Source organism: Trichocoleus sp. Lan, from assembly GCF_039961855.1.
Taxonomy (GTDB): Bacteria; Cyanobacteriota; Cyanobacteriia; order Cyanobacteriales; family FACHB-T130; genus FACHB-T130.
The window spans coordinates 1-57,671 of sequence record NZ_JAMPKA010000011.1; the positions used below are offsets into that span (position 1 = coordinate 1).

42 protein-coding genes (1 of these 42 running past the window's edge) are annotated in these 57,671 nt (G+C 47.6%); 22 read left to right on the forward strand and 20 right to left on the reverse strand.

Annotated features, from left to right (window positions below):
• Nucleotides 1–327 precede the first annotated feature (327 nt).
• The 9 genes from NDA03_RS11505 to NDA03_RS11545 all read left to right on the forward strand — a co-directional run bounded on the left by NDA03_RS11505 (nt 328) and on the right by NDA03_RS11545 (nt 13,861).
• Nucleotides 328–5,016 carry a response regulator gene (locus tag NDA03_RS11505; protein ID WP_348238079.1) on the forward strand — a complete coding sequence of 1,563 codons (4,689 nt, stop codon included), beginning with the start codon at nt 328–330 and terminating at the stop codon, nt 5,014–5,016.
• A 56-nt stretch (nt 5,017–5,072) separates the two neighbouring features.
• Nucleotides 5,073–6,005: a PleD family two-component system response regulator gene (locus NDA03_RS11510; protein WP_348238080.1), complete on the forward strand. Its 933-nt coding sequence runs from the start codon at nt 5,073–5,075 to the stop codon at nt 6,003–6,005.
• Between the two features lie 173 nt (nt 6,006–6,178).
• Entirely contained in the window at nt 6,179–7,012 is an 834-nt protein-coding gene (locus tag NDA03_RS11515) for a FecR family protein (protein ID WP_348238081.1), read from the forward strand.
• 250 nt (nt 7,013–7,262) lie between these two features.
• The gene (locus NDA03_RS11520) at nt 7,263–7,613 is read left to right on the forward strand and encodes a hypothetical protein (RefSeq protein ID WP_348238082.1); all 351 of its coding nucleotides are present in this window, start codon (nt 7,263–7,265) and stop codon (nt 7,611–7,613) included.
• A gap of 5 nt (nt 7,614–7,618) precedes the next feature.
• Nucleotides 7,619–9,448, forward strand: coding sequence for a diguanylate cyclase (locus tag NDA03_RS11525; protein WP_190677785.1), 1,830 nt, complete (start codon nt 7,619–7,621; stop codon nt 9,446–9,448).
• A 491-nt stretch (nt 9,449–9,939) separates the two neighbouring features.
• Complete coding sequence (locus NDA03_RS11530) at nt 9,940–10,554, forward strand: hypothetical protein (RefSeq protein ID WP_348238083.1); 615 nt, start codon at nt 9,940–9,942, stop codon at nt 10,552–10,554.
• A gap of 184 nt (nt 10,555–10,738) precedes the next feature.
• On the forward strand, nt 10,739–11,002 hold the full coding sequence (locus NDA03_RS11535; protein ID WP_348238084.1) for a hypothetical protein: 264 nt from the start codon (nt 10,739–10,741) through the stop codon (nt 11,000–11,002).
• 6 nt (nt 11,003–11,008) lie between these two features.
• Nucleotides 11,009–12,991 (forward strand): sulfite reductase, ferredoxin dependent, encoded by a 1,983-nt coding sequence (gene sir, locus NDA03_RS11540; RefSeq protein ID WP_348238085.1) that lies wholly within the window; start codon nt 11,009–11,011, stop codon nt 12,989–12,991.
• 300 nt (nt 12,992–13,291) lie between these two features.
• Nucleotides 13,292–13,861, forward strand: coding sequence for a general stress protein (locus tag NDA03_RS11545; protein WP_190528488.1), 570 nt, complete (start codon nt 13,292–13,294; stop codon nt 13,859–13,861).
• Nucleotides 13,862–14,026: 165 nt separating this feature from the next.
• Here the strand turns inward: NDA03_RS11545 and NDA03_RS11550 are convergent, their stop codons facing one another.
• Nucleotides 14,027–16,480 carry an ATP-binding protein gene (locus tag NDA03_RS11550; protein WP_348238086.1) on the reverse strand — a complete coding sequence of 818 codons (2,454 nt, stop codon included), beginning with the start codon at nt 16,478–16,480 and terminating at the stop codon, nt 14,027–14,029.
• Between the two features lie 869 nt (nt 16,481–17,349).
• Between NDA03_RS11550 and NDA03_RS11555 the strand changes: the two genes are divergently transcribed.
• From NDA03_RS11555 to NDA03_RS11575, 5 genes are all read left to right on the forward strand, one after another.
• Nucleotides 17,350–17,514, forward strand: a complete 165-nt coding sequence (locus tag NDA03_RS11555) for a helix-turn-helix domain-containing protein (RefSeq protein WP_348238135.1) — start codon at nt 17,350–17,352, stop codon at nt 17,512–17,514.
• A 114-nt stretch (nt 17,515–17,628) separates the two neighbouring features.
• Nucleotides 17,629–22,563 (forward strand): ATP-binding protein, encoded by a 4,935-nt coding sequence (locus NDA03_RS11560; RefSeq protein ID WP_348238136.1) that lies wholly within the window; start codon nt 17,629–17,631, stop codon nt 22,561–22,563.
• A gap of 759 nt (nt 22,564–23,322) precedes the next feature.
• Nucleotides 23,323–23,502: a hypothetical protein gene (locus NDA03_RS11565; RefSeq protein WP_348238137.1), complete on the forward strand. Its 180-nt coding sequence runs from the start codon at nt 23,323–23,325 to the stop codon at nt 23,500–23,502.
• A gap of 191 nt (nt 23,503–23,693) precedes the next feature.
• Entirely contained in the window at nt 23,694–24,761 is a 1,068-nt protein-coding gene (locus NDA03_RS11570) for a zinc-binding dehydrogenase (RefSeq protein ID WP_190668062.1), read from the forward strand.
• Nucleotides 24,762–24,824: 63 nt separating this feature from the next.
• Nucleotides 24,825–25,418, forward strand: coding sequence for a hypothetical protein (locus NDA03_RS11575; RefSeq protein WP_190412648.1), 594 nt, complete (start codon nt 24,825–24,827; stop codon nt 25,416–25,418).
• A gap of 161 nt (nt 25,419–25,579) precedes the next feature.
• Here the strand turns inward: NDA03_RS11575 and NDA03_RS11580 are convergent, their stop codons facing one another.
• Nucleotides 25,580–25,840, reverse strand: a complete 261-nt coding sequence (locus NDA03_RS11580; protein ID WP_190412647.1) for a hypothetical protein — start codon at nt 25,838–25,840, stop codon at nt 25,580–25,582.
• Nucleotides 25,841–26,193: 353 nt separating this feature from the next.
• On the opposite strand from NDA03_RS11580, the gene NDA03_RS11585 reads away from it, so the two are divergent.
• Nucleotides 26,194–26,679 (forward strand): hypothetical protein, encoded by a 486-nt coding sequence (locus NDA03_RS11585; protein ID WP_348238087.1) that lies wholly within the window; start codon nt 26,194–26,196, stop codon nt 26,677–26,679.
• 306 nt (nt 26,680–26,985) lie between these two features.
• Here NDA03_RS11585 and NDA03_RS11590 read toward each other — a convergent pair whose 3' ends face one another.
• From NDA03_RS11590 to NDA03_RS11610, 5 genes are all read right to left on the reverse strand, one after another.
• On the reverse strand, nt 26,986–27,954 hold the full coding sequence (locus NDA03_RS11590; RefSeq protein WP_190437018.1) for a polyphosphate kinase 2 family protein: 969 nt from the start codon (nt 27,952–27,954) through the stop codon (nt 26,986–26,988).
• Between the two features lie 383 nt (nt 27,955–28,337).
• Nucleotides 28,338–30,062: an ABC transporter permease subunit gene (locus NDA03_RS11595; protein WP_348238138.1), complete on the reverse strand. Its 1,725-nt coding sequence runs from the start codon at nt 30,060–30,062 to the stop codon at nt 28,338–28,340.
• 143 nt (nt 30,063–30,205) lie between these two features.
• A complete protein-coding gene (locus NDA03_RS11600) occupies nt 30,206–30,985 on the reverse strand; it encodes a phosphonate ABC transporter ATP-binding protein (protein ID WP_348238088.1) in 780 nt (259 codons plus the stop codon).
• Complete coding sequence (locus NDA03_RS11605; RefSeq protein ID WP_339380679.1) at nt 30,970–31,239, reverse strand: GNAT family N-acetyltransferase; 270 nt, start codon at nt 31,237–31,239, stop codon at nt 30,970–30,972. The genes NDA03_RS11600 and NDA03_RS11605 overlap by 16 nt, the downstream gene beginning before the upstream one ends.
• Before the next feature lie 191 nt (nt 31,240–31,430).
• Entirely contained in the window at nt 31,431–32,345 is a 915-nt protein-coding gene (locus NDA03_RS11610) for a putative selenate ABC transporter substrate-binding protein (protein WP_190528472.1), read from the reverse strand.
• Nucleotides 32,346–32,500: 155 nt separating this feature from the next.
• Between NDA03_RS11610 and NDA03_RS11615 the strand changes: the two genes are divergently transcribed.
• From NDA03_RS11615 to NDA03_RS11640, 6 genes are all read left to right on the forward strand, one after another.
• The gene (locus tag NDA03_RS11615; RefSeq protein WP_190528546.1) at nt 32,501–32,677 is read left to right on the forward strand and encodes a hypothetical protein; all 177 of its coding nucleotides are present in this window, start codon (nt 32,501–32,503) and stop codon (nt 32,675–32,677) included.
• 384 nt (nt 32,678–33,061) lie between these two features.
• Nucleotides 33,062–34,447, forward strand: a complete 1,386-nt coding sequence (locus NDA03_RS11620) for a serine/threonine-protein kinase (RefSeq protein WP_190528470.1) — start codon at nt 33,062–33,064, stop codon at nt 34,445–34,447.
• 198 nt (nt 34,448–34,645) lie between these two features.
• Nucleotides 34,646–35,275 carry a DUF4178 domain-containing protein gene (locus NDA03_RS11625; protein ID WP_190412641.1) on the forward strand — a complete coding sequence of 210 codons (630 nt, stop codon included), beginning with the start codon at nt 34,646–34,648 and terminating at the stop codon, nt 35,273–35,275.
• A 7-nt stretch (nt 35,276–35,282) separates the two neighbouring features.
• Complete coding sequence (locus NDA03_RS11630; protein WP_190534754.1) at nt 35,283–36,746, forward strand: spermine synthase; 1,464 nt, start codon at nt 35,283–35,285, stop codon at nt 36,744–36,746.
• Nucleotides 36,739–37,791 carry a peptidoglycan bridge formation glycyltransferase FemA/FemB family protein gene (locus NDA03_RS11635; protein ID WP_190534752.1) on the forward strand — a complete coding sequence of 351 codons (1,053 nt, stop codon included), beginning with the start codon at nt 36,739–36,741 and terminating at the stop codon, nt 37,789–37,791. Before NDA03_RS11630 ends, NDA03_RS11635 begins: the two co-directional genes overlap by 8 nt.
• A 42-nt stretch (nt 37,792–37,833) precedes the next feature.
• Nucleotides 37,834–38,685, forward strand: coding sequence for a DUF350 domain-containing protein (locus NDA03_RS11640; protein WP_190534750.1), 852 nt, complete (start codon nt 37,834–37,836; stop codon nt 38,683–38,685).
• A 1-nt stretch (nt 38,686) separates the two neighbouring features.
• Here the strand turns inward: NDA03_RS11640 and NDA03_RS11645 are convergent, their stop codons facing one another.
• The 7 genes from NDA03_RS11645 to NDA03_RS11675 all read right to left on the reverse strand — a co-directional run bounded on the left by NDA03_RS11645 (nt 38,687) and on the right by NDA03_RS11675 (nt 45,771).
• A complete protein-coding gene (locus NDA03_RS11645) occupies nt 38,687–39,046 on the reverse strand; it encodes an S-adenosylmethionine decarboxylase (protein WP_190534748.1) in 360 nt (119 codons plus the stop codon).
• An 11-nt stretch (nt 39,047–39,057) separates the two neighbouring features.
• A complete protein-coding gene (gene coaBC, locus NDA03_RS11650) occupies nt 39,058–40,272 on the reverse strand; it encodes a bifunctional phosphopantothenoylcysteine decarboxylase/phosphopantothenate--cysteine ligase CoaBC (protein ID WP_190534745.1) in 1,215 nt (404 codons plus the stop codon).
• A complete protein-coding gene (locus NDA03_RS11655; protein ID WP_190412635.1) occupies nt 40,273–40,485 on the reverse strand; it encodes a DUF2555 domain-containing protein in 213 nt (70 codons plus the stop codon).
• Nucleotides 40,486–40,713: 228 nt separating this feature from the next.
• Nucleotides 40,714–41,334, reverse strand: a complete 621-nt coding sequence (locus NDA03_RS11660; protein ID WP_190528533.1) for a dienelactone hydrolase family protein — start codon at nt 41,332–41,334, stop codon at nt 40,714–40,716.
• A gap of 24 nt (nt 41,335–41,358) precedes the next feature.
• Nucleotides 41,359–41,988, reverse strand: coding sequence for a Crp/Fnr family transcriptional regulator (locus tag NDA03_RS11665; RefSeq protein ID WP_348232733.1), 630 nt, complete (start codon nt 41,986–41,988; stop codon nt 41,359–41,361).
• Nucleotides 41,989–42,308: 320 nt separating this feature from the next.
• Nucleotides 42,309–44,171 (reverse strand): biosynthetic-type acetolactate synthase large subunit, encoded by a 1,863-nt coding sequence (ilvB, locus tag NDA03_RS11670; RefSeq protein WP_190427129.1) that lies wholly within the window; start codon nt 44,169–44,171, stop codon nt 42,309–42,311.
• Between the two features lie 343 nt (nt 44,172–44,514).
• Nucleotides 44,515–45,771, reverse strand: a complete 1,257-nt coding sequence (locus NDA03_RS11675) for an MFS transporter (RefSeq protein WP_190412632.1) — start codon at nt 45,769–45,771, stop codon at nt 44,515–44,517.
• Between the two features lie 457 nt (nt 45,772–46,228).
• Between NDA03_RS11675 and NDA03_RS11680 the strand changes: the two genes are divergently transcribed.
• Entirely contained in the window at nt 46,229–46,543 is a 315-nt protein-coding gene (locus NDA03_RS11680) for an RNA-binding protein (RefSeq protein ID WP_190412631.1), read from the forward strand.
• A gap of 464 nt (nt 46,544–47,007) precedes the next feature.
• On the opposite strand, the gene NDA03_RS11685 is transcribed toward NDA03_RS11680, so the two are convergent.
• The 6 genes from NDA03_RS11685 to NDA03_RS11710 form a co-directional block, all read right to left on the reverse strand.
• Nucleotides 47,008–49,863: a hypothetical protein gene (locus NDA03_RS11685; protein WP_190534738.1), complete on the reverse strand. Its 2,856-nt coding sequence runs from the start codon at nt 49,861–49,863 to the stop codon at nt 47,008–47,010.
• Nucleotides 49,864–49,968: 105 nt separating this feature from the next.
• Nucleotides 49,969–52,134, reverse strand: a complete 2,166-nt coding sequence (locus NDA03_RS11690) for a hypothetical protein (RefSeq protein WP_348238089.1) — start codon at nt 52,132–52,134, stop codon at nt 49,969–49,971.
• 229 nt (nt 52,135–52,363) lie between these two features.
• Nucleotides 52,364–53,623 carry a DUF4159 domain-containing protein gene (locus tag NDA03_RS11695; protein WP_348238090.1) on the reverse strand — a complete coding sequence of 420 codons (1,260 nt, stop codon included), beginning with the start codon at nt 53,621–53,623 and terminating at the stop codon, nt 52,364–52,366.
• 61 nt (nt 53,624–53,684) lie between these two features.
• A complete protein-coding gene (locus NDA03_RS11700; RefSeq protein WP_348238091.1) occupies nt 53,685–54,764 on the reverse strand; it encodes a phage tail protein in 1,080 nt (359 codons plus the stop codon).
• Between the two features lie 185 nt (nt 54,765–54,949).
• On the reverse strand, nt 54,950–57,157 hold the full coding sequence (locus NDA03_RS11705; protein WP_348238092.1) for a putative baseplate assembly protein: 2,208 nt from the start codon (nt 57,155–57,157) through the stop codon (nt 54,950–54,952).
• Nucleotides 57,158–57,283: 126 nt separating this feature from the next.
• On the reverse strand, nt 57,284–57,671 hold the 3' portion of the coding sequence (locus NDA03_RS11710) for a GPW/gp25 family protein (protein WP_190412625.1). The gene runs 26 nt beyond the window's last position; the window shows 388 of its 414 coding nt (coding positions 27–414); its start codon lies beyond the right edge, outside the window; its stop codon occupies nt 57,284–57,286.

Consider the following 57,671-nt stretch of genomic DNA (forward strand, 5'->3'; position numbering starts at 1 on the left):
CTTGGGCACTTAAGTGAGGAGCCGCAATACTTACTCTACTCATTTGCTATCAACCCAATTTATTGACATCCATTCTGATAAATTAAATTTTACATTAGAACGCAACTTAGTATCACAAGTGAGCGATCGCCAGCGCCAACGAATATGCTTTCTTAAATGTAAGGGCAGCTTATATTGGACACAGGTTGAAGTGGGAGTTATCTGCCCGGAAAGTTAACCTGGAAGCCGAACAACCGCTCGCAAAAGCCAGACAGACCTTCAGGGGATGAAAGCCCACAAACATCAGAGGAAGAGTTTCTGGGGCTGTATCGGCTCTAGTTCATATTGATGATGAAAATCCTTCGTCCTATCCTGCGATCGCTATCCAGATACCTTAGCAAGCCGCCTCTAAGGTATTTGCTGTTTCAGCAACCAAAAAAAAACCCAAGCCTTCTGCCTCAAGGGGAGAGCGAATATTCTTCTTTTGAGCGGCAACCATTCTTTCCGCTAAACAGCGACGCAGCCAGCCTTGAGGCTGAAGCAAATCGGCTCAAAGCACTTTATCGCTATGAAATTCTCGATACTCCGGCAGAACAAGCATTTGACGATCTGACTGCACTGGCTTCCCACATTTGTAACACTCCCATTGCCCTCATCAGCCTGGTTGATGGCAATCGCCAGTGGTTTAAGTCAAAAATTGGTCTGAAAGCAACAGAAACAGCAAAGTATTTAGCGTTCTGCGCTCACACAATTTTAAAATCAGATGAATTATTAATTGTACGCAATACGTTAGTTGATGAACGCTTTGCCAGAAATCCTCTGGTGACATCTGACCCTTATATCCGGTTTTATGCCGGAGTTCCCTTGGTAACGCCCGATGGCTTTGTTTTGGGCACCTTATGCGTAATTGACCAGATTCCTCGAAAGCTAATGAGCCAACAAATTGAAGCGCTCAAAGCGTTGGCGCGGCAAGCGATCGCTCAGATGGAACTCCGAATTCATCTCAATCAATTAGAACGCACCGTTTCTCAGCATCAACAGGTAGTGGAAGCGTTAGGAGAAAGCGATAAAAAATATCGCTCTGTCGTTGATAACGTCAAAGAAGTAATTTTTCAAACAGACGTCACAGGTTTGTGGACATTTCTGAATCCGGCTTGGACAGAAATCACCAAATTCTCGATTGCCCAAAGTCTTGGCACTCATGTTCTAAACTACGTTCATCCTGAAGATCGCCAACGCAATATAAAACTGTTTCAAGCTCTGATTCAATGCCAAACAAAATTTTACCGACAGGAGATCCGCATCCTAACCGCTGATGGCAGCTTTTGCTGGCTTGACGTTTATGCCTGCGCGACACTGGACGCTAGCGGAAGTATCGGGGGTATTTCCGGCACCTTAAATGACATTACGGATCGCAAGCAAACTGAAGAGGCACTCCAAAAGACAACCAGCTTGCAGCGGGCAATTTTGGATAGTGCCAACTACACGATCGTTTCTACAACACCAGATGGCACAATTTGTACCTTTAATGCCGCTGCCGAGAGATATTTAGGATACGCTGCTGCTGAAGTCGTGGGCAAAACAACACCCCTGCGATTTCACGATTCACGCGAAGTATTCCGGCGTGCCCAAGAATTGTCACAGGAGTTGGGAATCCCCATCGATCCAAGGTTTGAAGTTTTTGTTGCCAAGGCGCGTCGTGGAGAAGTGGACGAGCGCGAATGGACGTTTATCCGCAAAGATGGTAGTCGTTTTCCCGTGCTGGTGTCGATGACGGCGTTACGGGATACTGAGGGCAACATTACTGGGTTTCTCGGAATTGGCAGCGACATCACGCAGCGCCAGCAAGCGGAACACGAACTGCGAGAGAGCGAGGCAGGGTTACGAGCGCTGTATGAAGTGACGGCAGCTCAAGGCGGAAAAGGAACGCCGCTACACTTCGACCAACGCATCCAGCGGATGCTGAAAATGGGATGCTGGCGATTTGGCTTAGAAATCGGGACACTAGCGAAGATTGAAGGGGATAAATATTACCTGATTGCTGCTCAGGTGCCCGAAAACTCACCCATTCATCTTGCCAAAGGAAATCTTTTCGATGTTAAGCAGACTTATTGCGGTGAAGCACTGCGCTGCGACGAACCGATTTGCTTTGAGTCCGTTGAGCGATCGCAATGGTACCAGTATCCGGCAAATACCCCTTTCAGAATAGAGGCCTATATTGGTACCAGGGTAGTGGCAGGCGGGATTGTTTACGGTACCCTCAGTTTCTCCAGTTTAAAGGTGCGATCGCAACCATTCACGGTGGTAGACAAAGAGCTAGTGAAGCTCATGGCACAGTGGGTAGGAGGTGAAGTTGAGCGGGCAAAAGCCCAAGAAGCCCTACAACAGCAAGTTACCAGAACTTTGCTGCTTAAACGGATTACCCAAGAGATTCGCGCCAAGCTAGAAACACAAGAAATTTTTCAAACGACTTGTAAGTTATTGGGCGAAACATTCGCTGTGAATCGCTGTTTGATTTACTCATACATCGCCACCCCTAAACCACAAATTCCCCTAGTGGCAGAGTATTTGGAGTCTGGGTATGATTCGATAATGGATGTACAAATCCCCGTTGTTGGCAATCCCCATGCCGAACAAACAATTGCTCAAGATCGCGCGATCGCTTCCTCAAATGTCTATACCGATCCGCTGCTCCAAGAAACTGTTTCTCTGTGTCAGCAAATTCAACTCAAATCGATGCTGGCGATTCGCACTTCCTATCAAGGAGAAACTAACGGTGTGATTGGCTTGCATCAATGTAACACCTTCCGTGAGTGGACTAAAGAGGAAATTGAATTACTCGAAGCAGTGGCAGATCAAGTCGGTATTGCTCTGGCTCAAGCTTGCCTATTAGAGCAAGAAACCCGCCAACGCGAACAATTAGCTCAGCAAAATGTTGCCTTAGAAAAAGCAAAACAAGAGGCAGAAGCAGCTAACCGTGCTAAGAGTGAATTTTTAGCGACCATGAGCCACGAAATCCGCACTCCCATGAATGCGGTAATTGGCATGACTGGGTTACTACTAGATACCGAACTCAAGCCACAACAGCGAGACTTTGTAGAAACCATTCGCAACAGCGGCGATGGCTTACTCACAATTATTAATGACATCCTTGACTTCTCTAAAATTGAGTCCGGTAAGCTGGAACTGGAACAGCAACCTTTCAATCTGCGAGATTGTATCGAAGAATCGCTTGATTTGCTAGCTCACAAAGCAGCAGAAAAAAACTTGGAATTAGCGTATTTAATAGATCCTTCTGTACCGAAAATGATTGTGGGGGATGTAACGCGACTCCGCCAAATTCTGGTAAATCTAATTGCGAATGCAGTTAAATTTACACCCCAAGGGGAAGTTGTGATTTCGGTAAAAGCTCGTCAATTGGGAGAACGAGGCAGAGGGACAGGGGGGCTGGGGAGCTGGGGAGCGAATTTAGAACAAGAAATTGCTCATCTTACAGATGAAATGAACAAACCGATTTCTGTTGAAGAACTAGAAGAAAAAGCTGCAATCCAACATCGAAAACCCAAAATAAAAAATCACAAATATGCGATTCGTTTTGCCGTTAAAGATACCGGAATTGGGATTCCTTCTGACCGTATAGACCGTCTATTTAAACCCTTCAGCCAGGTTGACTCCTCTACAACTCGCAACTATGGCGGTACGGGGTTGGGATTAGCGATTAGCCGACAATTAACAGAAATGATGGGCGGGAGAATTTGGGTGGAAAGTGAAGGGGGTCAGGGTTCCACATTTTATTTCGCTGTTGTCGCCACCTCCGTTCCCACTTCAACGCTTGCTGACAGCCGCGACTCCCAACAACTGTTAGCTGGAAAACGGTTGTTGATTGTGGATGATAACGCGACCAATCGGCAAATTTTGACTTTGCAGGCGATCGCGTGGGGAATGATCTCCCGCGCCGCCACTTCTGGGGACGAAGCCCTGAACTGGCTGAGCAATGAGGAGACCTTTGATATTGCGATTCTGGATATGCAAATGCCGCAGATGGATGGCTTGAATTTAGCCGCAGAAATTCGCAAACTACCCAATACTCGGACGTTGCCATTGGTGATGTTAACTTCTCTAGGCAAGTCGGAGATAGAGCTACAAGCACAGCAAGCAAATTTTGCCGCCTTTCTGAATAAACCGATTAAACAATCTCAGCTCTACAATGTCTTGAGCGGTCTGCTTGGCGAACCCGCTGCGCTGCCAAGTCCGCGTCCCCATCCCGAACCGATTGACCCGAATCTAGCGCAACGGCTACCGCTGCGAATTCTGTTAGCCGAAGACAATGTCGTCAACCAAAAGGTGGCGCTGCATCTATTGGGGCGTCTGGGATATCGAGCGGATATCGCCAGCAACGGTTTGGAAGTGCTGCAAGCGCTGCAACGCCAACCCTATGATGTGGTTCTGATGGACGTGCAAATGCCGGAAATGGACGGATTGAGCGCTACACGACGGATCTGTGAGGAATGGCCCTACGAGCAACGTCCCTGGATTATTGCCATGACGGCGAATGCGATGCAGAGCGATCGCGAGGAGTGTTTGAGCGCGGGGATGGATAATTACGTCAGCAAGCCGATCCAGATGGAGGCGCTGCTGAAGGCACTCGCTGCTTTGCAGCCGCTTCCCCGCCTCCCCATCTCCACCTCTGCCGTTGATTTCCAGGCAATCCAAGCGCTTTGCGATATGTTTGGAGAGAATGCTTCATCCGTTCTGGTGGAAGTCATTGATAGCTTTTTGGAAGATACACCCCAAATATTGCAAGTCATTCGGAATGCAGTAGATGCTGGAGATGCCGTGGCGCTGCGACAGGCGACTCACACGCTTAAGTCAACCAGTGCGACGCTGGGAGCTATGACCCTATCCAATTTGTGTAAGCAACTCGAAGCGATCGCGAAAGACGATACTCTAGCAGGGGCACCGGAAATCGCATCGCAGATGGAGGCGGAGTATGAGCGCGTGCGCTGTGCGTTGCAAGATTTTCCTCTTTGCTCGTGATTGAAACCTCCGTCCGGAGTACATCCTATACCAATTTACGGATAGGTCTAATAAAAATGCTTTCCCTTCCCCAAGAACCCTCTATCGTCCTCGTGGTAGACGACGACAGAATCATGCGTCAGCTACTGTGTCAAGCAATGCAACAGGAAGGATACCAGGTTGTTGAAGCGAGCAATGGAGAGGAGTGCTTGAGTGCTTATGTTCGCTTTCAGCCGCATATTGTCTTGCTCGATGCCATGATGCCGGTAATGGATGGCTTCACTTGCTGCTCCAGGCTACAAGAGATCCCTTCATGCGATCGCACTCCCGTATTGATGATTACAGGTCTTGACGACAAAGAATCCGTTGACCGAGCTTTTGAGGTCGGAGCCATTGATTTCGTTACCAAACCTATTCACTGGCCCGTACTGCGTCAGCGGGTGCGGCGTTTAATCCAACAATTTCAACTTTATCAACAACTGGAGGTGGCAAACCGAGACTTGCAGCGACTTGCGACCTTCGACAGTCTGACGGGACTGGCAAACCGCCGTCGATTTGATGAGTATCTTGGTCAAGAGTGGCGGCGAATGTTACGCGAACAACTGCCCCTGTCTCTCATCTTCTGCGATATCGATTTTTTCAAAACCTACAACGATACTTACGGGCATCAAGCTGGAGATATTTGTTTACAAACTGTTGCTAGTGCCTTGTTTCGGGTGGTCAAGCGCTCGACAGATTTAGTCGCACGCTATGGCGGCGAAGAGTTTGCAGTGATTTTGCCCAATACCTCTGCTGCTGGCGGGTTGCAAGTCGCAACGGAAATTCGACAAGCTGTGAAATCTCTAGAAATTGTTCATGCCAAGTCTGCTGTTAGCCAGTATGTAACGCTGAGTTTGGGTGTCGCTGGCGCGATTCCTTTGCATGACGCTTCACCAGAAGCGTTACTTAAGGAAGCCGATGAGGCGTTGTATCGGGCAAAAGCAGGGGGACGCGATCGCGTATGCTCCTAGACGCAGCTTCTGGCGATGATGCATCGGTAGATACAATCAGCCACGCAGATATAAAAGGTGATATAAAGTGCGATCGCACGAGTCAAGTTAATATGCACAAATCATCTGAAAAAATTAAAACTGCAAAATCAAATTAGTAATTTTTAATTTTTAATTTCTACAAGAGGTGAGCGGTGAAAAGTCGTAGAGCATTCGTGTCTCTCCTGCTGTTGGTGGCTCTCTTAAGCATCGGTACAGACTCAGTGGCAAAACCTTTGCAGGTTCGACTCAACCGACGGTTAGAAGTCATTTCCTATGCAGGTAAAGTCACTTATAAACTTAGAGACGCTGCTGGGTCGGTTAGGGTCGGCTTGCGCCTTGAGGAGGTGGGCGATACTATCACGACGGGCGACGAGTCTAAAGCCGTCCTAGCCGTCGATACCGGCGTTGGCTTCGTGAATGTCTCAGAAAATACCACTCTGCAAGTACAACAATTGCAGACAATGCCTGATGGGGGAAGAATTACGCGACTTCAAGTAAAGGGGGGACAAGCTCGCCTGGAGGTACGACCGTTTACGAATCCTAATTCGCGGTTTGAAATTGAAACACCTGCCGGTTTGAGTGGCGTTCGCGGGACGCAATTTGGTGTGAGCGTCAAACCCAATGGCAAAACGAGCGTTGCCACCCTAGAAGGGAGCGTGGTCGAGGAAGCTCAGGGGCAAGCGGTAGAAGTCAATGCTGGGTTTCGGACTTTAGTGATTCCTGGCGAACCCCCTTCCCAACCAATTCCTTTGAAAGAAGAGGGTGAATTAGAGATCCGAGTTCTGGCGGCGATAGAGGGCGATCGCGTACGCATTCGCGGTCTAATCGATCCGTTCAATCTGTTGATCGTGGCGTCTACCTTACAGAATGTAGAGCGCACGGGTGAATTTGATATTACAGTACCACTGCCTAAGCAACGGAAAATTCAAGCGGTTGTGGTAACTCCTTTGGGACAACGGCAGGCGTATGAACTGCTGGTTCCGTGAGGTTGGTCGTTAGACTCGCTCAGTGCATTTTATCTGCGACCCTTCTCCCTAAAATCGCCTCGCTTTTGCCAACGCATTTTATGTTCGCAAAAGCGAATTACGCGATCGCTTAAACCTTTCGACAATAATAGAATTTAGAACCTTGGGGCATCTCAACTTACTTTTTTGGATGACCGGGGAGTGTCGTTTTGATTTAAACCCCCGGTAGATTGAGACTCTTTAAAACACCCCTCTTAAACAACAAACTCAAATGCGCTTTGATTGCCCAGCTTCCTGGCATGATTTCCAGGATGAAGCCTTCGTGCTTACGTTCCAGCAACCCCAATCGCATCTAGAACGTCGCCAACTAGAGAAAGCGCTGCGTCAAAAGGTAGGGAAATTGAAGCGATATTTTAGCACCCTCTCCCAAGCTGCCTCGATGTACTTCATCCGGGTGCAGGTGGGGACAAATCAACCGCAAGTTTGGAATGCAGGCGCACTCGCAGCCGAAGGCAGGAAAAATAAAGCATTCTTCACAGATGCCAACAAAGTGTGCAGGCTATATTGGGACAACTTTTTAAAAGTTTTTGCCGATTTATTTACGGGCGCGATCGCTTTATGACGGACATGACTCCTGCTCACCAGGCAGAGGAACGCTATGTCCTAGCCGTTAATGCCGGTCAAGTAGGACTTTGGGACTGGGATCTCCAAACTGGTGAAATGTATCTCACCGCTAGCTGGAAAGCGATGCTGGGCTATCGCGAAGACGAAATTGACAACCGTATAGAGGCTTGGCTCCATCTGGTACATCCGGATCAGCGGGAATGGGTGATGACGGCTGCAAGTATTTATCTCGAAGGGTTGACACCCCAGTATGAAATCGAACATCGGATGATCCACAAGAATGGCAATATCCGGTGGTTTCTCTGTCGGGGGATTGCATTTCGAGATGAGCAAGGCATACCTTATCGTATGGCAGGGTCAATCACTGATATCACCGAGCGCAAGCGAACCGAGGAAGCGCTTCAGGAAAGCGAGTATCGGTATTACACCTTAGCTAAAATGTCGCCGGTAGGGATTTTCCACACAGATGTAGAAGGGAACTGTTTGTATGTCAACGAGCGCTGGCGCGAACTGGCAGGATTGACCCTGGCGGAAGCACTCGGAGAAGGTTGGACGAGAGCGCTGCATCCCGACGATCGCGATCGCGTCATCAGCGAATGGAAGCAGGCGATAATAGAAAACCGGCGATTTGCCTCAGAGTATCGGTTTGGGCGTGCGGATGGAGTCGTCACCTGGGTGTTTGGTCAGGCGGTGGCGGAACAAGGAGTAGCCGGTGCGACGGTTGGTTTTATTGGCACGCTCACCGATATCACCGAACGCAAGCAGGCGGAGGAGGCACTGCGACTGCAAGTTCTCAGGGAGCAACTGATAGGGGCGATGCTAGAGCGCATCCGTCAGTCTCTCAATCTCAGCGAGATTCTGAACACGACGGTGGCAGAAGTGCGGCAATTTCTAGCCTGCGACCGAGTGATTATTTATCGTTTCGAGGCAGGCTGGCGCGGGGTTGTGGCGGTGGAGTCTGTAGACCCCAATTGGACTTCGATGCTGGGAACTCCCGTCTACGATCCCTGTTTTAAGGAAAAGTACGCCCAGCTGTATCAGCAGAGTCGGGTTCAAGCAATCGCAGATATTTACAACTCAGGACTGGGTCAGTGTCATATCGATGTGCTGGAGCAGTTTCAGGTTAAAGCGAACTTAGTCGTTCCGATTCTGCAAGGGCAACAGTTGTGGGGGTTGCTGATTGCTCATCATTGTTCGCAACCCCGACATTGGCAACCGTGGGAAATCGATCTGCTCTCTTCTTTGGCGATGCAGGTGGGTATTGCGATTCAACAAGGGCAACTCTATGAACAATTGGAGGCAGCTAACCAAAAGTTGCAGCGCCTTGCGACTTTGGACGGTCTGACGGGTCTGCCGAACCGACGCCGGTTTGATGAGTACCTAGATCAGGAGTGGCGGCGTCTGAGACGAGAAAAAGTCCCCCTGTCTCTGATCTTGTGCGATATTGACTTTTTCAAACTCTACAATGACACCTATGGTCATCAAGCCGGGGATACTTGTTTAATTACCGTCGCCAGTGCGATCGCTCAAGCTGTCAAGCGACCAGCGGATTTAGTCGCTCGATACGGGGGCGAAGAATTTGCCGTAATTTTGCCCAACACTACACAAAATGGGGCATTGCAAGTGGCAGAAGAGATTCGAGTGGCAGTGCAAGACTTAAAGATTGTCCATAGCCATTCTTTAGTTAGTCAGTATGTGACGCTGAGTTTGGGCGTTGCGACTACGGTTCCCGACTGCGATACTTCACCAGAAATATTGTTAAAGACAGCGGATGAGGCGCTTTATCAGGCAAAAGCTCTGGGACGCGATCGCGTTAGCCGATGCTGCTCTTAGCCACTCTTCGGGTTAGTGTCTGCGGTTCTTAACAGCTATAACCATCCGGCACTTTCCCGATGACCTGTGATGAGTGAAATTTAGTCTATTTTTAAAAATATCGTTACAATTATAACTTTTTAAAGTTGTTTTCCCTAATCCAGCCAGCTCCCAACTTCTTAGCTTTATAGAGCAATTTGATAGGGTTATGAGACTTTACGATTACTTTTTTTTGATGAAAATTGCCCTTAAATTTTAGACTGCTAAGACAACAAAATAGTTCCTCAAATTTTTCATGGATTTGTGCCACTTTCCAAACAGTCCACTGGCAGGAAGCCTCTATTTGAGGAAATGCTACTTCAACCCATTGCCAGAGGTAAAAACATTATTCAGATACTAAAATATTTACTGTTATTTTGGGATTTAAAGAGCTTGAAGCCATTGCCCGTAGGGGAATGCTGAGACTTAAAAGCTTTAGCAATCCTTGATTTGAGCGGGCGAAAAATTTTTTTATGGATTCCTGGAACCTTTTGCTTTGGCTAACGACTTTGAATGTAACAAAGCAACTGAAAACCAGAGAATTGAAGGAAGTAATTATGAATCGCGCTCTCAAATCCGTAGTTAAGATTTCCGTACTATCTGCACTAGCGATCGCTCCTGTTTTAATGTCTAGTTTGGATGCTTCTGCAAAACCCACTGGAACCCGAGCAAATTATGTCGGAGTTGGTGGTTCTGCTAGCGTTACAAATGGCGGACAAGATGGCGATGCTGCCGCAGTCGGCGGTGTGATTCAAGGCCGCTATGCGGTTCCCAAGACGCCAGTTTCTATTAGAGGTTCCGTGCAGTTCACCAACGAAACCAGCACTATCATTCCGATGGTTACTTATGATGTGCCTGTTACCAATAAAGCTAACTTCTACGTTGGTGGTGGCTACGGTTTGCATGAATCGGAAGGCAAACCATCTACCTTCGGCAACCGCAATGCGCCTGTAGTCACGGCTGGCGTCGAAGCAGAAGTTGCCAAGAACGTTGTAGTCTTCAGCGATGCCAAACTGGGAATCAAGCCTTACGAAAACAGTCCTGCTTCTTCTGTTAGCGTCCAGCTAGGAGTCGGCTACGGATTCTAAGATTAACGCTCTCTCTATCGTTCTTGGCGGTGTTTGGTTCGAGATATTTTGACTTAACTGACTTCTAACAAAGTGGGACAGGCTTTATCAACCTGTCCCACTTTGTTTTTATAGCGGTTCTCACTTGGGTTTGATACACCGCACAGTAGGGTAGCTATGCTAACCTACCGATGGAGCTGATTCAATGGACGGCTTAAGATTGCTAGGCTCAAAAATCGGGTTAGGCGCGAAAGACTCGACGCTCTTACTTGCATCACTGCATCCCTGCATCACGGTGTGGCGAACCGAAGGGCGTCCTCTGAGGATATCCCTTTCTGCAAGAATTGTTAAAATCTGGGGATTTTCTCACCTATCGCTAAAGATTAAGAATGGTGATAGTACCATGAATGTATACGCCGTAATCCCGATAGATTTTCCGGTGATCCAGTTCAACCGTTCAGCCCCCTAGTTTCCGATGGTTAAATCTCCGATTTCCCCTGTTCAAAAGCTTTCTAAAGTAGAAGGACTCAAAGAACGCAGCAACTTTTTACGCGAACCTGTGGCAACTGAGCTACTGGAAGACACCAACAGCTTCACAGAAGATGCCACCCAGATTCTCAAATTTCACGGATCGTACCAGCAGGATAACCGGGACAACCGGGTGAAGGGTCAGGAAAAAGATTACCAGTTCATGCTGCGTACCCGTAATCCGGGGGGCTTCATTCCACCGCAACTGTATCTGACCTTAGACCGCCTGGCTGAGGAATATGGCAATGGAACGCTACGCGCTACGACTCGCCAGGGTTTTCAGCTGCATGGAATTTTAAAGAAAAATCTCAAAGCATCCATCGCTGCCATCATTAAAAACATGGGGTCAACGCTGGGAGCCTGCGGCGATCTCAACCGCAATGTGATGACGCCCCCAGCGCCTTATAAAAATCGCCGGGACTACGAATATACCTGGGAGTATGCCAACAATATTGCTGACCTACTGGCACCGCAAACAGGTGCATATTATGAAATTTGGCTAGATGGCGAAAAGTCCATTAGCGCGGAAGAAAACCCAGAGGTAAAGGCGGCGCGGCAACGCAACGGCAACGGCACCGTCGTTCACGGGAAAGAAGAACCGCTATATGGCGATCGCTATATGCCCCGGAAATTTAAGTGTGCCGTAACGGTACCAGGGGATAATTCGGTTGACCTCTATTCCCAAGATGTCAGCTTGGTGGTGATTACCAACACCGAGGGAGAACTAGAGGGATTTAATGTCTTTGCGGGTGGTGGTTTAGGACGCACTCACAACAAAGAAGAGACATTTCCCCGGATGGCAGATCCCATCGGGTATGTAGAGAAACAAGATATCTACGATCTAATCAAAGCGATTGTCGCCACTCAAAGAGATTATGGCGATCGCGCAAACCGCCGTCATGCGCGGATGAAATACCTAATTGAAGATTGGGGCGTCGAGAAGTTCCGCGCCAAAGTCGAAGAATACTTTGGCAAACCGCTGGCAGCTTTTAAAGAGTTACCGCCGTTTAAATACAAAGATTTCTTGGGATGGAACGAACAAGGCGACGGCAAGCTGTTTCTAGGAATTCCGATTGAAAATGGTCGGGTGAAGGACGAAGGTAACTTTAAGCTCAGAACTGCACTGCGGGAAATCGTGCAGAAGTTCTCGCTACCGATTCGCCTGACACCCAACCAAAACTTGCTGTTTTACGAAATTGACCCGGCGCAAAAAACCGAAATTCAGCAAATTCTTGACCACTGTGGCGTTCAGGCAGACCCCAATCAACTTGACCCGTTGGTGCGCTATTCAATGGCTTGCCCCGCCATGCCGACTTGCGGCTTGGCGATTACCGAATCGGAACGGATCATGCCGGATCTCTTGAATCGGGTTCGGGCGCTGCTGAAAAAAGTGGGATTGGAAAACGAACACTTTATCGTGCGGATGACGGGTTGCCCGAATGGTTGCGCTCGTCCCTATCTGGCAGAATTAGGATTTGTCGGGAGTGCGGCTGAATCTTATCAGATTTGGCTAGGGGCTTCACGCGACCAAACGCGACTCTCTAGAGCCTATATGGATCGGCTGCACATTAACGAGCTAGAAACCGAATTAGAGCCGATTTTCGTTTACTTCAAGCAGTCGCGGCAACCCCAAGAAGGTTTTGGGGATTTCTGCGATCGCGTTGGTTTTGATGCGATTCGTCAATTTACAGTTGACTATGAGTCAGAAGCAGTCTCTCCTCAGTCAGATACCGGGTTGATTAATGAGGTGGTGCTGCCAGAAGAATCAGAAATTGCAGTTGCAGCTAAAATCCGTCGTCGGATCAATGTCCGGGATGATGTTTACAGCCGCTTGAAAGCAGAAGCAGCCCGTCAGGGTAAGCCCATGACTCAATTGGCAACTGAGGTAATCGAAGCTTTCTTACAGGCGAATCAAAAGCCTAACGAGTAATCCGGCTGGCGACTCAGTAATCTTAAAGTCTGGTTGATTCCCCTAATTTCCCAGAACCCCAACCCTTTCCCGCTTGCGGGGAGGGGTTCTTTATATGATGGGCAAGTAGACGGATTTGAGATGAGTCTTCAATCATTCAACTCAGCCGTAACAAAACGCCCGGAGAGACTCTACCTCCGAGTTACATCTAGGGATTGATGGATCTAGTAGCAGAAAATACCAAAATTTCAACATCAAGGATTAAAAAATCAATTCTGCATTTGTGGATTCGCGATGCAGATATGGCAATCGGAGGGAAAAATGACTGTAGCTGAAAATAAGCGTGCTGTGGGGGTATTTTCTAATCGTCAAGATGCAGAAACTGCACTCGATGAAGTTAACAAAGCTGGCTTCCCAATAGATAGGGTTTCGGTAATTACCACACAAGCAAAACCTGACGATCAACTTGCCGGTGCGAATATGAGCGATCGCATTGGTGATGAAGCTAGCGTCACTGCTGCCACAAAAGCCAACGCAAATACTAACGTTGGGCTGTTTGGTGGCATATTCACCAGTCTTAGCACTTTAGCCGTTCCTGGTGTGGGGGCTGTAATGGCAGCGGGTGGTCTGGGCTTGACACTAGCCGGTACGATTGCTGGTGTTGGGATTGGAACAGCGGCAACGAATCGCCTGATTGAGGCATTAACCGATCTCGGCATTCATGAAGATGACGCTAAAGTTTATAGCGATCGCCTGTTCTACAATTACTATTTGGTAATTGTGGATGGAACAGACGAGGAAATCGCCAAAGTTGAAGGAGTTTTTCGCGAGCGGGGAATTCAGGATTGGGCTGTTTATAACCGACCCAACGATTCACCTGTCTTGTCCTAAATTTCCAAGAATACCAAGATCCAATTTTCACCAAGTTAGGTGAATCTAGATTTGAGAAAGTTTCACTAAACTTTTCTCAAATCTATTTTATCCTTACTTTTTTGTTGATCGGTAGTGGGGAATTTTGCCCTAAATTGCCTTCTAAACTGATTGCTCAATCAATTCCTACGATGGTTGCGGTGATTGTTGGATCGGAATCTCGATCGCAAATTCTGCTCCTTGTCCGGGTGCCGAAATGCACCGCAACTGTCCCCCATGTGTCTCTGTCACTATCTGGTAGCTAATCGCTAATCCCATCCCCGTTCCCTTCCCAACCGCCTTGGTGGTGAAGAAGGGGTCAAATAACCGTTGCTGAATATCTTTAGCAATCCCCACTCCATTATCTGCAATCCGAATCGCAATTTGTTTTGATGCCAAAACTTGCGTGCGAATTGTAATTCGACTGGGGTTGGCTTGCCGATCTTGGTAGCTGCGCTTGAAGTTAAACTCCTCTATAGCATCAATCGCGTTGCTGAGGAGGTTCATAAATACCTGGTTGAGTTGTCCGGCATGGCACTCAATTTTAGGTAACTGACCATACTCCTTGACAACTTCAATGGCTGGATGATCTGGCTTCGCCTTAAGACGGTTTTGCAAAAGCATCAGTGTGCTATCAATGCCCTGGTGAATATCCACATCCTTGACTTCTGATTCATCCAAACGGGAAAACACACGCAGCGAGTAAACAATATCACGAATACGCTGAGCGCCAACTTGCATCGAGGCAAGGAGTTTGGATAAATCTTCTTTGAGAAATTCCAGTTCCATGTCCTCTGCTTTGTCTTGAATCTGGGGCGTGGGCTGAGGATACTGCTCTTGGTACAGCTGAATCAACTCTAGTAAATCTTGGATGTAAGAGCTGGCATGAGTGAGATTGCCGTAGATAAAGTTGACTGGATTATTGATTTCGTGGGCAATGCCTGCCACCATCTGACCCAAACTAGACATTTTCTCGCTCTGCACCAGATGGAGTTGGGTCTGGTTAAGTTTGCTCAGCGTTTGGTTGAGCAGTGTAATCTGTTGTTGGGTTTGGTTGTACAGCTGAGCCTGAGTAATAGCAACTGCTAACTGATCGACAACTGCTTTGAGTAATTCCCGATCTAGTGGACTTAGGGAATGAGCGTGCAAACCAATGAGATAGCCGCAGCAGCCATCTAGAAGCGGGATAGGGAGTGCAAGGTAGGCGTGAGCTTTTAACTCTAGAGGTGTTTGCTCTAACTCAGCATCAACAAACAACAGATGAAGTGCTTCTGTCTGCTGTAGACAAGCTGCTATGTCTATACACGAATTGGACTGAAACTTTCTTGGCTGAATCGTCAATGTTTGGGCGTGAGAGTCGCCAACCAGCTCAAGGGTTTGGGATTGGGGATCGTACCAGCCAAACAGCACTCTATCAAGCTGTGTTAAGGTTGCCAGTTCTGTAACCGTCGTCTGAACAATGGTTTGTAGCTCTAAAGATTCTCGAATGCGACGCACCAAACGGTTGAGTAGAGCTTCCTGTTCGGCACGAGTGCGAGTTTGCTCAAACAGCTGCACCTGTCGCCATGCACCCATTAGGGCAATCAGCAACAATCCGCCTAAAACGGTCGCTAGGAGGTTGAGTGCCCCTAAGTTAGATTCGATATTCTGGTGAGGAATAACCAGCGCAATTGACCAATCCGCTTCTTTTAGGGGTACGTAGGCAACGTAGTTCCAGCTGTCATTGACTCGTATTAGTTTAATCCCTGCTTGTTTGGCAACCATTGACTGGGCGATCGCTGCCAGTGCCGGATTGGAAGATTGTAAGAAGCTGGGTGCCTCATGCTCTGCGGAGCCAATCATCTTGGGGTCAGGATGGGCAATCGCCACCCCTGTGGAGTTGAGTGCAAAGGCATAGCTGCCAGCTCCCTCTTGGAGCCTGCTGACTACCTGAATCACTCGGTCAACTTTAATCGCTCCACCCATTGCTCCCAGCACTTGAGTCCCTGAATCCCCCATAATTGGAGCGCTGATATTGATTTGTAGAAGGCCTGTGGTGCGACTGACTACGGGATTCGCGGCACTGACTTGCCCTGAAATTGCCTTGATAAACCATTCCCGGTCTTTAATATTTTTGCGATGAGGACCGACGCTGGTATTCGCACCCCAACCCTCGGAGTTGACAATTGACAGCTGGTGAATTTCTTTAAACCGTTGCAATTCCGACTTTAAATAAGGCTGGGCGACTGACCAATCTATAGAGCGCACGAGGGGACTGTTCGCCAGCATCTCTACCTCAGTCTTCCGATTAGATAGCCACTGGTCAATCTCATCTCGTCCCTGCTGGACTTTCAGTAAGGCTTGTTGCTGGAGGTTCTCCAGAATCAGTCCCCGCACAACCTGATAGCTAACTACAGCGATCGCACTCACCCCCAAAGTTGACCCTGCCAGTATCGATAAAACAATTAGGTCACGAGGTTGCCATCTTTGCTTGTAGCGATGCTGCTTTTTTGGCAGCCTTGACCAAAACGCTTTAGAAAAATTGAATTTCCCCAATTTGGGAAATGCTTCCCGGCTACTTTTTTGGCTAGCTGAGTTAGCCTGGTTGTTTAGGATGGACACTCTTACTGCTACCTGCTATCGACTTGAGAAATAGGAGATTTCCAAGGAATTTAAGATTGAAAAAGTTGAAAGAGTTCAATGTTATGCTCCACAATCAGCTAGTTTTCTCTAAGAATCATATGGAGATGTTCTGCTCTCGCAACTCTTTTACCTGTAAATTTAGATACTACCACCGGATAATTGAACCAGCATTGGCACAATTGCTGAATCTTCATCCTGATAAAAGTCTCAAGTTTAAAGGTCAATTGAATAAATTCGATTCTTCCTCAAGTCGCGAGCAATGAGCGTGTCGAGGGAACTCAAGCTCAGGGCGGCTTAGGGTTAACAATGGATTCGCAAGTTAAGCTCGCATCTTTTCCCTTTTCGGGCAGGGCATTGGGAAAGGATACTTATATTTTCCAGCTTTACAGATATATCGCACATTCTGCACCCCCTACTGTCACAATCGGTTATTTCGGTTTTTTTATCTAACAAAGGTGATTTCTTATACAAAAAAATGTAAATATGTTTTGCGATCGCAAGCCCAAAATTTTTAAATGTCGAAAATTCGGAGTATGGCAGTTTAGGTTGTGGAATGGGGGTTAAATCAGCGTGCAGATAGCGGCTGGTTATGCAAGCAGCATTCTTCCGATCCAGGGTTGCCTGCACTAGATGGTACGGGGAGCGATCGCCTGTGAAAATTGACCTGTTCAAAGACAGTTACTTAGTGATAAAAATCCTTTCTGTCAATGACTAGGAGGGGAAGAGAATGAAGAGAAACTAGCCCCATTCTGGCTAATAGATGGAAGGATATCGCACCGGCTATCGTTCAATTTTACGCATTAAGATAGAGGGATTTGTGCCCAAGAACCACACTTGAACAGCTAGAGGTGGCGGGGTTAGTCCGCGAGACTCGCCCGCGGCCTGAACTTTCACAGGAAAAGTTCGCAACGCTACTTGGGGTATCGTTCCATAGTGTGAATCGATGGGAAAACAAACGAACGTGCCCCTTACCACTCGGTTGGAAGCAGATTGAAACACTGCTGCAATCATAATGGGGGAACAGGTCGAAGACGACTAGCCAGGTATTTCGAGGAGCAGGAGTTGCGCCAGTGACATTTGCAGACAAAGGAAGGGCTGCTGACAGCATTTTTGTTGCAGGCGGCGAAATGGGGAATCTGATGCGATCGCTCGATTGGTCGCAGACTCCCTTAGGAGATGTAACCTACTGGCCCCAAAGTTTGCGGAGCGCTGTCAGCATTTTGCTGCCTTCAAAAGCTCAGATTTGCCTGTTCTGGGGAACTGAATTGATCGCGCTCTACAACGATGCTTATCGCCCTGCTTTGGCATCGAAGCATCCTTGGGCGCTGGGTCGCCCTGCTCGTGAGCTGTGGAGCGAAGTTTGGGACGCGCTCAAACCCTTGCTAGATGGAGTTGTCACGACTGGAGAAGCCTTCTGGGCGCGAGATTATTTGTTCTTTCTCAATCGCTACGGGTACAGCGAGGAAACTTACTTTGATGTATCCTATGACCCCGTGCGGGACGAGAGCGGGGAAGTCGGCGGCATTTTTTGCATCGTCAGCGAGACAACCGGGCGAGTTCTGGGCGATCGCCGCTTACAAACATTAAGCTTACTGGCGAGCAAAACAGCTCAAGCCAAGACGGTTGAAGCTGCCTGTAGAACGGCAATTCAGGCTTTAGCCACCAATGCTCACGATATTCCGTTTGCCCTGCTTTATCGAGTGGCGGCAGATGGCAAGCAAGCGACTCTGGTTGAAACGGCTGGATTCGAGGCGGAAACCTCAGCAACGCCAGCAATCGTAGACCTGACTCAAGACAATGACGGATGGGGATTGAGACGAATTCATCAGACTGGGCAAGCCGTTATTGTTGATGTAGCAACTCGCTTCGGGGAGTTACCGAAGGGAACCTGGGATAGGTCGCCTGCTGCTGCCTGGGTTGTGCCAGTGACCCAATCGGGACAACCTCAGATTGTTGGGTTTTTGGTGTTGGGAATCAATCCCCATCGAGCCTTTGAGAATGAGTACCGAGAATTTTTTGACTTAGTGGCAGGCAATGTCACGAATGCGATCGCGAATGCCCGTGCGTTTGAAGAAGAACGCCAGCGAGTGGAAGCACTGGCAGAACTGGATCGCGCCAAAACGTCCTTCTTCAACAATATCAGCCACGAATTCCGTACTCCCCTGACGCTGATGCTATCGCCGCTAGAGCAGACGCTAGCCGAATTAGAGGGAAGCATTCCGACCAAAGCGCGATCGCAACTCGAACTGGTGCAGCGCAACGGGAAGCGCTTGCTGAAGCTCGTCAATACCCTGCTCGATTTTTCGCGCATTGAAGCCGGACGCGCTCAGGCAAACTACCAGCCAACCGATTTGGCAACCTATACGGCTGAATTAACGAGTCTATTTCGTTCTACCGTTGAGCAAGCGGGACTGAAACTTACGGTTGATTGTCCTCCCTTACCAGAACCGATTTATGTAGATCGGGATATGTGGGAGAAGATTGTGTTGAATCTGCTCTCGAATGCCTTTAAGTTTACGTTTGAAGGAGAAATTGCGGTGGTTCTGCGTCCGGTCGGCGACCATGTGGAACTGATGGTGCGCGACACGGGTACGGGTATCCCATCTGCCGAGCTTCCCAAACTGTTTGAGCGGTTTCATCGCGTTGAGGGGGCACGGGGACGCACCTTTGAAGGTACAGGAATCGGGCTATCGTTGGTGCAGGAACTCGTGCAGTTGCAAGGTGGAGCGATCGCTGTTGACAGTACGCTGGGTCGGGGCAGTACCTTCACTGTGCGGCTGCCAATGGGAACGGCTCATTTGCCGAGTGATGACATTCACGCCAGCCGCGCCCAAGCCTCCACCGCTTTTGGTGCAATTCCTTATGTTGAAGAAGCTTTAGGTTGGCTACCCGAAGAAAATGCAGCGCCGAGGTTGCAGACCGCAGAAAACGCTCAACGAACCTCAGATGCTCCAATCTCGACAGCTACCGCCCGGATTCTGCTAGTCGATGATAACGCCGATATGCGCGACTATCTGCACCGCCTCCTCAGCCAGTTTTATCAGGTGGAAATGGCGAAAGATGGCGAAACCGCTCTAACTGCCGTATATAATCGTGCGCCTGACCTGATCCTCAGCGATGTGATGATGCCAGGAATGGATGGTTTTGAGTTGCTCAGGCGGTTAAGAGCTGATGCCAAAACTCGCGAAATTCCATTTTTGCTGCTATCTGCTCGCGCCGGAGAAGAATCGGCTATCGCAGGACTGGAAGCTGGAGCCGATGATTATCTGGTGAAGCCCTTTAGCTCCGGTGAATTGCTTGCCCGTGTTGCTGCCAATTTAGAACTGGGGCGATCGCGCCAAGCAGCTAGTCAGCAGCGCTTTCGCTTCCTGGCTGAATCTATTCCCCAAATGGTTTGGACGGCTGATGCCAGCGGTTGGGTAGATTATTACAGCCCCGGCTGGTTTGACTACACCGGATTGACGTTGGAGCAAATCCAGGGGAGCGGTTGGCAAAACACACTCCATCCAGACGATCGGCTCCGGACTATTGAGGCGTGGACTCAATCTACTGAAATGGGCACAAACTACGATATCGAACATCGTTTGAGAAGGGCAGATGGAATTTATTGTTGGCATCTCACCCGCGCCCTACCCATGCGCGACGAAAACGGTCAAGTCATTCGCTGGTTTGGTACCTGCACGGATATTACCGAGCGCAAACAAGCAGAAGAAGCTTTGCGAGAAAGTGAGGAGCTAAAGCAAAGCATTCTAGAGAGCAGTACTGACTGCATCAAAGTCTTAGCGTTGAACGGTGAAATTCTCTACATCAATCCTGGTGGGCTGTGTCTTTTAGAAATCGACGAGCCGAAATCTATCCTTTATCGCGTCTGGGCTGATTTGTGGGAGGGCAAAGATTATGAAAAAGCCCAAGCTGCGATCGCTGCTGCCAAAATCGGCAACATCGCTCAATTTCAAGGCTATCGCCCTACCACCAAGGGCACACCGAAATGGTGGGATATCATTATTACGCCGGTGCGAGATGCTAAGGGACAAGTAGTGCAACTACTTGCTATTTCACGGGATATTACGGAAGCGAAGCGCATTGAAGCCGAACGCCAACAAGCTGAACTAGCGCTGAGAGAAGCCCATGTGCAGTTAGAATCTGCTTTGGCAGCGGGAGCCGTCTACACTTGGCGCTGGAGTATTCCCGGCGATCGCGTTAGGGTCAATGCTGCGTTTGCTCGCCTGTTTGCTGTAGACCCGGTGAGTGCGACATCAGAAGGCTTGCCGATCGAGTTCTTTATCAACTCCATGCACGAGGAAGACCGTCCTCGCGTTTCAGTTGCAATTGAGCAGGCGATCCACACAGGTGAGGAATATGCTGCTGAGTACCGCGTTCGGACTGTCAGTGGTGAGGAACGTTGGCTAACGGCACGGGGTCGAGTTGAGTATGATGCAGCAGGGAAACCTGTTTCTTTTCCTGGCGCACTCGTCGATATTACCGAGCGCAAACAAGCAGAAGTGGCCTTGCGCCAATCAGAGGAACGCTATCGAACGCTGTTTGAGTCCATTGACGAAGGCTTTTGCCTCATCGAGATGCAGTTTGATGCAAATAACAAGCCGATCGATTACCGCTTTTTGGAGACTAATCCGGCGTTTGGGAAACAAACGGGACTCGAACAGGCAGCGGGCAAAACGGCGCGTCAGCTCATTCCAAATCTTGAAAAGCACTGGTACGAGATTTACGGCAAAGTCGCCCTAACAGGTGAATCCATTCGCTTCGAGAATGGTTCCCAAGTGATGAACCGTTGGTTCGATGTTTATGCGTTCCGCGTTGGGCAGCCGGAGAGCCGAAAAGTTGCCGTACTGTTCAAAGATATTAGCGATCGCAAGCGTAGTGAAATCGAACGAGAACAAATTCTGCAACGAGAACAAGCCGCACGGGAAGCTGCCGAACAGGCAAATCGCATTAAAGATGAGTTTCTAGCCGTACTGTCTCACGAGTTGCGATCGCCTCTCAACCCGATCTTGGGCTGGTCTCAGCTACTGCAAAACCGCAAGATGGATCAAGTGCGAACGACTTATGCCCTACAGATCATCGAACGCAATGCCAAACTGCAAGTGCAGCTCATTGATGATTTGCTCGATGTTTCTCGAATTCTTCAAGGCAAACTCAGCCTCAATGTCGATCCGGTCAATCTAGCAACCACCATCACCGCCGCACTGGAAACAGTGCAGTTAGCCGCCGCCGCCAAATCGATTCAAATTCAAACAATTTTGGAACCAGAGGTTGGGCAAGTTTTAGGCGATTCAGGTCGCTTGCAGCAAGTCATTTGGAACTTGTTATCCAACGCCGTCAAGTTTACCCCGTCAGGAGGACGAGTTGAAATTCGCTTAGAGCAGATTGAGGCTGAAGCTCAAATTACGGTCAGCGACACAGGTAAAGGGATTCTCCCCCAATTTCTGCCCCATGTCTTTGAATACTTTCGCCAAGCTGATAGCGCCACGACTCGACAATTTGGTGGATTAGGATTGGGCTTAGCGATCGTCCGTCAAATCGTTGAATTACATGGTGGCAGTGTTCGTGCAGACAGCCCTGGGGAAGGGCAGGGAGCCACTTTTACGGTGAAATTCCCGTTGATGTCGCAGCACTCAACCATTCCTCAAATCGTTCGCGAGTCCAAATCTCTCTCAGGCTTGCAAGGTATCAAAGTGTTAGTGGTAGATGACACGACAGATATGCGCGAGTATGTCGCCTTTGTCTTAGAACAGGAAGGGGCAGAGGTTGTGGCGGTCGGTTCAGCAGCGGAAGCTCTTGCCACGTTAGCTCAGTTTCAGCCAGCGGTGCTGGTGAGTGACATTGGGATGCCCGAAATGGATGGGTATATGCTGTTGCGGCAAGTGAGACGGTTGCCCGCAGAGCAAGGCGGTGAGATTCCGGCGATCGCTCTCACGGCGTATGTGGGGGAACTAAATCAACAACAAGCGATCGCTGCCGGATTCCAGCGGCACCTTTCTAAGCCGATCGAGTCAGCCGCGTTAATTGCAGCGATCGTCGATCTCATCAAGAATGCAAATTAAGACTGCTTGTTTAGTGGTTCAATACTGCCCCTTCTGGGCTTTTTGGTGAGGGATTAGGGGTGAAGTTTCAAATGTATTTCACTCAAGCGACTGCTATCGCAATCCTATTTAAGTTGTGAGCCAGTCCTTCCGATCCCCGACTTCTATCTCGAAGTCGGGGATCTCGGCTTTAGGAATTATTTAGGAGTGCTATATATAATTTCTTTTTTCTGGACAAGGGTAGCAGCGGATTGTGGATATTAGAGGTCGGTAAAGTTTGTTGCGACAGGTTTTCTAGGAACGTGGGCGTGTCAAGTGCCGGTTTAAAGACGAGGGGGAAAAATCAAAATTTTCTTCTATTTTTGTTTTATTTAGGCGATGATTCGCACTCTTTAAAGCTTCCTTTGTCGGGGGGCGAGTGCAGGTGTCTTAGAAACCTCTTGCCAAGAGCTTAATCTGGTTTACCCAGGTTAAACACCTGCTAAAATTTTTTGCCCCCCGGAGTCCGGATACCGTACCAGGAGATGATCCCCAGGATAGATGAACAAAACCTATGTTCAGTTCTATCTTTATTTATCAGAGCGGTCAACACGCTTAATATTCGGTCTTAGGGCATTAGCATCTCGCAACCAAAAAGTTTCATTAACCACATCTTTTTTTAAGGTTCGAGAAGCTCAAAGTTAATTTATTTTTTCAGATTGTGTTCGCCTATACATTCGCTTGAGTGACCAAGGCTTCAGGGGTGTACTTTTTGTGAATAAGGAGTTTAATAAAATGCGAATGAATACTTGCCATTGTTGCGGCAGTCCTCTTCTACGTCATGCGCGGCAAAATGGGGTTTATTGGTTTTGTACTTCATGCCGACAAGAAATGCTGCCTATAGCCCTGGATCAAACACTTCCCCTTCATCAAGCGGTTCAGGGAGCGCGATCGCTTTCTCTGAAACTGGTGAAACCATAAAACAGTTCCCTTCCCTTATTTGGGAAGGAAAAAATACCTAACTGTTAGATAAAGAAAAACTGAAAAGTCCGTTTTTAGCCTGGTTCTACTGTTCCCAAGCTGAACCTGGAAACCAATTTGCCGTCATGTCAGGCGTCAAAATTCATCTGCCCTGATAAAATCAGCTTGGACTCGCTTAGGGGCAGTGTATCATGCTGGCAGCGGTACTTTACGGACAAACGGATCTACGCCTAGAACAGGTCGCTGACCCTACACCCTCTGCTGGTGAGGTGGTGATTCAAGTGGCTGCGGCAACGACTTGCGGCACCGATCTAAAGGTTTGGCGGCGCGGTGGTCATGCAAAGATGCTGAAGCCTCCTACCTTGTTTGGTCATGAGGCAGCGGGGCGGATTGTGGCGGTAGGAAGCGGAGTCCAAGGTTGGCAAGTGGGCGAAGCCCCAAGGGGGCGACTCCGGGAAGGAGTTCGCGTCGTTGCGAATAATTCTGCTCCTTGCATGAATTGTTTCTTTTGTCAACGTCAAGAATATTCTCTTTGCCCTAACTTGACGTGGAATAACGGCACGTTCGCACAGTATTTAAAAATTCCCGCCCCGATTGTGCAACACAACCTGTTGCCCATCCCAGATGACTTGCCCGATGCCTTGGCATCGATGACTGAACCATTAGCCTGCGTGCTGCATGGGGTAGCACGTTCTAATGTAAAGTCTGGCGATCGCGTTGTGGTGCTGGGAGATGGGGCAATTGGGCTGATGTTTGTGGCGGTACTGGCGCATCAATCGGCGTCAGTGTTGCTCTTTGGGGGAAATGACCAACGGCTGGAAATTGGGAAAAAGCTAGGCGCTGTGGAAACGTTTAACTATCATCATCTGACAGATATACCGAGTGCGGTAAAAGAGCGAACCGACGGCTGGGGCGCAGATGTGGTGATAGAAGCGACGGGTGTACCCGCAGTTTGGGAGAGTGCGATCGCGTGTGCCCGTCCGGGTGCTACCGTCAATCTATTCGGGGGATGTCCGCGCGATACCACCATCACCGTCAATACCGAACAACTCCACTACAGCGAACTCACTCTAAAAGGCGTTTTTCACAACACCCCAAAATATGTACGAGATGCTTTATCTCTATTGGCGAGTCGCGCCATCCCCTTAGAATTGCTCATCAGCGAACATCAGCCTTTAAAGCATTTAGAGCAAGTGTTCCAAGATATGAAGAATCGTAAGGTAATTAAGGTTGCTATCGACCCCAGCATGGCATCTTAAGAATAGGGATAGCTAAGAACAGGGTGCTGATTGGTGAAGTGTGTTTGCAGGTTTAAGGTCTAAATGAAAAGCGTTAAATTTTGGTCAGTTCTGTCACTGGGAATTTTACTAGCATTAGGAGCCACTAAAAGTGCTGACGCCCTACCCGGACAGAAAACAGAAGAAGTGATTGCCTGGATTAATTCTAATCCCACTCTTCGACCTTCTACAGGCGATGGTCTATTAGTGCAAAAGACCAATACAGCCGCCCAGCGATTTACTTTTCTCGCAACTGTCCTTCCTCCCGGTAGAGTCACTTTTCTTAAAGATCGAGGCACGATTCGCAGCGAACGCTTTTCTTTTTTTGACATGGTTAATGGCGTAACGCCACAACGTCTAAAAGAATCGCTGCGGGTAATCTATGGCCCAGATATTTATCAAGACTACGACCGTTCCCGAATTGTCTACGAATATCCCACACCACAAACTGTAGACTTAGCTCGTCGGCAGCGGCTTCCGCTTTTGGCGGCACAACAGGGTGAACTGCGCTTAGGAGATCGATTTGGCTACTGGATGGAAATTGCCCAAACCAAGGAAGGGAAGGCGTATAACGGTCAAATGGTCATTTTCTTGAGAGAGGATTTAGACAAGTTGGAGACGGAACTGCGCGATCGCTAAATTACAGAAATGGCAAATTGCGAATGACTAAATGCCTTAAAAAATTAGCAATTTGTCATCTTAATTGAGTTGCGACCGACCTAAAAAAATAGAGACGCGATTTATTGCGTCTCTACTAAATCATGAGTGTAATCCGTAGCGGCATTGGTCGTTTACAAGGACTAGTTATTTTTACCCTTGTCTTTGTTCTTTCCTTTTCCTTTGCCATCAAATTGTGTAGTGCCAGTGTTTTCAGGAGTTAATACCTGTTGGCTTGGTGTCTCTATCGATGGCGCAGTGGATGCGGCTGGTGATGGCTTTGGAACTTCCGCTGGCTTTAGCGCTACAACCAAGCCGGTTACAGCAGTGAGAATGGCAGCAGTTGCGGTCATAATGCCCGGAACGGTATGAAACCATCCCTGTGATTTTGGTTCTTCAGACATCGGTGAATTTCTAGAATTTCCTGTTAATTTAATACGGCTAATTACTCGGATTTCCGAATAAACGGTGCGAGTATAACAAATGCGATCGCGTCCGGCAAACGGGAAATATACCAGATTTCACGCTATCTATCGCTTTCCTCTCCCGCCTGCAAATCAGGGAGATGCACGCCAAAACTTGATTTTGTTTTCTGGTTCTTCGCGGCTACTGCCAACAGTGGGGGTGAAACTCTCTCCGAGGGTCGCTAGAGTAGATGGTATCCCAACACAGCTAAATCAGGATAAAGCGACAAGGCTAGGAATCGCTAACCAACGAGAAGACCTGATATTTTTGGGTTCTGATAGAAGGTGTATTCATGAGCAGCAAACAAGACTACACTGCACAAATGCTTGACGGATGGATTTACCAAATCGTACCGGGACGCTACGGGCATCATCTGGAGATTTGGAACCCGCAAGGCAATCCATATCGCAGCTTAAAGGCTTTTGTGCAATACGAGGAAGCTGTAGCATTTGTCGAATCCCTAATTGCTTTGAGTAATCACGAAAGCCATTGGGTTCCTAACAACGAGGACAGCGTTCGCTTTGACGGGATGAAGCAACAGCTAGTTTGCGTCGAATGCGACGACTTTATCTATCAAGAGTGGCACGTTAAACCCTATGAAGATTCTGACAACAACTGGAATCTTTATGCCATTAATCCAGTCATTGGGAAAACCGAGATTTTACTGAAGCGACAAGCAGATTTACAGGAAGCGATCGCTCTGGTTAAGGCTAAGATTGATGCAATTGAGCCGGGTGGCGTGCCAGCAAGCGATCGCGCTAACGCCTTGCTTCGCTAACGTGTACTCCTTTTAGGTCAAACTTAGCCTGAGCGATTTATCGCATTGATTCCCTCAAGATAGATGTGTTTGAGAGGGAGCGATCGCGCTTTTATTCGCATCTTTCTTTAAAAAATCATCAGCTCCACCCAACACGAGTAATTAGTAGCAACCGGATGCTAGAATCCTAAAGCCAAGAGAGCACCGCTACACCAATCCAAAACCAGAGCTATTTCGCTTGTTTCGTTTATTGCGTTCGTTTCAAAATATTGTTCACGCAATTCTATCAATCTGGTAAAATAATAATAGGAGATTGATAGAAGAAAGTTAATCAGAAATCAAAATACTTTCTAAGCCCATTTCTGGTTTTGGATATTGTGGATTCATTGCTTCAAGAGTGTCAGCAATTGTACGAGCAATCACTAAATTGCGGTACCACTTATTGTTAGCAGGCACCACATACCAAGGGGCATACTCAGTCGAGCAATTAATAATTGCATCCTCAAATGCCTTCTGGTATTCATCCCAAAATAGACGTTCTTTCAAGTCGTTGCTAGAAAATTTCCAATGCTTATCTGGATCTTCTAAACGACTTTGTAACCGTCGTTTTTGCTCGTCTTTAGAAATGTGCAGAAAAAACTTGATTACCGCAATGTTATTAAGCGTGAGCATATGCTCAAACTCATTAATAATGTGATAGCGCTCCCGCCATACATTCTCTGGTACCAGTTGTTTCACCCGGACGATTAACACGTCTTCGTAATGCGAGCGATTGAAGATAGTAATCATCCCTCGTAACGGCGTCCGCTGGTGATAACGCCAGAGAAAATCATGACCTGCTTCTTCTTCACTAGGTTTTTTGAATGACCAAACCTGGCAACCTTGCGGATTTACACCACCAAATACGTGTTTAATGGTGCCATCTTTGCCTCCTGTATCCATCGCTTGCAGGACAATGAGTAGGCTGCGCTGATGTTCAGCATATAGACGTTCTTGTAAATTTTGAAGGCGCTGGCGCTGATGTTGCAGTTCCTGCTCAATATCTTTCTTATTTTTATAGTCTTCCGAAGCATTCGGATCGACAGATGCTAAGACAAACTGCTCTCCAGGATGAACCCGATAGTGGGGATAATTGGGTTTTGGGGGTGGAGAGTCAACGACAATTTTTTCGGGTGCCATTTCAAAAGCAACTTTGGCTGTTGCTTTTGCAGCCGCTTGTTGAGTCTTATGTTCTTCTCCTGTAGATGCATCGGTAGTTATCGAACTATTGTTTGGTAGATTGCTTGATTGGCTCATGGTATCTCCTTATTAAAAAGCTTTCACAGCAGCACATTTAATCTTCAGGAAATGGACTTGACAACGTCTGGTAAATTGTGAATTTTGAAATTCTCATGAAAACTTTTTGCCTATTTGCTTTGGTTATTTACCAGACGGGTAATGTTTTCAGAAGGGATATCAGGCTGCTATTTCTATTTTTAGCTCTAGAAATTCGTTAAAATTAGATAAGCGCTGTAAATATATTCAAAAATGATGTAAAATTCTGCAACAAAACGATTTCTTCCATCAATCTGAATTGATGGTGTAACTGGGAAATGTTTTGTTTGTTACATTATCAGTGTTGAACTTTTACCAGGTGTCTACATCAGTCTGACGGTGTAAAGGTTGAGTTTTCCTCAGCATCACCTTAATGTCCGTCGTACTGAGGCACTAATCATATCTACGATAAAAGTGAGGGCGAGAAAGACGATTAGAGTGGTTAGGAGACCTTTGTAGTCAAAGCTACTCAGTTGTTCCGCGAGCAAGCGACCTAATCCACCCGCACCCACTAATCCGACGATGACGGTGGCGCGGATGCAGACTTCCCAACGGTAGAGGATATAAGCGATAAAGCGGGGCAACGTGCGGGGTAAGACGCCGTAGAGGAAGACTTGGGAACCACTTGCGCCCAAAGCTTTAAGCGATCGCAAGGGACGTTCATCTAGATTTTCCGTCACTTCCGCCATCAGACGCCCTAGGATACCTAAGTTGTGTAAACCGAGAGCGATCGCTCCCGGTAAGATCCCTGGAAACAATACAAATAGAAAGATTAACGCCCAAATAGGTTCGGGGACGGCACGAGCAAATAGCAGTAGGAAGCGGCTAAAAATTAGTACACCAGTTGCTCGTAGATCCCCCCTAGCCCCCCTTAAAAAGGGAGGTATTAGAGTCGCTGTCCCCTTTGATGAGGGGAGTTTGCTGGATCTTCTGCCAGTATCTAAAATCCCTCCTGGCAACAGGAAATTATTTGCGGCTGGAAAAGATAATAAAATGCCGCCTAATCCAGCCCCAGTCATTGCCAGGATTGACATGGCAAGGGTTTGCGCCGAAAGGGTAAATAGTTGACTTACCTGACTCCCATCCGGTGGGAAGACATCCTGAAACACTCCTGCCAATAGCTGTGCGGTTCGCAGTGCCCAAAGCTTTGAGAAATCGGCTTGGACGTACCAGAAGGAGAAAATGACTAAAACAATGCCGCCCAGAAATGACACCTGCACGACTGGATCTTTTTGATAAAACTGCTGTTTGCGCCCTTGGAGATTCAAAACGTTCAAATCCAGGCGACTCGGCGCACCCAAACGACGGCGCAACAAAGCACTCCAAAAATCCGTAGCACCATTTAATAAAATTAGGGCAATCAAAAACGTCCACATCTGCTCATAGCGCAGAGATTGGAGGCTGAGGAGAATTTGATACCCCAGTCCACCTGCACCGATAATTCCCAATACGGCGGCGGAACGAATCGAACACTCAAACCGATAAAAAGCGTAGGAAAGCAGATTTAGAAAGGCTTGGGGAATCAAGCTATAGGCAAAAGCATTCAGAGGAGGGACGCCGCTATTGAGGAGTGCCATCAGTGGCTGGCGGGGGGTTTCGTCTAGAATCTCCGAGAAGACTTTGGCAGTAATCGCACCAAAAGGGATTGCGATCGCTAACACGGCTACTAGCGGATCGAGTCCAAAAATATTGACAAAAAATAGTCCCCAAATTAACTCGTGAATTGCTCTGGGGATTGTCAAAACTCCTCGTACGACCACCCAAGGAGGCTGAATTTTGAGTTTTAGAAACGCAAGCGATCGCGTCTGAGTTTTGAGTTTTGAATTTGAAACAGATTGCCACCATATCTCAGAAGAAAAAACACCCCCCACCAAACCAATCAGCACGCTGAAGAAAGTGCCACACACGGCGTAAGCGAGGGTTTTCAGGGTGGAATCTAGAGTGAGTTGGAGAAATTCCGGGCTGAGATCGGGTGAAAATGCAGCTACGAGAAAGCGCCAGACGAGGTTCCAGCCGCCTGAGTTGATTAAATTGCCTTGGAATACGCCTGCTACGTGCAACGACCAAATGAGGGACGCGACAAACAGCAATCCCCACACAGTACGCCAGGTAAGCGGTGAGGGGCGCTGAGGGAGAGTAGTTGGATGGCGATCGCTTGTTTGTGGCACGCTTCAGATATCGAACCGCTAGAGATGAAAAAAACGCAGAGGAATTTGAATAGAAATATTTAGGATTAGCCCTTGGTTTGGTAGAGAGTTTCAATCATTGCATCGGATAAGTCTTCAGCGGGAATATCAAACAAAATACGCCCATGTCGCAGACCAATAATTCGCTGATAATGACTGCGAGCAAATTCAATCGCGTGGACACTGGTGACTAAAGTTTTCCCGGTTTCTATACTCAACTGGCGCAATAAATCTATAATCTCGCGGCTGCGTTCGGGGTCGAGGCTGGAAATGGGTTCGTCGGCAAGGATGGCGGTGGGATTTTGCACGAGGACGCGAGCGATCGCGACTCGTTGCTGTTGACCACCAGAAAGGCTATCGGTGCGTTCGTACAGTTTTTCCGGAATCCCCACTTGTGCCAAAGCTTTATGAGCCGTTTCGACTTCCAAAGGATAAATCAGCGAAACTGCTGCTTTAAAAAACGACCAGCGCCCTAGATGTCCAGCATTGACATTGTGAATCACCTGCAAATTATCAACTAAGTGAAATTGTTGATAAATCGTACCAATTTGACGCTGGACTTGACGCAGCAACTTTGGACGCAGATGAGCAAGGTTTCGACCCAGTACCCAGACTTCTCCTTGAGTGGGTAGCAGCGTACCATTGAGTAAATTAATTAGCGTACTTTTACCGGCACCGCTAGAACCAACCAGCGCCACGCGATCGCCTGCCCAAATCTGCAAGTTAATATCAGCGAGAGATTCAAAGCGTCCAAATTGCTTAGAAACGTTTTTCAGTTCAAATATTGGCGCAGATGAGTTTTTTTCTCTGCTTAGTTTGCTATCCATTTAGTCATGAGATAGCGATCGCGATCTTTAGAACCAACCTTCTGATACAAATTTTGTGCTGCTGTCTTTTTCCGCTCGACTTCTAAATAAAGTGCTTGAATTTCTGGAGAAGGGCAAACACTTTCTATAAACTGAATTACGCTCATGCCTACCCCTTGCCCCCGATAACTCTCTCGGATGTAAAGTTCATCAATAAATGCATCACGTCCTCGAAATTCCAAACTGTAGCCAAAGGTCAGGACGATGTAGCCAATCGCTTTGTTGCCATGCTAGATCGGCCACACTCGTCCTAGAGAATCATCCTGCAAAATCTTTGCTAACCCCTTGCAAACAAGGGATTTATCAAATTTTAGGTGTTCAAATTTGTAGAATTCCCAGATAAACTCCACTAGAGTTTCACTAGCGGAGTTTTCTGCAATTTTAAAGTTAGCTTCTGTCATTTACATCACTTTATTTTGCCAATTTCCCGACCAATTTCCTCAATTTGAGCATAATTGGAGTTTTGGGTAGGAATAAATTTAGTTGCTTGTAAAAGGTCAAGAATTTCTTTTTGCTCTGGTACCTTGGGGTCTAGTTTTAAAAAGGCGTTTTGCACTTTTTCAACAAAATCTTCACCGTAGTACTCTTTGACATCGGGATGAATGACCCAGTGATAGTCGTAGTAAGCGGGTGTCTCCCAAAGGACTTCTACTTTGTTCAAGTCTACTTCTTTGGCATCGACTCGCTTTTTCCAGACGCTTTCATTCACAGCACCGACATCGTAGGTGCCTGCTTCCACCAATTTAATCGTCTTATCGTGATCGCCAGAAAAACCAGCTTGACCTTTCAAATCTTCAAGCTTAAGTCCAGCTTGTTGCAAGAAATATTGAGGCATTAAACGCCCGGATGTTGAAGATTCGCTGCCAAAAGTGAAGCTATGTTTTTTTAGTTGTTGTAAACCAGAAATATCTTTAAATGGCTTCAGCCCAGCCTTTTTGTTGGCGATGAAGAGACTGTGAAATTGGGCGTCTACGTCGCGTTGCGCGATCGCTTCCGCACCGGGCACCTGCAACCGTGCCTGCACCCCTGTCAATCCCCCAAACCAAACCAAATCCAAATCCCCTACTTTAAAGACAGTAACCGCCGCCGTATAGTCAGTAACCGGCTTATACTCCACCGGCACACCCAGTTCCTTTTCCAGATAGGCAGCTAGCTTCTCATACTGACGCTGTAACTTTTGCGGATCTTGATCGGGAATGGCACCGATTGTCAGAGGTTTTGCCTCAGTTCCACCGTTCGTCGCTGAAGTCCCGGAGGGGTTGGGCGAACACGCTGCTAGCGGTAGCAACAACAACAAACCGGACAACAATATTTTTTTCATCCCTGACTTGGCTCTCCTCATTTTGACTGGCATACAAACCTACGCTAGAAGCGACCCCTACTGAAAATGGGGTGTAGCGCAGGTGCCAGAAGTCAGTGTAAGCGAACGGCTACCCTTATGCCAAAATTAACCCTAGTGTCGAGGCAGCTTTAGCAATGGTTTGGCATCCTGGACAAAAGTTGCAGGGCGGACGATACATTATTGAAAAGCAGTTGGGTAAAGGTGGCTTTGGGATCGCCTATCTTGCTGAGAATAAATGCAATCAAAAGAAGGGCAAGCGATCGCATTCTCTATTCGCGCCTGTCTTCAAACCAATCTTGCCCACCCGGTAACTGAGTTAAATACTCATCAATCATGTCAAGTAAAATACTTGCTGAATGAGCATACGGCAAAGCAAGTAATTGTTGAGCTGTCAGGATTATCTGAGTTCTATCCACCTTTTCTTCATCTAATCCAGCCCACCTAAAATCGTCAAAGTTTCTTTATCGCGTCCCTCAATGATGCTATTTCGTAAATCCATGAGTTCCTGAGTCATAACAATTGCCTTCATCTAGGCGTTTCTACGCTGAATATAGCACTCAAAAACAAGAGCGATCGCTCTTCTCTCACCTTTGTTTCCTTCCGTTATGGAGCCTTCTGGAATAGGTCAAATACTTAACAAAACTGGCACCAAGGGTATGGCAAAATTAGCCTAAGTGTCAGGGAAAGTGTGAGGAATGGTTTGGGCCGCTGGGCAGATGTTGCATGGTGGAAGATACATCGTTGAAAGGGTGCTAGGAGAAGGAGGCTATGGCATCACTTTTCTAGCTAGGGACAAAAAAGGGAATTTTGTCGTCATCAAGACGCTGAATGAACGGGTACTGACTAAACGCGAATTTACAGCGTACCGAGACAAATTTAATCGAGATTTCCAGAAAGAAGCGCTGCGACTCGCTGTGTGCCGACACCCTAATATTGTGCAGATTGACAATGCCTTCTCTGAAGGACAGTTACCTTGCATGGCGATGGAGTATGTTGAGGGAGAAAACTTAGAGCAGCGCGTACTTAATCTGGGTGTTTTGTCGGAAACCGAAGCATTACACTACATCCGCCAGATTGGTGACGCACTAACTTTCATCCACGACAGGGGCTTTTTGCATCGGGATGTGAAGCCATCTAATATCATGGTGCGTGCCGAAAAATTCCAGGCGGTACTGATTGATTTTGGCATTGCTAGGGAATTTATCCCCGATATAACGCAGACTCATACGCAAACCTTTACTCCAGGCTTTGCTCCAATTGAACAGTATGCTCAGCAAGCAAGACGGGGCGAGTATACGGATGTTTATGCACTCGCGGCGACGCTCTACTATTTGCTGACTGGAGAAGTCCCGCTACCTGCGCCGGCGAGAGCTGCGGGGATTCGGTTAAATTCACCGCAACGCCTCAATTCCAGTATTAGTAATTTAGCCAATCAGGCGATTCTTAAAGGGATGGAATTTCAAGCGGAGGAACGCCCTCAGTCGGTGCAGGAGTGGCTAGAATTGCTTAATCTTAATAAGATTTCTACTTACAGTTTTAAGCAGCCACTATCTAGCAATATCCCGGTTTCAAAAACTTATAATGCTAGTTCAATCGCTACAAATCGGAATTTTTTAACAAATCGGCAAAGTTCAGCGTCAAAGATAGATTACCGGCAACTACAGACTTTTTTAGCGTTAGGAAAGTGGCAAGAAGCGGATGAAGAAACCACGACGGTTATGCTGAAAATTTCTGGTCGAGAAACAGAAGGTTGGCTGAGAGTGGAAGATATCAAAAATTTTCCAATGTCAGACCTTCGGATCATTAACCAACTTTGGATAAAACACAGCAAAGGACGCTTTGGTTTTAGCGTCCAAAAATATATCTGGGAAAGGATCGGAGGGACGAGAAGCGCAAATTATGAGATTTTGTGTATTTTAGGCGATCGCGTCGGATGGCGGATTGATGGCGCTTGGGTTCCTTATGAAGAATTTATCTTTGATTGCGATCGCGCTCCCGCAGGTCATCTTCCTAGCGGATATGTTTTTTGTGAAGTTGGTTGGTGGGTCGGGTTATTGAACCTCTTCTATCGCCTTGAGTAGATGATTATAAAAAATTAATATTTTTATGAAGTCTTATTGATTATTTTATGAAGTTAAGGGCTGTGTGAATATAATAAATGCTGCCTACGCTAAGTCGCTCTATTAACCAGCCAAAATGCCGGATATTATTTTAATAAAATAAACTTAAACTTAAGATTTTTTCTACATTCAAACAAAATTTTAGCAGAGCAAAATTTTATGTATCCCATTACTACGAAAACTCAACTTGAAAATTTACGTCCAGGCGATCGCATAAAATATTATGGCGTTCAGTGGCAGATTAAAGAATACAGCACTTATGACGATTCCTATGGATATGAAACAACGGAGTGGTTGCTAAAATCTCAGGCAGGAAAAGAATACTACTTGCTACGAGAAATTGATCCGCAAAATCCTGAATCCTTAGTCAATTGGTATCTTGCCGAAGAAATTTCAGACCCTAAGATATTTGAACCAGAATCACTGAATAATTTGGCTATTCGTTTTTGGCACGATATGCAAGGAGGAAAAATGCCTTACCCAGAATTACAAGCCTTGGGTAAACGCTATTACTTTGAATCATCAACCAAGGGTAATTATGAAGGAGATGAAGAGGAGACATCTCGAATTACGTGGGATTATTGGGACAAGGATCATCAATGGAATTTAGCAATTGAAGCTTGGCCTGATGGCAAACGACATATTTACTCTACCAAAATAGTAAAACCAGAAGATTTTTCTCACATTGAACGAGGAGCGAAGAAGAGTTTTTTGGAAAGCGTGATTTTCCAAGCATTAGTAGCCAGTTTCATGATGGCTTGCGGAATATTGTTGATGGTATTCGGATAGTAAAAAAATGCCTACATCTTTATTTATTGAACAACATAACAACGGATTGGCTTTTTATATCAATGGTGATTTGCAGTTTGATACCGCTGATGAAGCCATTTATCACGAGTATTTAGTGATTCCATCGGTAGCGCTGGCAGTCAAACGATTTCCTCACACAGAGTTGCAAGTCTTGATTTGTGGCGGCGGAGATGGATTAGCTGCACGGGATGTGTTGCGATTTCCTGAAGTTAGTCACGTTGATTTAGTGGATTACAACCCAGAAGTTTTAGAACTAGGGAAAAGGGTATTTAAGGATTTTAACGAGGGAAGCTTAGAAAGCGATCGCTTAACAATTTACACGCAAGAAGCTTTTGAGTTTTTATCGACACTCAAGGAAAAATCTTATCACGTTATTATTTGCGATTTCACTTATCCTAGTTGTACAGAAGATACGGCGATATACAGCCAAGAATGGTTTAAAACGATTAGCCGGGTTCTTTATCCAGGTGGGATTATTAGCACGAATGGTGTTTCTCCAGAAAATCGGACAACAGGTTTTTGGTGTTTATATCAAACCTTGTTAGCTGCTGGATTGATGGCAAAGCCTTTACAACTAGCAATTCCATCCTTTCAGCGGCATGATTACGGCAATTGGGGGTTCTTCTTAGCGTCTCCAGTTACAATTCAGCGTTCTGAAATAGAAGGAATTACCCTACCTGAAAATTTACAGGCGATCGCGCTTAAAAATCTGCTAAAAGTGTTTGAGTTTGAGAATGCGATCGCGCATAGCCGCCACAGCGTCAATATTCACACTCTGGATTGCCCGCAGCTATTTTACTACTTACTAAATCCTCATATTCAATCGCCTCAAATTATCGAAGCAATTGATGAAAAAACCATTAATTTTTTAGACATTGAAGAAGCTGGAACTGGACTGATAGGGTTGCGGGATCTCCTTCAGCTAGAATCAACCGCCCAAAGGTGGTTAGAAGAAGTTCAGGGTAATGAGATAGATACTAGCAAACTATTGCCGGTACAACATCCTTATCACAACCCAAAGATGACAGCAGAATGGTTAGCCCACCTTCAAAAATTACTATCAGAAATCGACTTATCACGTTTATTGGGAAGTATTTTAGAACGTGCTCAAGAACTGCCGCCTCAGATTGCCGCTGAACTAAAACAATTGTCTGATAAAATCCGCACTGGACAGCAAATTTTAACGCTATCACCACGAGCAGCAGAATTTATTATGATGCTCTCAGTAACTTTATTAATGGCCAATTTAGCATCTCCAGATGCTGTGTTTGCCAAGGGATACTATTCAGGAAGTAGCCATTCTCCTGGCTCTAGCGGCTATTCGGGAGGAAATACTTATTATAGCGAAGGAGACTGGAGTTGGTTTAATAGAACTATAGGATTTGTTTTGACGGCGGCTGGTGGTATTTGGTTGATAAACTTATTAACAAATCGCTCGAATAATGACTGACATTTTAGATGTAAATAATGGGCACAAAATTCAATTAGAAGAATTATCTTTAACCCTTAGACTACTAAATTCAGAAGAACGCCATCATTGGGACTTGCTTGTGCAAACTGCTCCCGCAGGATGCTTTATGCAGTCTTGGGCTTGGGCAGATTTCAAAGAATTGGAAGGATACAAAACCTTCCGTTATGGTTTATTTTACAAGCAAGAATTATTGGGAGGATGCATTTTTTATTTTTATCCCCATCCTAATAAAGCCAATTTATTAGTTGCTCCCGGTGCCCCTCTGCTACCTGAAAAATTGGAAAAAGAAGGAATGCAGATATTAGTGAAAGAAGCGGCATCTTTAGCTAAAAAAATAGGAGCGGTTGCCCTACGAATTGAACCTTTATGGCAGCAAAAACTAGATTGCCTTTCCGGGTTTATGCGTGCCCCTGCTGATTTATTGCCCTCGGAAACTCTGTTAATTGATTTACAATTAACAGAAACTGAAATGTTAGCAACTATGAAGCCAAAAGGACGATATAATTTGCGTTTGAGTTGGCGTCATGGTGTAGAAACTGAATTTAGAACAGACTCACAGGCAATTCCTGTGTTTTACGATATTTTTTGGGAAACGGTAAAACGCCAGCAGTTTTTTGGTGAACCCTACAAATTTTTCATTAATCTTTGCCAAACCTTATTTAAGGCAAATATGGCAGAGCTAGGTTTCGCAATCTGGCAAGGAAAAATATTAGCAGCTATCTTAGTTGTTTATTGGGGCGATCGCGCAACTTATCTCTACGGCGGACGTAGTTTTGAACATCCGGAATTCATGGCAACTTACAGTTTACACTGGGCTGCAATGCAACGGGCAAAATCACGCGGTTGCACTTTCTATGATTTCTATGGTTTTACTCACGATCCTAATCATAGCTATGCAAAATTTTCCCGTTTTAAAAGTCAGTTTGGTGGCGTACCAGTAAAAACTATTGGTGCTCATGATTACTTTTTTTATGACCAACTAGCAGATACAATGATTGGCTTATTAAAACACTTAAAAATATAAAATTAATTGAATAATAAAGAAATATTGAGAAGGAGTTAAGTAGTGGAACAAGTTAGTCAATTAGGATTTATTCTTCTAGAGCTAGTCGTAGGCTTTGGGTTGTTCTGGCTGGGACAACTCGCTTACCAAAAACTATTTCGTCGCATGGAATTAAACTTGGAACTATTTGTTAAAGATAATCCAGCCGTAGCGATCGCTCTTGTCGGATATTACCTCGGTATCGTCATTGCGCTGGGTGGTGTTTTAGGACAACCTTCAGGCAATTGGCAGGACAAATTACTCAATTTGGTAAGCTATGGCGCAACAGTCATTTTATTCATGTTGGCTGGCGCTTGGGTAGGCGATCGCTTAATTTTGCGTTGCTTTGATTGTAAGCGCGAAATTCTTGAAGAACGGAACACAGGCGCTGCTGCTGTAGAATTTGGCAATCACATCGCTAATGGACTCATTCTCAGCGCCGCACTCGGCGGGGAAAGTGGCACTTGGCTGGTAGGGTTTGTCTGCTGGATCGTTGGCTTAGGCGTACTCGTTTTGGTGAGCGTTCTCTATCCTCGTGTCACTAAATACAATGTATTTGGAGAGATTGAAAGGCGCAATAATCCTGCTGCTGGTGTGGCGTTAGCGGGCTTACTTATTGCCACAGGTAATATCGTGCGCGTAGCATTTGCCGCCGAGTTTCAAAATTGGGTAATTAGTTTTACTCAATATGGTTTAACACTCCTATTTTGCTTAGCCTCACTGATTGTAATTCGCTGGGTAGCAGATTTAATTTTAGTGCCAGGAGTAAAAATATCAGACGAAATTGCACGTCAACAAATCCCGAACTTGGGTGCTGGACTAATTGAAGCTTTTGCTTATATTGCGGCTTCATTTTTAATCGCTTGGGCTGTTTAAATTAACTAGTAACGCAGAAATATTTCCACTGCTCATTATTGGAATTGTCGCCAATCTCCAAAGTAAGTAATTCAGCAAGAGTTTTTGCTTTTTCGTAATTATCCTGCTGATAATCACACACATGGATATCAACGGTAACTTTCCCTTCTTCAGGCCAAAAATGCAAGGCGACGTGAGATTCTTCCAGTAAGAGAACTGCTGATACTCCCTGTGGTTGAAAAGTAAAAGAAAGCTGACCAACGGGAGTTAGATGGGCATCTTGAGCCGCACTTTTTAATGAATCTAAGAAATTGGCTTCTGTCCAATCAAAAATAGATGGAGAAGCGATGAGAATCGCTGAAAAATGATGGGATCTAAGCACCGCTTGTCCTTTTAGCCAGCACCTTGAACAAAGTCAAATAAAGCGTGAGCCATCTGCAATTTACTACAGGGTTCAATCTCTACTTTGCGCCCTTGATTGTCAAGAAATACGGCTTGGTTGTTGTCGCTGCCAAAACCAGCATCGGCTTGATCGATGGGATTGGCAACAATGGCATCCAAATTTTTCTTCTGCAACTTCTCCAAGGCTGGCGTAACAATATCCCCAGTCTGGGCGGCAAATCCAATTAACTTTTGATGCGGCTGTTTGAGACTCGCCAATTCTGCCACGATATCGGGTACAGATTCTAGAGGTAAGGAAGCGGGAAGCGATCGCTTCGGTAATTTCTGGGCACTATACTCGGCTGGTTTCACATCTGCCACCGCCGCCGACATCACAATCAAATCGGCATCGGGAAAACACTCTAACATCGCCTGCTGCATCTGCTGGGCGCTCATCACACTAATCAATTGCACTTTTTGTAGAGAGGCGATTAATGGCGTCTCCATTGGCCCATGCACCAGCGTCACAGATGCGCCGCGATGCAGTGCAGCTTGTGCCAATGCGAATCCCATTTTGCCAGTCGAAGGATTGCCGATGAAGCGCACCGGATCGAGATGCTCTCGCGTTCCTCCAGCACTAATTAAAACTCGTTTTCCGGCTAAATCTCGCTTCCCGCCAGTGTGCAATAGAGATGTAATTTGCGGCAAAATTTCAGCAGGTTCTGCCATACGTCCAGCACCGACGCGATCGCAAGCTAACAGTCCAGCACCGGGACCAACACCGTGATAGCGTTTATCTGCGAATACCTGTTGCCAATTGCGTTGCACTGCCACCTGTTCCCACATATCCGTATTCATTGCCGGTGCTAACAGCACTGGACAAGTTGAAGCGAGGACGGTATTCGTGAGCAGATTGTCAGCGAAACCATAAGCCAACTTGCCTAAGGTATTCGCGGTTAGAGGAGCGATCGCAAAAACCTCTGCCCATTCTCCCAACTCAATATGCAAAGGGCGTCCGCGTGTCGGTTGCCAGAAATTTTCATCCGTATAAGCAGGATGACGGGACAGCGTTGCCACGGTTAGAGGCGTAATAAATGCTTGAGCAGAATCCGTGAGAATCGCCCGAACTTCCACCCCAGTTTTCGCAAGCGCCGAAATTACCTCACAAACTTTATAGGCGGCGATACCGCCGCCTATCCCTATGAGAACTCGTCTGCCACTTTGCATTTAAGCTTCATCGAAGGGTTGAAAATCCAGTAGGTAGAGGTAGGGTTCAACTAAATCTGGACGTTGAAAAGCGATCGCTCTGAGCAAATGCCAATCATCCAATCCTTCAAAAGGATTGGTGTAATTATCTTGCTCTAGCCGTACAGCCAGATGTTCCACTTCAGTTGCCGTTACAGCAGAAATATCCCGGTTGGAAATGCTAACAGTTGTCATTGACCGCGCCTCCCTCAATCTGCATCTGTGCCATGTATTATACAGATGCAACAAACCATTTTATCTTAACGCCATTACTGGCGATCGCTTAATATAAAAAACGTCAAGTTAGCGGGTCTACTAGCTTTAAACCGGAGATTTCACCGAGTGGGAATGGGGAATGGAAGGGAAGACTCGACACCCACTACCCATTTCACTTTGACGACTGCTATTAGCGGCTAGCGCCGATCAGATATTTGCCTTGACAAACTTCCGCATCACTTCTAAAGCTGCCGGTTGAACCTCATGCCCCATATCAAATTCCTGGTATTGTACCGATATTCCTAGTGCTGTTAAAGCGTCCCGTGCCTTCTGGGCAGCACTCAGCGGCACCACAGAATCTTGTCTCCCATGCAAAATTAATACAGGTGGATAAGTCGCATCAGGTTTTGGAGAGAGAGGATGCAAATAGCCGCTCAACACGACTAAACCCGCTAAAGGTAAATTCAATCCTACATCCAGCGTCATTGCTCCGCCTTGAGAAAATCCACACAAAATTGTGCGTGAAAGAGGGACTCCGGTAGAACTTTCTAAAGATTTGAGCCACTCAGTTAGCATTTGCTGACTTTTGACTAAATCCGCAGACTGCGAACCTCCTGGCTTTCCAAATTCGTACCACATTCGCCCCCCCGATACATAGGGATTTGTAAAAGGGGCATCGGGCACCAAAAACTGATACTCCGGTAAATTCAAAAATGGGGCTAAGGATGCCAACTGTTGGGCATTCCCTCCAAAGCCATGCAATACGACAATCAACCCAGCGGGCTGTTGATTCGTTGCCGATGGAACCGAAATTACTGAGAGAGACAGAAGCTTACTCCTAACAAATGCGACTCACCAATCAGAGATGCTGGCAAAGCTCTCATCTTTTAGGATAATGTGGCGATCGCAATCCAGGCTAATCGATCCCTGCTGCTGTAGCTTGCTGAGCAATCGCGTGATTGTCACGCGGGTGGTACCAATGGCGCTGGCGATATGTTGATGGGTGAGGCGCGCCCCCAGACGAGTTCCACCCGCCACAGGTTGACCGATTTCTTTTTTTAACAGCAACAACAGTCGCTGCAAGCGATCTTCGACCCGTCGCTGTCCGACAATGGCTAAAAGTGCCTCTGCTTGCCGCATCCGTCGTCCCATTTGCGGCAAAATCATCTGAGATAGACGTGGGGAAGCTTCAATTTCTGTGACTGAAAACCATCTTAAGTAGACATCACAGAGCGCCGTTGCCTGATAGGCTTGCAGCAAGGTCATCCAAAGACCAAAGAATGTTGCAGTTCCTGCCCAACCCAGCAACACTTCTTCACCATTCGGGCAAAGGGTACTCAGCTGCACCAAACCTCGATCGATCTGCCAAATGCCCTGTGGCACGAGGGGAATTAGGTCTCCCTTGGCATAAAAATGCAAACGACGCCCTTCATTGGGATCGTATTGATCGATTGCTAGAACTGCTTTGGAAGTTGGAGGCATGGCTGTAATTATTTCCAGCTATGAAAATTTGGCGATGGATAGCCACTGCCACTGTAACCCCCAAAGGTAAAGGAGAAGTAATCTTTTGATTACTAAAGGCTTAAAGACGGTGATTTGGGAGTATTTTTTGATTGTGCTGTCGCACCTTTGAAGGGTAAAGGCGATCGCATCTAAATTGTTCCAGATTCACCCTAAAAATAAAGAGACTGGCGATTGATAGCCAGTCTCTGTTTAATATTCCAAAGGAAAAAATCGGTAATCCAAACGCTAAGAATCCATCAGCAATTGGTCAAAAACTCATCACCGATCGCTGATTACCCTTAGATTTTGGTGCCGCAATCCGGACAGAAGTTGTTGCTGGCAATGTTTTTCGCACCGCAACCGCTGCAATAGACTAGCTCTGTGGCTTTTTCCAACTTGCGGCGTTCTGGCAAGCCAATCATTTGAGCGTTACTCTTGCCAGGAGCCACCATTGGGTAACAGTTTTCGTCCCGTTTAACTTGGGCTTCCAGCAAAACGGGGCCATTGTGAGCCAACATTTCGGCGATCGCATCTTTCAGTTCCGAGCGATCGCGGATCGACATTCCTTTAATCCCGAATGCCTTTGCCAGCATCACAAAATCCGGCATCCCCACTTCCATATTTGAGGACGAGTAACGCTCTCCGTAGAACGCCTCTTGCCACTGACGCACCATTCCCTGCCAGCCATTATTGATAATAACAGTCTTGACATTTATGCCATATTGTGCCAGCGTCCCCAGTTCCTGTAAATTCATCTGGAAACTGGCATCGCCGCTAATACAAATCACCTGTTCGTTTGGCAGCGCTACCTTAGCACCCATCGCCGCTGGCATCCCGTACCCCATCGTGCCTAAACCGGCACTGGAAATCCACCGACGCGGCCCATTTTTGAGAAATTGCGCCGCCCACATTTGGTGCTGACCTACGTCTGTCGTGTAGTAGGCTTGGGGAGCTTGATTCGCTAGTTCTGAAATCACCTCTTGCGGTGCCAGACTATCGGGATATTGGGGCACCACGAGGGGATAGTCTTCCCGCCAGCGATTAATGCGTTCCAGCCATGCTTTCGTTTGATTTGGCTCAAAAGCCGCGTTGGTTTCCTGACATCGGCGCAGCAAGTCAATCAACACGTTCCGCACATCGCCGACAATGGGAACTTCCGGAGCGCGATTTTTTCCTACTTCTGCGGGGTCGATGTCAATATGAATGACCTTGGCGTGAGAAGCAAATTCATCCAACTTACCCGCCACGCGGTCATCAAATCTAGCTCCCACCGCAATCAGCAAGTCGCACTCGCTGACTGAAAAGTTAGCGTAGGCGGTGCCGTGCATCCCCAACATTCCCAGTGAGAGGGGATGGTTCTCGTCAAATGCACCAATGCCCATCAACGTCGTTGTTACGGGGATTTGGAAGAGTTCCGCCAGTTCCTGAATTTCTGCATGGGCACCAGATGTAATCGCGCCTCCACCCACATAGAGCAACGGCTGCCGTGCTTGCCGAAGTAAAGTACACGCTGCATTGATCTGACGAGGATTGCCCTTCACTGTAGGACGATATCCCGGCAATCTCACCGTATCCGGCTCCACCGGCACATAGTCAAATTCCGCTAATGCCACGTCTTTGGGCACATCAATCAACACGGGTCCCGGACGTCCCGTACTGGCGATGTGGAACGCTTCTGCCACAATCCGCGCCATGTCTTCGGGATCGCGCACAACATAGGAGTGTTTCACAATCGGCAGCGTAATTCCGAAAATATCGGTTTCCTGAAACGCATCGCTGCCAATCGCGTTAAGAGCCACCTGCCCCGTGACTACCACCATTGGAATCGAGTCCATGTGGGCTGTCGCAATGCCTGTCACTAGGTTCGTTGCCCCAGGGCCAGACGTGGCAAAACAGACCCCCACCTTGCCGGTGGCACGAGCATAACCATCCGCCGCGTGAGCCGCGCCTTGCTCGTGTCTTGCCAAAATGTGATGAATCCCGCCATCCGTTTGTGCCCGATACAGTTCATCGTATATCGGCAGAATTGCACCACCCGGATAGCCAAAAATATGTTCAACACCGTGACGCTTCAGACTGTCAATCAGGGCAAAGGCACCTGTTCTGCGGCTGCTCATTTGACGTATTGATTCTTTTTCCGAGACGCTTTGCGATCGCACCATGAAACCTCTCACTATAGCTACGTTCTTTTTTAAGATTTCTATCTAATTCAGCATTAGAAATAGGGGTTTAATTCTTAAGTCTAATCCTGATATCAATTCCTGTCGAGGGATTAACCCCCCAAAAACTCGCGAGTGTTTATTTTCTGTGACTTTAAGGTTTATTGTTTCGGTTCACGCCGCCAAGAAGGAGGTGCGCCAAGGATACTGGCTAAGGGCGGCTGACTTGATGAACGCGCCTTCAATCGGGTTGTAACGCTGAGCGCGTCCCCTTACCCAGCAAAAGGCAAAGGCGTTTCTAGGAAGGACTGGCTACAAGATTTTACTCCTCAGTCCTCCTTTCAAGCTAGATGACATCTTCCAAAACATTACGGGTACTGAGCCACGCCCAGACCCCAACGATATTCACAATAATGCTCATTCCCAAAAGAACGCCTCGCAAACCAAATTGATCCGTAAGTGGGCCAGCGATCGCTAGCGGCGCACTCAGTGCAATATTGACAGCATTATTCTGAAACCCAAAGACTTTGCCGCGCATATTTTCTGGGGTTGAGGCTTGAATCAGAGTTTGCATGGGTACGCCAATGAGCGAGGCACCCAGCCCCAACAGCGCACTTAATCCTAAGCCCATCCAGAGATTTGTCGTCAACGTAAACACACCCAACACAAAGCCCATACTCAAAAAACCCAATAGAGGCAAAGGCTTGTGGTGGAAGCGATCGCCCCAATGCCCCAACACCCCCGCACCAAAAACCATACCCACCCCAGCAGCGGATAATAAAAAGCTAAATTGACCCGGCTCATTGAGACCAATTTCCTTTGCCAGCTCAATTGCCAGTACAGTTAAAGCCGCAAACACCGAATATAGAATCGTCAGTTGTACCATCGCAGTCCGAACCAGGCGTTTTTTCCATAAATAACGGAAGCCTTCTTTAAGATCATTCCAAGGATGAACTGCGATCGACTCAATCGGAATCGGAGCTTCTACGACTTTCACTAACTGGCTGAGACCAGCAGCCAACAGGTACAGAAGCGCCACCAAGAATTCTTGACCATAGGTTCCCCCCCAAGTTCCGGCTAGACTCAACAGCGGCTCGCCCACAGAGAAACCGACAATCAGAGACCCCATCATGGTGGTTGTAAACAGCGCGTTTGCTGTCATTAAATTTTCGCGCTTGACCAATAGGGGAATCGCCGCCTGCTCTGCTGGGGCAAAAAATTGCGTAACTGTCGAGAGCAAAAACGTAATTACTAAGAGAACTAAAAACTGCTTTGGCAATATCGGAAGCAATAGTATCAATAAAGCGCGAATCCAATCAGAAGCCACCATAATTTGCTTCTTTGGAAAGCGATCTACAAAAATACCGGCAGCTGAGCCAAAGAAGATTGCAGGTAGTGTGAAAGCTACCATGATGGCGGAACGCATAGAATTTGCCCCCATCAGCGACGTCTGATAGTTTTCCAGCAACGCAATCAACAAAATGAAGAAGACCTTGTCTGCTACCTGAGACACGATCTGCCCTACCCAAAGAATGAGAAAAGGCCGATTCTTCATCAGAGCGCGAAAGCCACTACCAGAAGCCGGAGGTTCAGCTGGAAACATAAGAAGAGTTCAGGAGCCTCTTGAGTACATCTTTAAGTGTGCGCTGGCGAGAGTCACTTGTGCCAGTCGAGTAGCCACTTTTTGTCAAAGTTCTTAAAAGCCACATCTGCCATAATCGCTATCCCACTCTATATGCTAAGAAGCATCCAGTCTCGTAAAGATTCCAAAACCCATGACTTTTCCCGCATCCGTAGGGGTTAGAACCCCTGTATAGCTGTTGTTTTTACCTTGTGTATAAACCGCAATGCTTCGCAGAAAATTGTCACTCTTTAAATTACGAAATCATTCCCTTGACAAATTTCATATTGTTTTCCTTGATGGCGAATGCCTGAAGCCCGATCCTGTGCTAAGTTAATCACTGAGAATTTAATTCGGCTAAGTGAGTTGGTTGTCTACGTTGACAGGCGTCTCTCCGAATCTAAGTCTCTACACCATCTGCAGAAAGCGAGATACTTCCATGTCAATCTATGTAGGCAACCTATCCTACGACGTCACCCAAGAAGACCTCAGCCAAGTTTTTGCCGAATACGGAACTGTTAAGCGGGTTCAGCTACCCACTGACCGCGAGACAGGCCGCCCACGGGGTTTCGGTTTTGTAGAAATGGAAACTGAAGCTGAAGAAACGGCTGCCATTGAAGCTCTAGATGGAGCGGAGTGGATGGGTCGAGATTTGAAAGTTAACAAAGCCAAACCTCGTGAAGATAGAGGACCCTCTGGCGGCGGCGGTGGTAATCGCAGACCCAGTAGCGGTGGCTTTTCTCGGCGCTACTAAGTTTTAAGACAAAAACATTAACAAGTCTAGTCTCCAGCAGATTGACACTTCCACTGCTCCACGCTGTTTTTACTTTCTATATATAGAATGGGCGTTCTAGCAGTGGATTTTTATTTAAAAATGCTGACATTTCTAAAATCCTGAATTGTTAACCTTCCTTTACATTTTTGTTGGCATCAGGTATTAAGTAGTGCTGATTCAATAAAATTTTGACGGGTTTTAGAAACTTTTTAGTCGCAAATTCCCTACTCCTTTAATTAAGATTGACAGAGCCGTAAGGGGGAAAAGCTAATGAAATACATTGCTCCCAACCCCAAGACCTAGTCAGTAAGTAGGATTAATTATTTGTGGGATGGGCTAAGCGATCGCGTCACCCCTGTAAGTGTTGGGCTTGCTAGGTCAATCCCACCTCCAAAAATCTTCAATTGAATTACATTCGCTTACTTACCCAGCAGTTAATTCAGTCAGTCAGGACGGGGGGGTAATTCAGAGGGCGAGAGCGAACCTGGTTCGCTGGGGGTTGGTACGGTAGCAGGATTGGCAGGATTACCAGCGGCAGGAGTAGCAGTGGTAGTACCGGCAGCAGGAGTACCGGCAGCAGGGGCACCCGTGCCAGAAGCCTCTGGGGTACCAGGGGCAGAGGTTGCGGCGGGGGCACCCGCTGCTCCGGGAGGGGGCGCTGGGGGCAGCGGCGGTGGGACGATTGGAGCCGGGGCTAAGGTAGGTGGAGCGGGGACTAAGGTAGGTAGAGCCGGGGCTAAGGCAGCAGGTGGCGGTGGGGGTGGCGGTTCAAAAGTTTCAATGGTAACCGCTCTGCTAATTTGTTCGCCAGCTCCATTGGTGACTTGCAGCGTAATCGTTTCACTACCCGGTTTCTGACTGAGAGTGTAGGGGATACTGCCCTGAACGGGAACCGTACCGGGTGCCGGAAGCAGCTCAACTTTAATATTGCTGCCGCCTTCTACTTTCCAAGATATTTTAAGAATTTCACCAGGTTTTACCTGATTGACTGGAACAATATATTTGGGTAAAGCTTCTTGATTGTTGATTTTAAAATTAACAATTCTCGAAGGTTGGGCTGTAATTTTAATCGCATCCGTCTTCTTGGAATCTGATGGTTCCTGTTGTCCTGTATTGGGAACGACCATCATTTCAAAGATGTAGTCTCCTGGTTTGCGGGCATCTGTAGGCACATTTTTACAGATTAGCGCTGCTTCGGCAGTACAGTATTTTGCCAAACCCTTTGCAACACCTTTGCTGAAGTCAAACCGCTTCAATACACTATTTACCGTACCGTCAGGCGAGCGCCCGATCAACTGCAACTCTTTGATCTGCTCTGGATTCACGACTCTCCAATTGAGGTGAATTTTATTGGCATTGGTGGGCTTACCAGGAACTTCTGCATAAATCGGTCTTGTAGAGGAAAACTCGATAATTTTTGGGGGAGGCTCCGGTTCAATTTTGATCGGACTGGTCTTCAGCGTATCCGATGCGACATCTTTTCCTTTTTTGGAGAAGACTTTCAGTTCAAAAACATAGTCACCGGCTTTGCGGGCATCTGTCCGCACATTTTTGCAGATTAAAACCTGACGAATCGCGCAAAATGACTTGAGTTGCTCTGGAACACCCTGGCGGAAATCGTAAGAAATGGGTTCAACGGTAGCTGTACCGTCAGGCGATTGCCCGGTGAGCAAGAGCGACTGAATCTGATTTGGGTGGCGAATTTGCCAACTCAGACGAATTAAGTCATCTTCAGATGCTTGATAGAGAGCATCTGAAGAGCTAAATTGAAGAATTTTTGGCGACGGCTTTGGCTTAAAGAAGATCAACCAAATCAGGAAAGCGATCGCTACCAGAATTCCTAAAGAAAGCAGTAGTACCAACAGGAACTGCCACCAAGGACGGGGTTCCCAATACAACGTCCCTTGTGGGGCATCATTAATTAAGGGCAACTGCTGCGTATCTTCAACTTCAACGCCGAAGCCGATCAACCTCCCTCCCCCATACAGAGGGCGACGCCACCACTTGAGCGGTTTTACCTGAACTTCGGCGATGGCTAAGGAAAAAGGCGCTATCCGTATCAAGGAAGGCGAGACCGTGTAAGAACACACATCCTCCTCATCCAAACTTTTGGCTCGCAGGATAACCTCGCGCGAGGTGTTGCCCCCATTGTTTAATCTGAGTTCGTACAATCCGGATAGGCGTCTCACCTTACCGACCAGGGTGCGGAATTCTACGGTCAGAAGGTAAGTCGGGAGAATTTCTAGGTAAATGACATCCAGCAATACCAAGTCTGGATTGTTAACAGAATATAAGCGAACGGTAGGATAGTAAGTTCCTGCCAGCGCGTCCATTGGCGGGTTTAACACCAGCAGAATTTGCCCAGTATCTCCGGGGTTGAGGTCTAATCCTGTCGTCGTTGTCACCAGTCCCGGCGACTCTAGCCCTTCCGGATAACGCACGCTAAACCATTTCTCGTCCAAATCCGGGCACATCAGCCGAAACCGATCGACTCTGGCAGAGCGGTTGTGTACGTTCACCACAACTTGCAACAGCGAACCGGGTTGGAGACGAGCCGGAACCGCAGAACTGGTGATTGGCTGAAGACTAAAGGTAGGATCGCTAACCCGAATGGCAGTCTCAATCGGCGGTAAAACCTGAAGTCGCGCTTGATGGCGGATCGGGGTATCTTCCGGGTAGTGCTGCGGCGCATCGACGACCAACAGGTAGGGGTAGGTGCCCGGTTTCGTCTCGACTGGCACCTGAAACTGAAAGATGACCTCGCTGGTAGAGTTGGAACCTAACGCCAGTCGCTGATGGGGAGAAGTACACCACTGACGGAGCGGTTGGGATACTTCATCGATAAAAATATCAATTAAGGCGCTTTGATTGCCCTTGTTGCTGACCGTGATGCAGAGATCGAAGGTCGCTCCGGCGACGAGGGCGTAGTCTCCGGAAGGATTGAGGATCACCGCGAGGGGATTACCGGGAGCCAGCGCTTGGTGGATGGTTTTAGGCAACTGCTGAGCGCCTCGTTTGGCAGCAAGACGCATCCGATAGCGTAATTCGCCTGCTACTTCCGTCTCCTGTACAAAGCCTTGAGCAACCAGATCGTCCAACAGCGCGATCGCTACGTCTTCCCCTGAGCCTGTACGATCTGCCACCTCAGCCAGACTAACTTCGGATTTTTTACGCATCATCCATTGCACGATCTGTCGCTGGGACTCAGGCAGCGTCAGGACATCGACCATTGTGAGACCACCGGCTTTTTCATCCTGTCTCTCTAAGGAACCAGCATCGAACGGTTGTCTCGTTGTCATTGTTTCCCTCCCCAGAAATAAGGACTGAGGAGACGCGATAAATCGGCGTCTCTACACGGCTGAAAACTCAGTGAGGCTTCTCGCTCAGTTCTCCGTTTTTTCACCTCAGTTTTGTTGGTCGCACTGTAGTTGGGGTAGCCGATCCGCACGTTTTAACCTCACTTCAGTATCGTCACTACCACTCAGCACAAAGATAGAGTTTCCGACCGTCTTAATATCTACACTATTAATATGCCAAGACTGACCAAACGAGCCATCGATTTTTCTGCCTTTTAACTGAGAATCCCGCTTACCTTCAGCAGTCAGAGGCCAAAGCATCACTCGTCCGTCATCCCCTCCACTCACCAAGTAGCAACCATTTGCGCTCAATGCTACCGAGCGAACTGACTTGCCGCCATGACCATCCGACCATTCATCCAAAACTTCACAAGGTCCCTGCTCGGCAAGACATTTTTGCATATTCCATAAGGTAATGTACCCCTGGTTATCAGCAGTGACTAAAAGATTCGGCTTGTATTCAGCACTATCCAAGCTGACGATGTAATCTTCCTGACCTCCTTGGCGAGGATAGGATACGCGCCCCCACTTGTCTTTTGCCAAATTCCAGACGACAAATTGGTTGAAGCGTCCTGCGATCGCTAGGTTTTTATCCGCTTTTCCCACCAATGCCAGAGCATTCACGACAAAATCAAATTTCTTCCCTCGCAGCGGTTGATTGGTAGCGTTAGGATTGTCGAGGTCGCGTTCCACATCCCACACTGCAACTAAACCACTCCCGTGACCGCTTAATAGATAACGCGAGTCTTTGGTGAATTCTAGAGCTAAAACCCGATCGTCCTTTTGGAACGAGAAAGAATTTATCGGTTGCTTTCTTTCTCCCGATACATTCCATAGCTGGATCTCTCCATTCTCCAAGCCTGCGGCAACCACATCATTGTCTACTGGTTTATAGCGGATGACCCGCACAGCTTTACCCGCCTTTCCCACAACTCCCATTTGTTGATTAAGCAAGGGATTCAGAAAGCCTGAAGTGCGCCATCTAATTGCGGTTTGGTCATTCGAGCCAGTAATGAGTTGCTCTCCGAGTCCATTAAATTGCACCGACGTGACAGAAGCTTTGTGTCCCCAAAATGGGTTGTAAGGGTTTAGCCACGACAGCGCCCAGAGCAAGAAAAGCAGCAAGATTAATCCAGTTAACTGCATCCAGATAGGGAGAACTGGCCGGACAAGCAGTTTCAAGATTTGGGTGTCATTTCGGACATCTAAGCGCTCATCCGACACAATCGCCTTAACTTCCAAAAGAAATCTTTGAACTGAACCCAACCACCGGCGTTTCCTCGTACAGACTAGCTGTAATTGAGTCGTCTCACCTGGCTTCAGGTCTGCCACTTCAGGGATGATCTGCAAATGGAATCTCCGCCGATCTTCCGCATTGACTTCGCAACTTACTTGCTGAGTTAAATTGCTGGCATTCTCAAAATTGAGTTTGTAAGTTGCGGAGTTAGACTTCCATCTCGGCAGCAAATTCCGCGATGGAGGGATTTGCTGTAAGGCTGGGGTGCAACTGAAATCTATAAATCCCGCAGCAACAACCTTAATGGCTCCTGCATTCTTTGATGGAGGACCATTGTGCTGAGTACATTCAACGGAAAAAGGGTATACCTGGCTGGGAGCAAGGGTGGCAATGGGTATTTGGCATAAGAAACTTGTTTCTACCTTGCTACCGGGTGCAACTTGCAGCCGTCGTTCGGCACTCTCGGCTAGCCAAGTCGGCTCTATGCCCGCAAAATGTAGCACGACGTTGGTGGACAGTTGGCTGGGATTGTATACCCAGACTGGTATCTCGATCAAATCTGTCGGATGAACAACAAATTCTCGGACTGGCAGCTCAACCTGCATGGGGATAGAGCCAGTTCCCTGCTCAATGGATATCCTCAGAAGTTGTCTTTCTTCTTCCCGCAGTTCCATTGAGAAGATGCGGACGGTGATATTCATTTTGCCGACAAACCCAGGAACGGGCGTGTCAGTAATCGCTACATAAAACTTTGTACTATCTCCAGGGGGTGTTTTGGCGCTAATTCCTGGAGATAGTTTATACCAGGAATTAGCTAAACTAGAGTCAGCACCAGCGGCTAGTAGTTCTACTTGAAAAGTTGCAAATTGATTGCTTTCATTCGTAACTGTTACTTCAAAGGCAGCGGGTATCCCTCCCGGTTTGTATCGAAGTAGCTGGGTGGATAATTTAGCGTAGATTAAACTTTTATTTACCATCGAAAATATACCTTTTTAGCGATAGCAGTCTTATTTGATTGAGGAGAGCTACCTTTTTTATGAACCGAGAAGACACAAATAGCGCTAAGGAAGAAGGAAAGAAGAGAGAATTTTATGAGTTCATTAGAATTACTTTAGTACCTAAATATCTAAATAACTGTTATCCGTTGCTAGCAAAAAATAAGAACACCGGAAAGATGCCTAGTTTGTGTTTGGAGTAGAGAATCTTTTAAAATTGTAGTTTGTCAAAAATCGCTTGTTTGACAGAGGGTTTGGCAACGGTTGACACAGGATTGTCTGCCCTTAATAATTGGGTGAGTTGCCGTTTGCGCCATGCGAAATGCAGAAGGTTTATTCCCAATTCTTGGGCGGTACGAATCGTTTCTCGCGGTAGTAAAAGCTTGTCATCTAATCCCCATGCTGCTGAGAGATTGCCAACGACTAAGATAATTCCTCCTCCATAGCCGAGTTGAATGGGCTGTTGATTTAAACTAGGTAAGGCTGCAAACAAGAAAGGCTGTGTCCGCAAGGGATGATTTCGGCTCAAGCGTTTGATATCCTCTAAGGGAGTTCCGAGTTGTTGAGCGATCGCCATGATGCTCTCAATCAGTTCTATGGCATCGGTGGCAGCATCGACTAGCAGGATACCCCCTGTCTCTAAATAATTTTTCAGGGCTTCAAATTCTCGATCGTTCAGATAGAGTGCCTGACGACCCGTGAAGTAAAGTAGGTCATAGCCTAAAGCGGCAAGCGGCAAAGACTTTTCGGCACCCAAAAAGGGAACTTGTCCAATCAGATCCGCTCCCTGTAAGCTTGGGTAAAGTGCAGGAACCGAATTGAGTAAGTACGAAAGATTGGAAAAACTGCGCCCATCGGCAGGTTGCTGCTGCGTGACTTGGGCAACACGGACAACTGCTTGAGGACGCGATCGCGCGATCGCTCGATAACGTAAATCTAAGCTATTAACTGCCGGAAAAAATACATCGCTGGGATTCTGTAGTTCCTCTGACTCGGATTGCAGAAAAATTCGGCACAATTCCACTTCCATTTCACTCGGTGGAGTGGTCTTTTCATCAAGCCGGAAGGTTTCCTTTTCAAATTCACGAGACTCTTTCCGGCGCAATTTCTCCGGATCTACATAACTAATCGCTAGATAAACCATCTGAGGGTTCTCTGTCAGCGTCTCACCCGACACCCGAAATTCAATCGGTTCGGAAACAACAATCGGGTTTCCCGCCACGTCAATCGCAATTCCCGGCTGAATTTGTACCCAACGCCCATCCCGGAATTGCGGCGCGACATCCGCTGGTGCTGCAATCAAGCGCACGCCTAAACCGCAAACAATTCCTGGCTGGTTAAGAGACTGATAATGGATATTCTGTCGCTGTCGGTGGTACTCATGCGCCCGACGCCAACGGTCGGCATTCATCAACAGACCATCAGTAACCTGGAGACGTTCTAAAGGATTAGTTGGTGGGGGTGGAAACATAATGATTAATGGCTAATTAATGATTGCTAATTATTAATGACTTATGGCTTTTTTACTCACATTACCCAATACTGATTACCTCTGTGATATCAAGATCGTAAGTGCAGAAAGCCGGTTTTTCTTGGTCGATGATGTGCCGCACCAATCCTTCATCGACTTGACCAGGTCGCTCAGGTCGCAGGCGTACAATGAAGTGATAAGGACGCCCACCGCCCAACATGGAGTCTTCACCAAGGCGCGTTTCTCCTAACAGGAAACCTTGACCAAAAATTTCTTCAATACTAATGTGCTTATCAGCTTCTTCAGGTAGATGGTCGTCTAGGGGCAAGTCTGTATACAGATGTAGATAGAGCCGCAACCCCCGTCGCGTTCCTCGCCAGCGATAAAGTTCTACCGCCTGACGAATTAGATATCGCTGCCGATTTAGACTCCAACGGGCGTCCATCGGCCATGCTACCCAGTGGGCAAGAAAGGGTAACAGCGTCGCTGGCGCAGTTAACGGATCTAAATAAGCCCACAGGAGATCCATTGACTGCACTGCGGGTTCAAAAGTCTCCTCAAAAATCTTCAAAAAGCGACCAATAAAGTCTACTTCCCGATAGAGACTGGGTAAGAAATCTAGGTAGAGACTGCGGGGACGGATATAGAGGTTGAAGGCTGCGGATTCGATCAGTTGTCTGGCTGGTGTGACAAGCCCGCCCGTGCCTCCTTGCTCTGTATAGTACACATGAAGGCGGCTATGATAATCGACGACTAGGGTTCCACCCGACTCTAAAGACTGGTTGTTTTCAAAGAAGTTGGCTGGGATTTGGAAATATAACACCGCATCCATCTGCTGACCTGGAGCAATTTCATGCCCCTCCATCCCAATGCGACACCATTGGCTTGGGAAGTTGCCCTCAAGTTGCAGGCTCACGTCTAGGATTCGGGTTCCCAGGTTTTTTAGCTGCACCACCATTTCACTGGGTTCGCCTGGATACACGAGCAATTGATTGCTCGTCATGCCTTCGGTACTGACACTGCCACTGAGTGCCAGGGCATTAGCCGTGCTACTCGCCCCCACTGGCTGAACTGCCTCGGCAAGCTGCATGGGGGTGAGTGTCAGGTGTAAGATTTTACCGTGCGACGTGCTTTGAGTCATGGTCTGTGGTGAGTGCTGAAAATCAGGGGTGAGGGCGGAAAACTCAGTGAAAAATCAGACAGTGGAAAGCCAGAAGCCAGCAGTTAAAAATTGAGAAGAACTGATACTACTTTCTCATTCTGTTCACACTTGCACTGAGTCCGTGCTTCGCACCGCTTCGCTAACAGTCCTCATCCCTCAGTCCTTTATTGAATGAGGTTGACGACATGACCGGAGCGCAGGCGAGTGTTCAGCCAGGAACAGACTAGCCCTAAAGGGCCGGGATCGATGACCGGATTTTGAGGCAGTGTACGAACCCAGGTTTGTTCCTGCTGACGCAACTCAAACAGCTGCACCACACCTAAATAGCGAACGCCTGGAATTTGCTGGAATAAGGTAACAATGTCTGAAGGATAAACGGGGCGTCCGAAGGGCCAACCTTTCCCATCCATGCCGCCAGTAAGTGGGTTGAGGAAACGGTACAGCGCTACCCGTAATTTCAGCAGAATTTCTTCTTGGGCGCGGGGGTTATTGTACTCTGGCTCCAGTGCCACTTCAGTCTGAACAGACACTCCGACATATTCGGGTGCTTGCAGACGCACTTGCACTCCCAGCAGCCGTCGCTCATTCAGGTAAGCGTGGATTTGTTCGCTCAGTTGAGGGCTGAGGGAAAATAGGTCTGGGTGAATGCCTTCCCCCCGCGCGATCGCATCGGTATTCGCCTGGGGCACCAGCATCAGTCGCACGGTTCCGGCTTCGCTACTATCGGTAGGGGTCAGACAACGGGCACGCGCCACGCCACCGCCAGCTGCCTGTAGTGCCAGTACCTCAAAATCTTCGGGGGTGACGGCGCGATCGCGGGTGCGGAGCATTGCTGGCACTCGGACGACGGCATCTTCCAAAGATTCGGCGTCGGCACCGTTGCGGGCGGGGGTATGGTTAATGACTCTAGCAACGTAGGGAACGGCTGACTTGGGGATGGTAATGGTTCCCCGTTGAACATTGCCTTTTCGACCTCCTCCCGTGCGGTAAGCGACCATGCGAATCGCGGAGCCTTTGGGCGGCACTGCACCATATTGACGCTCTAGCGATCGCACTTCTTCAGGACGGGCGCTAGCATTCAACAGGCGATCGCTCACAAGGTGCTGCATCTGCGTTCTCGCGCGCAACTGAGTCTGCTGCTGGAGTTGGGCGGGTTCTCGAATCAGGGGGCCAAACTGAACCATCCCAGTCCGCGAGTCAATCGTGTAGTGAAGATCCTGAGGGCCAGAATCAGCAAAGTCATTAACTTCTGTCCATATTTGAGGCAATGCTCCAGGCGGACTCACCAGAATGTATTCATCTTCCCGCCGTGTCAAAACCGGAACGCCTTGCAATTGGAAAGTTTGACCAGGCGTCCCCTCGCTTTCTCCCAAAAGTTCATTTCTAATCTGTTCGCATTGAGAAGCGAGGACGGTGCCACCAATCGCCCTCACCGACAAACTCACAATCCGCGGGGAACTACTGTAGCCCGGTTGTGTAGGGTCGATGTGACTATAAACGCAGCGTAGCCAGCGACCTTGGTAGGTAAGGAAGTGGCTCACCGGCCAGCGTTGGGGCAGATGTAGCACGATATCCCCACTTTGGAGGGGATTGCTCCCAGTCCGGGCGAATTCGCTGAAACTAAATCCTTTCGTGCCATCATCAGCTTCCTGCAACAAAACCGGCTGCCAGTACGCGCCATTCCAAGCTTCCCAGCGGCGAGGAGGCGCGTCGGGATTAATCCCAGTAGATGTCGCAACTTCTCCTTTAAACTTGACTGCCAAAACATTCCCTTCGCATTCGTCCTCCGGGTCGAATACCAAGTAAAAGCAATTTCCCGGCTGGGGTTGCTCATCAAAAAAGGCTAATTCTCTGCCCATCCACTCACCGTCAGGGCGCAGAGTCCAAAGGTTCGTGAAGCGATCGCGCAACATTTGGGGAGTATCTTCAACCGTCTGAGCGGTTAGAAAATGTCGGATACTGGGCTTGCCAATCACCAGCGGCTGGTTGGTACTGAAGACAATCGCTTGCTCAGTTTCTGTCCTGACGGTCGCAATTTCCACTCCAGATGGAATCGTATACGGTTCGGGCAAAGCAGCACTTAGATAAAAAGTCAGGTCTGTCTGAGCGGGAACCGGAGCTTGCAAGCGAACCCCTAGCAACTCTAAAAAAGCAACGTAGTTACGACGGGGAACTTGGTTAAACCGCAGCAACATTTGATCGGTCAGCCACGCAAATAGCTCAATCAGCGTGATGCCAGGATCGCTAGGGTTATAATTCGTCCACTCCGGACAATAGCGAGGAATCCGTAGAATGCACTCATCTACTAAATCTTTGAATGTCCGATCATCTAAATCAGACTTCGGTAACTTGGGTAAAAAATCAAAGTCCATTATTAATAAATAATCGGTAACTAGGAATTGGTAATTAGTAATTGGGCAAAAGTTATAGAAATGCGATAAATGAGTAGGGATTTTGAATTAAAGAATTCTCTTGTTACTCAGAACCCTCATGAACCATCACTCCTCTTTGCCGTTCAGATAGAAAGGATAGACCAAGCTCCGAGCATCATAAGTGCCCTTAGGATGGTATTCCACAATAATATCCACTCGGCCTCGGATGGGATCGGGGTCAGTCCGCACCAAATCGATGACAATGCGCGGCTCCCACATTTCTAGAGCTTCTTGGACGTGCAAGCGCAACAGGAGAAGGGTTTGAGTATTCATGGGCGCAAAGACCATCTCCGATAAGCGCGACCCAAAATTGGGTCGATACACCCTTTCTCCGATTTCAGTCCGCAGGATAATCCGAATAGATTCTTCAATATTCCGTTCTGCCGAACTGAGTTGAAGCCCTCCCTGTACGTTCACCCGTAGTGGGAAAGACCATCCCGTACCCAAGTGGCTG

What these genes read in the sequence shown, in the direction of transcription:
- NDA03_RS11505 (WP_348238079.1), top strand. Translation starts at nt 328, where the DNA reads ATGATGAAAATCCTTCGTCCTATCCTGCGATCGCTATCCAGATACCTT.
- NDA03_RS11510 (WP_348238080.1), top strand. Translation starts at nt 5,073, where the DNA reads ATGCTTTCCCTTCCCCAAGAACCCTCTATCGTCCTCGTGGTAGACGAC.
- NDA03_RS11520 (WP_348238082.1), top strand. Translation starts at nt 7,263, where the DNA reads ATGCGCTTTGATTGCCCAGCTTCCTGGCATGATTTCCAGGATGAAGCC.
- NDA03_RS11525 (WP_190677785.1), top strand. Translation starts at nt 7,619, where the DNA reads ATGACTCCTGCTCACCAGGCAGAGGAACGCTATGTCCTAGCCGTTAAT.
- NDA03_RS11530 (WP_348238083.1), top strand. Translation starts at nt 9,940, where the DNA reads ATGGATTCCTGGAACCTTTTGCTTTGGCTAACGACTTTGAATGTAACA.
- NDA03_RS11535 (WP_348238084.1), top strand. Translation starts at nt 10,739, where the DNA reads ATGGACGGCTTAAGATTGCTAGGCTCAAAAATCGGGTTAGGCGCGAAA.
- sir (WP_348238085.1), top strand. Translation starts at nt 11,009, where the DNA reads ATGGTTAAATCTCCGATTTCCCCTGTTCAAAAGCTTTCTAAAGTAGAA.
- NDA03_RS11545 (WP_190528488.1), top strand. Translation starts at nt 13,292, where the DNA reads ATGACTGTAGCTGAAAATAAGCGTGCTGTGGGGGTATTTTCTAATCGT.
- NDA03_RS11560 (WP_348238136.1), top strand. Translation starts at nt 17,629, where the DNA reads ATGGGGAATCTGATGCGATCGCTCGATTGGTCGCAGACTCCCTTAGGA.
- NDA03_RS11565 (WP_348238137.1), top strand. Translation starts at nt 23,323, where the DNA reads ATGAATACTTGCCATTGTTGCGGCAGTCCTCTTCTACGTCATGCGCGG.
- NDA03_RS11570 (WP_190668062.1), top strand. Translation starts at nt 23,694, where the DNA reads ATGCTGGCAGCGGTACTTTACGGACAAACGGATCTACGCCTAGAACAG.
- NDA03_RS11575 (WP_190412648.1), top strand. Translation starts at nt 24,825, where the DNA reads ATGAAAAGCGTTAAATTTTGGTCAGTTCTGTCACTGGGAATTTTACTA.
- NDA03_RS11580 (WP_190412647.1), bottom strand. Translation starts at nt 25,840, where the DNA reads ATGTCTGAAGAACCAAAATCACAGGGATGGTTTCATACCGTTCCGGGC.
- NDA03_RS11585 (WP_348238087.1), top strand. Translation starts at nt 26,194, where the DNA reads ATGAGCAGCAAACAAGACTACACTGCACAAATGCTTGACGGATGGATT.
- NDA03_RS11590 (WP_190437018.1), bottom strand. Translation starts at nt 27,954, where the DNA reads ATGAGCCAATCAAGCAATCTACCAAACAATAGTTCGATAACTACCGAT.
- NDA03_RS11600 (WP_348238088.1), bottom strand. Translation starts at nt 30,985, where the DNA reads ATGGATAGCAAACTAAGCAGAGAAAAAAACTCATCTGCGCCAATATTT.
- NDA03_RS11610 (WP_190528472.1), bottom strand. Translation starts at nt 32,345, where the DNA reads ATGAAAAAAATATTGTTGTCCGGTTTGTTGTTGTTGCTACCGCTAGCA.
- NDA03_RS11615 (WP_190528546.1), top strand. Translation starts at nt 32,501, where the DNA reads ATGGTTTGGCATCCTGGACAAAAGTTGCAGGGCGGACGATACATTATT.
- NDA03_RS11620 (WP_190528470.1), top strand. Translation starts at nt 33,062, where the DNA reads ATGGTTTGGGCCGCTGGGCAGATGTTGCATGGTGGAAGATACATCGTT.
- NDA03_RS11625 (WP_190412641.1), top strand. Translation starts at nt 34,646, where the DNA reads ATGTATCCCATTACTACGAAAACTCAACTTGAAAATTTACGTCCAGGC.
- NDA03_RS11630 (WP_190534754.1), top strand. Translation starts at nt 35,283, where the DNA reads ATGCCTACATCTTTATTTATTGAACAACATAACAACGGATTGGCTTTT.
- NDA03_RS11635 (WP_190534752.1), top strand. Translation starts at nt 36,739, where the DNA reads ATGACTGACATTTTAGATGTAAATAATGGGCACAAAATTCAATTAGAA.
- coaBC (WP_190534745.1), bottom strand. Translation starts at nt 40,272, where the DNA reads ATGCAAAGTGGCAGACGAGTTCTCATAGGGATAGGCGGCGGTATCGCC.
- NDA03_RS11655 (WP_190412635.1), bottom strand. Translation starts at nt 40,485, where the DNA reads ATGACAACTGTTAGCATTTCCAACCGGGATATTTCTGCTGTAACGGCA.
- NDA03_RS11665 (WP_348232733.1), bottom strand. Translation starts at nt 41,988, where the DNA reads ATGCCTCCAACTTCCAAAGCAGTTCTAGCAATCGATCAATACGATCCC.
- ilvB (WP_190427129.1), bottom strand. Translation starts at nt 44,171, where the DNA reads ATGGTGCGATCGCAAAGCGTCTCGGAAAAAGAATCAATACGTCAAATG.
- NDA03_RS11675 (WP_190412632.1), bottom strand. Translation starts at nt 45,771, where the DNA reads ATGTTTCCAGCTGAACCTCCGGCTTCTGGTAGTGGCTTTCGCGCTCTG.
- NDA03_RS11680 (WP_190412631.1), top strand. Translation starts at nt 46,229, where the DNA reads ATGTCAATCTATGTAGGCAACCTATCCTACGACGTCACCCAAGAAGAC.
- NDA03_RS11685 (WP_190534738.1), bottom strand. Translation starts at nt 49,863, where the DNA reads ATGACAACGAGACAACCGTTCGATGCTGGTTCCTTAGAGAGACAGGAT.
- NDA03_RS11690 (WP_348238089.1), bottom strand. Translation starts at nt 52,134, where the DNA reads ATGGTAAATAAAAGTTTAATCTACGCTAAATTATCCACCCAGCTACTT.
- NDA03_RS11695 (WP_348238090.1), bottom strand. Translation starts at nt 53,623, where the DNA reads ATGTTTCCACCCCCACCAACTAATCCTTTAGAACGTCTCCAGGTTACT.
- NDA03_RS11700 (WP_348238091.1), bottom strand. Translation starts at nt 54,764, where the DNA reads ATGACTCAAAGCACGTCGCACGGTAAAATCTTACACCTGACACTCACC.
- NDA03_RS11705 (WP_348238092.1), bottom strand. Translation starts at nt 57,157, where the DNA reads ATGGACTTTGATTTTTTACCCAAGTTACCGAAGTCTGATTTAGATGAT.